The following is a 57,671-nucleotide window of genomic DNA, read 5'->3' as shown; positions in this document are numbered from 1 at the left end:
TCGGCGGTTCGAGCCCGCCTCCCGCTACGTCGAAAACCGTTTCAGTTTAATACTGGAGCGGTTTTTTCGTTTCCGGTCCTTCTGGGTCAGCAAATAGCTCGACCTAAAACGGAACGGAAACAACTTAGCGGGCCTGACAGGGTAAGCCCAAAACAAGAAAACGCTGAACCCAAGGGCCAGCGTTTTCTTGGTGGATTGCGCGTAAGAGCAGTTATTTTGCCTTCTCCACGATGCCTTTGAAGGCAGCGGGGTGATTGAGGGCCAAATCAGCCAGCACTTTGCGGTTGAGTTCGATGCCAGCCTTTTTTAGGCCGCCCATCAGCTGCGAGTACGACAGGCCGTGCTCACGGGCACCGGCGTTGATACGCTGAATCCAGAGGGCACGGAATTCGCGCTTCTTTACTTTACGGTCGCGGTAGGCATAGAGAAGACCTTTTTCAACGGCGTTCTTGGCTACGGTCCACACGTTTTTGCGACGGCCATAATAGCCTTTCGCCAAACGCATGATTTTCTTACGGCGGTGGCGCGAGGCCACATGGTTGACACTTCTTGGCATAACCTAGAGAGTTTTTGGCAGCCGGCGACGGGTGAAGGTCTTAAGGCCGGAAGCCTGGTGAAAATTTAGTTGTTGGTTGGTTATTGTCAGTTGTTGGTTTCAAGTATCACCGCCAGCACGAGCTAACAACTGACAATGAGCAACTGACAACGAATCAGATGTTCAACATCTGGCGCACGCGGTTCATGTCGGCGCTGCTCACGAGGCCGGTGTGGGTCAGGCCGCGCTTTTGCTTGGTCGTCTTCTTCGTGAGGATGTGTGATTTGAAGGCGTGCTTCCGCTTCACCTTGCCCGTTCCGGTGAGCGCAAAGCGCTTCTTGGCACCGGATTTCGTCTTTACTTTCGGCATTGTAGTAAGTGTTGGAGGGTTGGTTGTTGATTGTTGATTGCTGACTGACCAGTGGTCGGGAAGCCATCTGCAACCGGGTAAAATCTATTCGGCGGCGTCGGCAGCGGGTGCCGGAACCGTTTCGGAGGTCTGTTCGGTAGCTTCTGCCTTGGGCTCGGCCGGTTTAGGGGCTTTCGGCTTGGCATCGGCGGCAGTTGCGGGCTTGGCGGCGGGCTTCACTACAGCAGCCGCCTTCGGGGCCAGATAGAGGAACATGCGCTTGCCTTCGAGCTTGGGCAGCTGCTCAACTTTGGCGAGGTCCTCAAGGGCCTGGGCAAACTTGAGCAACAGGATTTCGCCGCGCTCTTTGAAGACGATGCTACGACCAACGAAATGCACATAGCTCTTGATTTTCGCGCCTTCGCGCAGAAACTCTTGGGCGTGCTTCACCTTGAAGGCGAAGTCGTGCTCGTCGGTATTGGGACCGAAGCGAATTTCCTTAAGCACGACCTTGGTCTGCTTGGCTTTCAGTTCGCGGGTCTTCTTCTTCTGCTCGTACTTGAATTTCGAGTAGTCGATGACGCGGCAGACGGGCGGAGTGGCAGTGGGCGAAATCTCAACGAGGTCGAGATTTTGGTCCTGCGCCATTTTCCGGGCCTGGTCCGTTGGATAAACACCCTGTTCGACGTTGTCGCCAACGAGTCGTACCTCGCGGGCCAGGATTTTCTGATTGATTTTGAACGGCTCTTCCACCTGCTGGCGGGGCACGTACCGACGATTCGGAGCTGCTATGGTTTGGTCCTCCTGCTAAAAAAGTGGCGGGGAATGAGAGTCTGGGCGGTCTAGGCCAGTTAAGGCCTTGGTATCAAGGGGCAAATATCGGCATTTTTAATTGGAAAGGCAAGGGGGTTGCCCATTGTATTTCCTCAGAGCGCCGAAAAGAACATCCTGCTGAGCGGAGCCAAAACATCTTGCGTGCTTTAGTATACCATTTGATTGAATTACTACTACCCGCGAGATGCTTCGGCTCCGCTCAGCATGACGTTCTTTTTGCTCGTCTCAATACCTGATTAATAGGCTTCTACAATCTGGCTTTGCACGCTCTTCACGAAGTCTTCGATGGGCATCGAACCCAAGTCGCCTTCGCCATGCTTACGCACGGAAATGATGTTATCCTGGGCTTCCTTCTCCCCTACTACCAGCAAATAAGGTAGTTTGGCCATCTCGGCGTCGCGGATTTTGCGGCCGATGCGCTCGTCGCGGGCATCCACGGTGCCGCGTAGGTCGCGCTGCTCCAGTTGTGCCTTCACCTCGTTGGCGTAGTCGATATACTTGTCCGAGATGGGCAGCACGATGAACTGCTCGGGGGTGAGCCAGAGCGGAAAGTTGCCGGCGCAGTGCTCGATGAGCACGGCCACAAAGCGCTCCAGCGAACCGAAGGGGGCACGGTGCAGCATCACGGGGCGCTGCTTGGTGTTGTCGGAGGCCACGTATTCGAGGTCGAACCGCTCGGGCAGGTTATAATCAACCTGGATGGTGCCAAGCTGCCAACGGCGGCCGAGGGCATCGCGCACCATGAAGTCGAGTTTAGGACCGTAGAAGGCAGCTTCGCCAAGCTCGGTAACAGTGGGCAGGCCTTTTTCGGCGGCAGCTTCCTGGATGGCGCTTTCGGCGAGGGCCCAGTTTTCGTCGGAGCCGATATACTTGGTTTTGTTTTCGGGGTCGCGCAGGCTGATTTGGGCCGTGTAGTCTTCGAAACCGAGGTTTTTGAAGACGTAGAGCACTAGGTCAATCACCTTTTTGAACTCCTCTTTCACTTGGTCGGGGCGGCAAAAGATGTGGGCATCGTCCTGCGTGAAGCCGCGTACGCGGGTGAGGCCGTGCAACTCGCCCGACTGCTCGTAGCGGTAGACGGTGCCGAATTCGGCGTAGCGCACGGGCAGGTCGCGGTAGCTGCGGGGCTCGGTTTTATAGATTTCGCAGTGGTGGGGGCAGTTCATCGGCTTGAGGAAGAATTCCTCGCCGGGGTTGGGCGTTTTGATGGGCTGGAAAGAGTCCGCGCCGTATTTTTCATAGTGGCCACTGGTCACGTACAGCTCCTTGGAGCCGATGTGGGGCGTGACAACGGGCTGGTAGCCAGCCTTCACCTGGGCTTTGCGCAGAAACTGCTCCAGGCGCTCGCGCAGGGCGGTGCCTTTGGGCAGCCACAGGGGCAGCCCCGCGCCTACTTTCTCGGAGAAAGCAAACAGCTTCAACTCTTTGCCGAGTTTGCGGTGGTCGCGGCGCTTGGCTTCTTCGAGGCGTTCGAGGTACTCGGTAAGGTCCTTGGCCTTGGGGAAGGTGATGCCGTAGAGGCGCGTGAGCTGCTTGTTTTTCTCGTCGCCGCGCCAGTAAGCGCCGGCCACGTTCATGAGCTTGGCAGCCTTAATGGTAGAGGTATCGGGGATGTGCGGGCCGCGGCAGAGGTCGGTGAAGCCGCCCTGCGTATAGAAGGTGATGTTGCCGTCTTCGAGGCCGTCAATCAGCTCCAGCTTGTAGGGGTCCTGCTTCTCGGTGAAATAGGCGATGGCATCGGCTTTGGAAACATCCTTGCGCTCGTAGCGGCTCTTGTGCTTGGCCAGCTCCAGCATTTTCTTCTCAATTTCGGGGAAGTCTTCGCTGGAAATGCTGCGGCCCTCGCCGAGGTCGACGTCGTAATAGAAACCGTTTTCGATGGCCGGGCCGATGGCCAGCTTCACGCCGGGGTACAGCGCTTCGAGCGCCTCGGCCATGAGGTGGGCTGAGGAGTGCCAGTAGGTGGATTTGCCGGCGGTGTCGTTCCAGGTGAGGATGCTGACAGTGGCATTGTCAGGCAGGGGGCGGTGGAGGTCGCGCACGTCACCGTTCACGGTGACGGCGAGGGCGTTGCGAGCGAGGCCTTCGGAGATGCTGGCGGCTACGTCGTAGCCGGTAGCGCCGTCGGGCAGCTGGCGCTGGGAGCCGTCGGGGAGGGTGATATTGAGCATGAGACTGGGGTAAAAGCGGCCGGAAGGGCCAAGCAAGGCGCAAGTTAGCACTTGTGCCGGGAGGGGCGGTATTTTTTCAGGCAAACTGCGCCTGAAGAATTTCAGCGCTTGTCTACAATCAGCATTTAGGGCTATTGATTCCCCATTACTGAATTCAGCGGCGAAACCGGGGCAATGGGCTCGATGCGGGGCCGGGCCACGGGCCGACGGTAATAATAGCGTGGGGTGGTGCGCAGACTGTCGGGCAGCGAGGCCTGCACGATGCCATTCAGCTTCCAGACTTTAAACGTCCAGTGCGGATTGCCGGGATTTTCGGCCACGAGCAGCCGGTATTGGGCCAGCGCTTCGGGCAGGCGGCGTTGAGTTTCGAGGGCTTCGGCGAGCAGGCCACGGGCTTCGGGCAAACGCGGGTTGCGGCGCAGGGCGCGGGTCAGGTGCTGAACAACGGCAACGGGTTGGCGAGCCTTGGCAGCAGCCAAGCCGAGGCGATAATCGGCCCGATAGGCCGTCGTATCAAGAGCCAGGGCGCGGCGGTAATACCAGAGGGCGCTGTCCGGGCGGCCTTGCAATTCCAGCTGGCGGCCGTAGTCGTAGCGCAACAGGCCGGAGGTGGTATCGAGTTTCATCCCGAGCGCAGCGTAGCGGGCTGCTTCGGCGGGAATGCGCCAGGCATTGAGGAGGAAAGCCAGCTGGTGCAGGATTTCGGGCTCGCGGGGGTCGCGGGCCAGGGCGTCCTGCAAGTACTGCACGGCAGTGCTGGTGTCGGCGGTGGCGGCGTAGGCGAGGCCTTTGTAGAAGAGCGCAGCGGGCTGGTCAGGGTCGAGGCGCAGGGTGCGGTCGAGGTTGTCGAGGGCGGCGGGGTAGTCGCGGGCGGCCAGGTGTGTTTCGCCCACGAACAGCGGCAACTCGGGACCCGAGAAGCCCCGGTCGGCGGCCTGGCGGGCAGCGGCCAGCGCGGCGGGCAGTTGCCCAAGCGCACGGTAGGCCTTGGCCTGAATGAAGTAGAGGTTGCTATTGGAATCGTCTATTTCGAGGGCGGCAGCTACGTCAGTAAGGGCGGCGGTTGGCTGGCCGGCGGCGAGGCGCAGGGTAGCCCGGCGGGCCAGCAGGGCCGTATTGCGGGGCTCGCGGGCAATGGCCCCGTTGAGTTCGTCGGCCTGCACGCGGGGGCCACTCTGCACGGTGGCAAGGTTTACCAGCGTATCGGGCTGCTCGGAAGGTGCAGACTGGCAGGCGGCCACGACCAGGCAGCCCGCCAGCGGCAGCCAACGCGAGGAAAACCGTATCGAAACCGGGAGGCGCATGGTCATGTAAATGCAAAGAAAGCTAGCCGCTACTGCTTGCGGCTGAGGGTATCACGGCGCGTCCGCATGGAGTCAGCCGGGGACTGAATGGCGGGTTTTGGGTTCTTGCCTTCGCGCACCCGGCGTTTCTGGCGGCGGGCATCGGCCCGCACCAGTGGAGGCAGCATTTTGCGACACAAACGACTAATTACCAAGTCTTCACCGGTGATGGTGGGCAAGTGCTCAGCCTCGCGCAACACGGCGATGGCGCGGCGGCGGCGGCCCTGATAAACATACATCCGGGCCAAATCATAGCAAAAAGAAAGATTTTGAGGAGCCAGCTCGCGGGCCTTTTCCAGCGCGGCCATAGCTTCTTTGCTGTCGCCACCGGGAGGTACGCCGCCCAGTACCAGCTTGCTGTACAGGCGTTCGATTACGTTGTAGTGCGCCACGCGGTACTGCCAGCGGCCGCGCAACTGCCAGGTTTCGGGCAGGTCAGGGCGGCGCTCGGTGGCCAGATATACGTGCGAGCGCAGGTCGCTGAAAGCCTTGAGGCGCGCCCCGGCGCGGTATAGCGTGGCCTGGTTGAACAAGGCCAGGGCTACGGCGTAGTTGCTTTCGCCGCCTTCGGGCCGGAGTAGCAGGGCACGGTCGGCATACTGCCGGCCGAGGTCGAAATAAGCTGATTTGCGGGTTTCGTCGGAGTAGCGGGTGCCGATTTTTATGCTTAGCACAGCCGCCTGCCACAAGGCTAGGTAGTGGGTCGGCACCTCTTTCAGGATTTCCTGGTACACGGCCAGGGCTTCGGAATCCTTAAAGCTGTTGACGAGCGCGGCGGCCTGGAATAGCTTGATGCGAACGGCCGGTGGGTCGGCGGGCGGGCCGGCGGGCGGCGCGGCTACCGGTGCGGGATGGGCGGCGGGCTTGGTGAGGCGGGGCCAGATTTGGCCGGCCGCCGGCAGCACCGCCAGGGCACTGAGCAGCACGGCGCTACTCAGCCCACCTCGCCCCCACCGGACTGCCAGCACCAAGCACGACCACCACCGAAACAACACAAGCATAAACGCAAAGAAATGGCGCAAAAGGATTCGGGAACGACGGAATCAAGCGGCGTAGCATCAAACGACCAGCCACCGGGCATCCTTCCGCCGCCCGCCGGGCCGCGCTAAAACAGCCCCAGTTGCGCCTTGGGCCTCTTTAGCAGTTCTTGGGCACGGGCCACTTCCTCGGCGGTTACGCCGACGGGGCCGGCCAGCTCGGGCGGAGCTTCGGTTGCGGTGAGATTCTCGCCGGGCCTGGGAGCGGCGGCGCGCTTTTTCACCTCACGGCGCTGCGGCTCGGGGCCTTCGTCGGTGAGCAGGGCGAGGGCGTGGATTTTGTAGTAGTTGAGCTTGTTGCCCATCGCCTTCCAGCCTTTCACGTCGATAAACTCGTGCAGGGCAATGCTTTCGGTTTCCTTGTCGGCTTTTTTGTCTTTCTGCATTTTCACTTCCACCAGCGGCTCGGGGTTGGCCGTCACAGCCAGCATTTTCGAGCCTTTGGCTTCCGAAATAAAGGTAAAGCGCTTGCCCAGCGTGCTGGTTTCAATTTTGAACCGCTTGACATAGTGGATTTTAGTTTCCCCGTCCAGGTACACCGTCGAGAGCACTGTGTCTGGCTCCAGCTTGCGGAGCAGCACCATGTTGGGCACGTCGAAGTGGATGGCTGGGTCGGGCGCAGTCAGCTCGTAGCTACCGTCCTTGTGTACCAGCAACAGCGCGTTTTCGGTATCGAAGGTGCCCAGGTAGCGGCCGTGGCCGGCGGTGTTGAGGCGGCCCACTACGCTGTCGAAGAACATTTCGCGGCCGCCCAAGGTCGAGTCGCCCAGCGTTTTCTGGGTGATTTTTTTGATGGGCTGCTTGGTTACAATGTTGCCCATCGAGCCCTTGCCCTTGATGCTAAGCTCGGCAAAATCGAAGTCGAACTGCTTCACCCGCGCCGGCGCTTTATCGGACAGCTGAATGCTGACGATTTCGGACTCCGAGTTTGGATTAGCCGTGAGGTAGAGCGTTTTAGTGCCCTTCGTGCCCTTGGTCAGGTCGTAGGCTTTGTCGCGGGTGATGCCCGACACCAGGAAGCGCTTGGCGAAACTGATGCCCGACGCGCCGTCGAGGTACACCATGTTGTACACCAGCCTGTCATCGTTCTTATTGTACACGCCGACGTGCAACACGTCCTTGCCCACAAAGGTCTTCTCGGCAATTTTGGTCACCATAAACGTGCCGTCGCGCTTGATGGCGATGATGTCGTCCAGGTCGGAGCAGTCGCAGATAGTCACCGCGTTTTCGTCCTTTTTCAGGCCGTAGCCCACGAAACCGTCGGCGTAATTCACGTACAGCTTCTGGTTGGCCACGGCCACTTTCTGGGCTGTCACCACATCGAAAGTGCGGAGCTGGGTTTTGCGCTCTCGGCCCGCGCCGTACTTCTTCAGCAGGCCCTCGAAGTAGTTGATGGCGTAACGCGTGAGGTTGGCCAGGTGGTCGGCCACTTCGGCTAGCTCAACTTCCAGCTTTTGCAGGTATTCATCGGCCTTAAAGCCGTCGAATTTCGAGATGCGCTTGATGCGGATTTCGGTCAGGCGCGTGAGGTCGTCCTCTTCAATTGGGCGGCGCAACACGATGCGGGTGTCGTCGGCCCTGGCCTTCTCCCCTTCTATTCGCACGAATTTCTTCAGGCCCTTGTCAATCGTTTCGAGGATTTCGGCCCAGGTTTCGCACTCCTCAATCTTGCGGTAGATGCGGTTTTCGATGAAAATCTTTTCCAGCGAAGCGTTGTGCCACCGCTCCCACAGCTCCTCCTGGCGGATTTCCAGCTCGCGCTCCAGCAGGCGCACGGTGGCTTTGGTGCTCTGGCGCAGCACGTCCTCCACGCCCACGAAGCGGGGCTTGTCGTCGATGATGACGCAGGTGTTGGGCGAGATGCTGATTTCGCAGTCGGTGAAGGCGTAGAGCGCGTCCATGGTCAAATCGGGCGACACGCCGGTGGGCAGCTGCACCTGAATTTCCACGTTGGCCGCCGTGTTGTCGACCACCTTCTTAATCTTGATTTTGTTGGCTTCCGAAGCCTTCACGATGCTCTCCATCAGCGCCGTAGTGGTGGAGCCGTAGGGAATGTCACGGATGATGAGCAGCGTTTTATCAACCTTCTCGATGGTGGCGCGCAGCCGGATTTTGGCTCCGCGCATGCCCGAGTTGTAGTTGGTCACGTCGCACAGCCCGCCGGTCGAAAAGTCCGGAAACAACTGCACCTCGCGGCCCCGCAGCACGTCGATGCTGGCCTTGCACAGCTCGCGGAAATTGTGGGGCATAATCTTGGTGCTCAGGCCCACGGCAATGCCTTCCACACCCTGCGCGAGCAGCAGCGGGAACTTCACGGGCAGCGTGGTGGGCTCGCGCTTGCGGCCGTCGTAGCTGAGCTGCCACTCGGTGGTGTCGGGGTTGAACACGACGTCAAGCGCAAACTTTGAGAGGCGGGCTTCGATGTAACGCGGAGCAGCGGCGCCGTCGCCGGTGCGGATGTCGCCCCAGTTGCCCTGGGTTTCGATGAGCAGGTCTTTCTGGCCCAGGTTCACCATGGCGTCGCCGATGCTGGCATCGCCGTGCGGGTGGTACTGCATGGTCTGGCCGATGACGTTGGCCACTTTGTTGAAGCGGCCGTCGTCCATCTCCTTCATGGCGTGCAGAATGCGGCGCTGCACGGGCTTGAGGCCGTCCTCGATGGCGGGCACGGCGCGCTCCAGAATCACGTAGGAGGCATAGTCCAGAAACCAGTTCTGGTACATGCCGCGCACCGTGGCCACGTCGTGAATGGTTTCGCCGGGGGCGAACTTGGGCTCCTCCTCGGTTTGCTCCTCCACCGGGATGGCTACGGCTGCGGTTGGCTCGGGGCCGAGGCCGCCAAACAAATCGGCGGGCACGGTGGGTAAAGCATCAGCATCTTCGGAAGTAGCGCCTTCGGCCGCGTCCTGCTCGGCGAAACTGATTGGCTCTTCGGCATCGGCATCCGCCGCGGGCGAGAAAGCCGACAAATCAAAGTTCACCGAGTCGCCGGGCTGTAAGAAATCCTGGTCGGGAGCGTCGGAATTGGGAGTATCGAGAGAAGCCACGGGGGAAACGAATGAGGTCGGCGTACTGCCGTCAAAAATACCGGAATCAGCGCGGAGCGCAATAAATTACAATTCCGACCGGGGCCGGAAAGTTCCCAAGATTCTTAGCGAATCCGGGCCAGTGCGGGTGCGTTCTGTCTGACAGCAACACGCCTAAAAAGCCAAATTTCGGCTATTCAATCCCAAAAAACAAGCTAAAAAAACTAGCTGATATTCGTCTTCTTTCCGGTTTCACCGTAGAAGGCGGTAAATCAAATTAACCGGAAAAGAAAAAAGCCCGAACCAAAGGCTCGGGCTTTTCCGTGGAATGTGTCGACTAGTCTACCCCTAGGCGACAGGGCAAACGTACACATAAAAATAATTATTCCCAAACATCAGCCGCTCATTCAGGGAATTTTTACTGCGCCAGTAGTTGAGCTTAACAGCTAATTTTCCAGAAATGAGAATGATATATGGGATTCAGCTTAGGCTAAATCCACTTCGGCCACCTCGGCCACGGGCAGGACATCGGAGGTAATCAGGTCTTTTTCGAGGCGCAGGTTGTCGATGATAAATTCCTGGCGGGCGGGCGTGTTTTTGCCCATGTAGTAGGTAAGCACCTGCTGAATGCTGCGGTCGGACTGCAAAATCACGGGCTCCAGCTTGATGTTTTCGCCGATGAACTTACCGAACTCGTCCGGTGAAATTTCGCCCAGCCCCTTAAAACGGGTGATTTCGGGGTTTTTGCCCAGCTTGCGCATGGCGTGCTGCTTCTCGCTTTCGTTGTAGCAATAGATGGTTTCCTTCTTGTTGCGAACGCGGAAAAGCGGCGTTTCGAGGATGAAAACGTGGCCGTTGCGCACCAAATCGGGGAAGAACTGGAGAAAGAACGTGAGCAGCAGCAGGCGAATGTGCATGCCGTCCACATCGGCATCGGTGGCCACCACCACGCGGTTGTAGCGCAGGTGCTCAATGCCTTCCTCGATGTTGAGGGCATGTTGCAGGAGGTTCAGTTCCTCGTTCTCGTACACGATTTTCTTTTTCAGCCCGAAGCAGTTCAGCGGCTTGCCGCGCAGGCTAAATACGGCCTCCAGCTCCACGTTGCGGCTCTTGGTGATGCTGCCCGACGCGGAGTCGCCTTCGGTGATGAAAAGCGTGGTGAGAAGTTCTTTTTCAGCCCCGTCCTTGGCATTTTCGCCCAGGTGGAAGCGGCAGTCACGCAGCTTGCGGTTGTGCAGGTTGGCTTTTTTGGCGCGCTGGTTGGCGAGTTTTTTCACGCCGGCCATGTCCTTGCGCTCCCGTTCGCTCTGCTCGATGCGCTTGCGCAGGGCTTCGGCCACCAGCGCGTTCTTGTGCAGATAGTTATCGAGGTGCTCCTTGACGAAATCGAGGATGAAGCCGCGTACGGTGGGGCCGTCCTCGCCCATATTCACGCTGCCCAGCTTGGTTTTGGTCTGCGATTCAAACACCGGCTCCTGTACGCGCACCGAAATGGCGGCAATGATGCTGGCCCGGATGTCGGCCGCATCGTAATCCTTCTTGTAGAACTCGCGCACGGCCTTCACCACGGCTTCGCGGAAGGCGGCTAAGTGCGTGCCACCCTGCGTGGTATACTGGCCGTTCACGAAGGAATAATACTCCTCGCCGTAGTCGTTGCCGTGGGTCATGGCCATCTCAATGTCCGGGGCTTTGAGATGGATGATGGGGTAGCGCAGGTGCTCAATATCGGCCTTGCGGGCGAGCAGGTCGAGCAGGCCGTTTTCGGAGTAATACTTCTGGCCGTTGAAGTTGATGGTGAGGCCGGCGTTGAGGTAAACGTAGTTCCAGATTTGATTTTCGAGGTACTCCGGGATGAAGCGGTAGTTCTTAAAAATCGTGTCGTCGGGCTGGAACGTGACGAGCGTGCCGTTGCGCTGGCTGGTTTTGATGGGCTTGAGGTCACTCACCAGATTGCCCTGGGCAAACTCGGCGGCCTTGAGGATGCCCTCGCGCACGCTCTGCACCAGAAAGTAGCCGCTCAGCGCATTCACGGCCTTGGTGCCCACGCCGTTGAGGCCCACGGATTTCTGAAACACCTTGCTGTCGTACTTGCCGCCGGTGTTGATTTTGCTCACCACATCCACCACTTTGCCCAGCGGAATGCCCCGGCCGTAGTCGCGTATCTGCACCCGGCTGTCCGAAATCTTGATATCGATGGTGCGGCCGTGGCCCATTACGTGCTCGTCGATGCAGTTATCCACGACTTCCTTCACCAGCACGTAAATGCCGTCGTCGTAGGCCGAGCCATCGCCGAGCTTGCCGATGTACATGCCGGGCCGCAGGCGAATGTGCTCGCGCCAGTCCAGCGAGCGAATACTGTCTTCGTTGTAGCCGTGGTCGGCCGCGGCCGGGGCGAGCGGTAATTCTTCGTCGTTCATCTAAAAAAATCCGTAAGGAGGGCAGTTCTGGGGTAAAATAACGCAGAAAACAGCGGCGTGGCAAGCCGCCGGTTGCCAGTGAGCTTAGCCAGACCCGCCAAATTATTTAGCTTCCAACAGCACCGCCGCCGTCCGGGTTCACGCGCCTGGGGGCTGGCGGCCCGCTTTTCTCTCCCTTTCTCCCCTACTTGGTTTTCGCTTGATTACTATGTTTCCCCGTCCCAATACCATCAACCAGCCGCGCAACCTGCCCTCCCCGACGCAAAACCACGCGCCGGCCGAGGTGAAGCAGTCGCCGATTATTCACTACACGTTTCTGCTGATTGGGCTGTCGCTTCTGGTGTTCGTGCTGCGCAAACTGGATGGCGTGCTGCTGCCCATTCTCTTCGCCGGGCTGCTCTCGGTGCTGCTGCTGCCGCTGGTGGCGCGGCTGGAAAAGTGGAAATTTCCGCGCATCTGGGCCATTATTGTCACGCTGCTGCTGCTAACGGCGGCGCTCACGGGCCTGTTTTACCTGTTTGGCACGCAGCTGCTAACGTTGCGCGACGAGCTGCCCAAGCTTCAGGCGAAGTCGCTGGTGTACTTCGACCAGATTCAGCAATGGGCCAGCGCGAAGTTCGGCTACCAGCCCATGAGCAAGGAAGAGCTGATTGATTCCTCCATGAAATCGGTGAAGAAATCGGCGGGCGGCTACCTGGGCTCTACGCTCAGCATGACGGCTACCGTGCTGAGCGTGACCACCCTGATTCCGATTTACATCTTCTGCTTTTTGTATTACCGCGACCACATGCGGCAGTTCATGTTCCGCTTCGTGGCCCCCGACAAGCGCACCACCGTGCTCCACACCATGGATAATATCCAGACCGTGGTGCAGGCGTATATTCAGGGGCTGCTCACGGTGATTGTGGTGGTGTCGGTGCTGAATGCTATTGGCTTGCTGCTGCTAGGGGTGAAATTCGCCATTTTCTTCGCCGTGTTCGCTTCGATACTGGCCGTCATTCCCTACATCGGCATCATGGTGGGCTCGGCCATTCCGGCGCTGGTCACGCTCGTCGAAACCGGCTCGCCGGGCAAGGCGGCGGCCGTAGTGGGCGTGTTTATGTTCGTGCAGTTTCTAGAAGGCAACTTCATCACGCCCATGATTACGGGCTCCAAGGTGAGCATCAACCCGATGGCCGCCATTATCGCCCTGATTCTGGGCGGCGAGCTGTGGGGCACGCCGGGCATGATTCTGAGCATCCCGCTGATTGCGGTGTTGAAAGTAGTATTCGATGCCAGCAAAGTCACCGAGCCCTGGGGCTTCCTGCTCGGCGACGTGACCGACGGCGAGGACGTCCAAAACGATAAATCGGACGACCAGTCGGGCTTTTTTGCCAAGGCGTGGCGCATGATAAAGCGGATGTGAAATAGTGGTTAGTGGTTAACGGTTAGTGATTAGTGATTAGCCGACGCAGTCATTAACCGCTAATCACTAAAAAAGCAACCTTCTACTGGGCTAAGTTTGTTAGCTTTCCTTACGACCACCTTCTGTGCCGCGCTTTGTACGCCATTATCGACCTTGAAACCACCGGCGGGCAGCCCACTCAGGACCGCATCACCGAAATAGCCATTTACATTCACGACGGGGAGAAGATTGTGGACGAATACGCTACGCTGCTCAACCCCGGCCGGGGCATTCCGCCGTTCATCACCCAGCTCACGGGCATCACCAACGATATGGTGTCCGACGCGCCCAAGTTCCACGAAGTGGCCCGCAAGGTGGTGGAAATGACCGAAGGCTGCGTGTTCGTGGCCCATAACGTGCGCTTCGACTACTCGTTTCTGAAGAAGGAGTTTGCCGACCTGGGCTACAACTACTCGCGCAAAACGCTATGCACCGTGCGGCTCTCGCGCAGCCTCATTCCGGGCCAGCCCAGCTACAGTTTGGGCAAGCTGTGCCAGAACATCGGCATCCCGCTCGAAGGCCGGCACCGCGCCGCCGGCGATGCCCACGCCACGGCCCTGCTCTTCGGCAAGCTCCTTAAAATCACCAGCGAAAGCGAAGACCTGCCCCACGGCACCGACACCAGCCACACCCTGGCCCGCGTAGATGCCCTGGCCCCCAGCGGCCAAGCGGCCAGCGCCAAAAAGCCCTCGCCCAAGCGCGTGGCCGCCGTGCAAACGGCCATCCGCGAGGCGCTGATGCCGCCGCTACTGCCGGCCTCGGTGGTGGCCAGCCTGCCGCAGGCCACAGGCGTGTACTATTTCCACAACGAGGCCGGGGAGGTAATTTACGTGGGCAAGTCCATTAATATATATAAACGCATTCAGCAGCACTTTGCCATCGATGTGAAGTCGCGCAAAAGCCTGGAATTCAAGAATTCCATTGCCGACATTACGTGGGAGCTGACGGGCTCGGAGCTGGTGGCGCTGCTCTACGAGTCGCACCTCATCAAGCAGATGAAGCCGGCTTACAACCGGGCGCAGCGACGCTCGGTGTTTCCGGCGGGCATCTACCTGCGCGTGGATGAGCAGGGCTACAAGCGCCTGGCCTACGGCCGCGCCGATGCCCGCAATGCCGAAATTCCCATCATTGCGCTCGGCAACCAGTATAAGGCGCAGGGCTTTCTGTACCACAAAGTGGCCAAGTACAACCTCTGCCAGAAGCTGTGCGGGCTGTATAAAACGCCGGGCGGGTGCTTTGACTTCCAGGTGCATCGCTGCCTGGGGGCCTGCGTGGGCCAGGAGCCGCCGGAGAGCTACAACCTGCGCGTAGATGAGGCCATCGACAGCATCAGCTATGAACACGAGTCGTTTGTGGTCATCGGGCCGGGCCGCACGGAGCTGGAGAAAACCATTGTGCTGGTGGAAAACGGGCGCTACCAGGGATTTGGGTACGTCGATGAGACATTTACGGCGCGCAAGCTGGCCGATTTTCGCGATGCGATTAAGCCCTATACTGACAACAAGGACATCCAGCAGATTATCCGCAACCACTTGCGTACCAAACGCAAGGGCGAACGAGTGAAGGTATTTGGATGATTCGGAGGCGTGGTGGGGATTTTTCTACATTTACGCGAGTAAATCATCCCTTTCCCCCACCTCGTTATGAAACACTTCTTCCATAGTTTGCTTGCGGCCGGTCTGTTGCTGGCAGCGGCACCCGCCGCGCAGGCCCAACTGAGCGGCATTAAAACCATCAACCCGGCCGGCACGGGAGCCAACAACTTCGCCACCTTCACGGCGGCCGTCACGGCACTGAACGCCAATGGCGTGGCGGCCGGCGGCGTCACGTTCGAAGTGCAGAGCGGAGCCGTATTTGATGAAGTGGTGCCTGCCCTCACGGCCAGTGGCACGGCGGCGGGACCTATTCGCTTTCAGCGCATCGGGAGCGGGGCCAACCCCAAAATCCAGGGTACGGGCACCGGGGCCACCGACGCGGCCCTGACGTTGGACGGGGCCGACTACGTTCAGTTTGTCTTCATTGACATCGAAGACAAGGCCGCCAATACCACGGCCGCCCAACAGCTGGAATACGGCGTGTTGCTGCAAAACGGGGCCACCCACAATTCTTACGGGGCCGCAACCATTGCCCTGAACCGGGCCAACACCAACCGCACCAACGGCGTGGCCCTGCTAAACGGGGGCAACGACCAGAATGCTTTTTTAAGCCTCACGGTACAAAATTGCGCTTACGGCTACGATTTAGAAGGCACCACCGCCCTCGCCGACGATGGCACCTCGATTCGGCCGGGCGTGGGCCAGCCGGGAAGCCTTATGCCCAGCCGGGTGCTGAGTATCGGTGTGCCGCCCACCGGCACGCCGGGGGGCATCGCCTTCGCTACTTACGGCATCTACCTTAAATCGCAAACTAACGCGCTGGTGTTTGACACCGAAATCAGCGGCGTGACGGGCACCGGCGGCACCTACGGCATCTATTCCACCGGCACCACCAACAGCGTGGAGGTCACCGATTGCCGGGTGCATGGCCTGAGCGGCAGCGGCAGCACCGGCATCGTGATGGGTCTGTACGTGGCCAGCGGTGCTACCCACCGCTTCCTGCGCAACCGCAGCTACGACATTGAGGCGTTGGGGACCAGCGGCTTCGCGGCGGGCTTTGACATCACGGGCGGCACCACGAATTACCTGGCCAATAACATGGTGTACGACGTGCGGGCGGCGGCCAGCGGCGCGGGCACGTCGGTGCGGGCCTTCAGCTTCCGGGGTGGAAATAACTATGCCTATCACAACACGGTGGTGCTAACCTACGCGGCCACCAACCCGGCCAATAAGAGCGGGGCGCTCTATATGTCGGGCTCGCCGACGGTGGACTTGCGCAACAATATTTTCGTGAATCTGGTGAGCGGGCTGGCCAGTGGCGGTGGCGGCATCGCGGCGGCTTTCTTCAAGAATAACACCGTCACGACCAGCGTGGCGGCTGGCTCCAACAACAACATCTACTACGCCGGCCCGCCGTCGGCCGAGAAGCTGATTTTCTACGGTGCTCTCGTGGGCACCACCCCAGCGGCCCTCGACCAGACGCTGGCCCAGTACCAGACCCGCTTCGCCACGGTGGAGCAGGCTTCGCTCACGGAACTGCCGCCCTTCGTGAATGCCACCACCAACCCGCACCTGCTGGCCGGGCAGCCCACCCGCGCCGAGGGCGGCGGCCTGCCTCTGGCCGCCACGCCCCTGCCCGTGCCCACCGACCTCGACGGCGACACCCGCAACGCCACCCGCCCCGACATCGGAGCCGACGAAGGCAGCTTCACGCCGCTGGCCGTGCGGGCCGGGCTGCTGGTAGACCTGACGGCCGCAGTGGCCCCGAACCCGGCCGGGCGCGGCACGGCCCCGGTTCTCTACCTGACCGGCCCGGCCCGGCTGCTTTCGCTGACTTTGACGGATGCGCTGGGCCGCGCCGTGCTGCCAGCCCAGACGGTGCGCCACGCGGCGGGCTCCGAAATGCTGCCGGTGGGCCGGGCCGCCGGCCTGGCACCCGGCATCTACGTGCTGCGCCTGCGCGACCAGGCCACGGGAGCCGCGCTCAGCCGTCGGCTGGTGGTGGAGTAGAATCAGCTTTGTTTGAGGCCCGTGGGGCATAAAAAGGGCGGCCCCGGATACTCCGGGGCCGCCCTTTTTGGTAGCGAGTACCGGCTACTTCTTGCCGGCCAGAATCTCGTCCACCACCAGCGGGTCGAGGAGCGTCGTCACGTCGCCAAGGTTCGAGGTTTCGCCTTCGGCTACTTTGCGCAGGATGCGGCGCATGATTTTGCCGGAACGGGTTTTGGGCAGGCCCGATACGATTTGAATCTTGTCGGGCTTGGCGATGCGGCCGATGGCGGCCACCACGGCTTCGATGATGCTGGCTTCGGTCATTTGCAGGTCAAGGTCGGTGGTGGGCACGCCGTTGCGGCAGATGACATAGGCGTAGATGCCCTGACCTTTCACGTCGTGCGGGTAGCCCACCACGGCGCTTTCCACCACGTAGTCGCTCTGGTTGATGGCGTTTTCGATTTCGGCGGTACCGAAGCGGTGGCCGCTCACATTGATGACGTCATCGACGCGGCCGATGATGCGGTAAAGGCCGTTTTCGTCGCGCCGGGCCCCGTCGCCGGTGAAATAGTAGCCGGGGTAGGGCGTGAAATAGGTTTGGCGGGCGCGCTCGTGGTCGCCCCAGGTGGTGCGGATGACGCCCGGCCAGCTGGCTTTTATTGCTAAATAACCTTCCTGGTCGTTGCCTTCAATTTCGGTACCGTCCTGGTTCAGGAGCACGGGCTGCACGCCGGGCAGCGGCAGGCCGGCGCGGGCGGGCACGCTGGGCGTGATGCCGGCCATCGCCGAAATCATGATGCCGCCGGTTTCGGTCTGCCACCAGGTGTCCACGATGGGGCAGCGGCCTTTGCCGACGTGCTGGTGGTACCAGTGCCAGGCCTCTTCGTTGATGGGCTCGCCCACGGAGCCGAGGATGCGCAGGCTGCTGAGCGAGTAGGCCAGCACGTTATCAATGGGCGTGGCCATGAGGCTGCGGATGGCGGTGGGCGCGGTGTAGAAAATGGTAACGTGGTGCTTGTCAATCACCTCCCAGAAGCGGCCCGGCGAGGGGAACGTGGGCACTCCCTCGAACAGCAGCGTAGTGCTGCCGGCCAGCAGCGGGCCATACAGGCCGTAGGTATGGCCCGTGACCCAACCGATGTCGGCGGTACACCAGTACATGTCGTTTTCCTCCACCTGAAACACGTTGCGGAAGGTGTAATCGGCCCAGACCATGTAGCCGGCCTGGGTGTGGACTACCCCTTTGGGCTTGCCGGTGCTGCCGCTGGTGTAGAGGATGAAGAGCGGGTCTTCGGCGGCCATTTCCTCGGCGGGGCAGTCGTTGGAGACGCTTTTTACTTCATCGTGATACCACACGTCGCGGCCTTCTTTCATTTGCACGGGCCAGCCGGTGTGCTCCACCACGATGACGCGGCGCACCGAGGGGCACAGCTCCAGGGCTTCATCGACCACGCTTTTCACCGGGATTTGCTTCGCGCCCCGGTTCAGGCCGTCAGCGGTGAGGACGAAGGCGGCGTCGGCGTCGTTGACGCGGTCGGCAATGGCGGTGGCCGAAAAGCCAGCAAAAATGACCCCGTGTACCGCCCCGATGCGGGCGCAGGCCAGCACGGCAATGGCTAGCTGCGGAATCATGGGCAGATAGAGGACTACGCGGTCGCCCTTCGTCACGCCGTTTTGCTTGAGCACGTTGGCGAACTGGCACACCTGCTGGTGCAGCTCGCGGTAGGTGAGGCGCAGGTGGCGGGTTTTGGGGTCGTTGGGCTCAAAAACGATGGCGAGTTTGTTGGCCCGCTGGTCGAGGTGGCGGTCGAGGCAGTTTTCGGTGATGTTAAGGGTGGCCCCGGCGAACCAGGTGCTCTCGCCGGCGGGCGAAAACTCGCCGCCGCGCACGGTGTCCCACTTTTTGCGCCAGGTGAAGGGCTCGGCCGCGGCGGCCCAGAAGGCATCGGGGTCTTCGACGGACTGCTTATAGTCGGCGTGGTATTCTTCGAGCGTGCGGGTGCGAATGGCGGACATTTCTTTGAGTTAAGAGTTGGGAGTTTTGAATTATGAGTTGGTGGGTGGCAAGGAATCGGGGCTTAAACCGAATTAAATTCTATTCGGGTCGTATTAACTCATACTCGTGTAGAATTAATTTATAATTATAATTAATTAAATCCTACTTAAGCGCATTAATAGCATCTCTGGCCGAACTTATTCATACTCTACGTTAATTTATTTATACTCAGGAGAAATAAATCGGTGTTCGGGGCTTATTAATGGCTGGGGGCGGTGGACGTAGGGTGCGGGGCTTGCCCCCACCCGTCGTTGAACGGTTGGGATGGCAGTCGTTCAACGACGGGCGGGGGCAAGCCCCGTACCCAACAGCAACGGCTCATATCTTTTCAAAAGCGGCTCCAAGCTTGCGCCGTTGCAGGCCGGCGCGGATTTCATCCAGAATCAGCGGGTCGTCGATGGTGGCGGGCAGGGGGAAATCTTCGCCGTCGGCGAGCTGGCGCAGGGTTTTGCGGAGAATTTTTCCGGAGCGGGTTTTGGGCAGGCGCTTTACCACGAGCGCGGCGCGGAAGCAGGCCAACGCCCCGATTTGGGCACGCACGGCGGCAATCAGCTCTTTTTCGAGTTGCTCCTCTCCTATCGTCTGGCCGTCTTTGAGCACTACGAGGCCAACGGGGACCTGGCCGCGTAGCGGGTCGGCGATGCCGAGGACGGCGCACTCGGCCACGGCCGGGTGGGCGGCCAGGATTTCTTCGATTTCGCCGGTGCTGAGGCGGTGGCCGGCCACGTTGATAACATCATCGACGCGGCCCATGATATAGGTGTAGCCTTCCGAGTCGCGGTAGCCACCGTCGCCGCTGAGGTAGTAGCCGGGGTACGGGGCCAGGTAAGCTTCGTGGAAGCGGGCATCGTCGTGCCAGAGCGTGGGGAAGCAGCCGGGGGGCAGCGGCAGCTTCACGGCTACCAGGCCGGTGGTGCCGGACGGCACGGGTGCGCCGGCCTCGTCCAGAATCTGAATATCGTAGCCGGGCACGGGGTGGCCGGCGCTGCCGGCGCGGGGCGCGGGCATGCCTTCGAGTCCGACTAATGTGGCTAGCATGGGCCAGCCGCTTTCGGTTTGCCACCAGTGGTCGATGACGGGCACGCCCAGCAGGTGGCCGGCCCAGGCGTAGGTGGCGGGGTCGCAGCGCTCGCCGGCCAGGAAAAGGTGGCGCAGGCTGCTCAGGTCGTATTTCTTCGCCAACAGCCCGTCGGGGTCTTCCTTTTTGATGGCCCGCATGGCGGTGGGGGCCGTGAACAGGACGTTGACTTTGTACTGCTCCACAATGCGCCAGAAGGTGCCGGCATCGGGCGTGCGGACAGGCTTGCCCTCAAACAAAATGGTGGTGCAGCCGCGCAGCAGCGGCCCGTAGACGATGTAGGAACTGCCCACGGCCCAGCCAATATCAGAGGCCGAAAAAATGACTTCGCCGGGCGCGAGGTCGTATACGGTTCGCATGCTGAAGAACAGGGCCACGGCATGGCCGCCGTGGTCGCGCACCACGCCCTTGGGCCGGCCGGTGGTGCCGCTGGTGTAGAGGATGTAGAGCGGGTGGGTGGCGGGCACCGGCACGGCGGGTACGGGTTCATGCCAATACAGCTTATAGAATTCAACATCGCGGCCGGGCTGCATTTCAGCGGTCGCAAACCGGCGCTGATGAACCACTACGTGAGCTGGTTTATGCGTGGCCATTTCAATGGCTTCATCCACCAAAGGCTTGTAGGGAATCACGCGGTCGAACTCCATGCCGCCCGAGGCGCAGATGAGAACTTTGGGCTGGGCATCATCGATTCTGACCGCTAACTCGTGCGATGCGAAGCCCCCGAACACCACCGAGTGAATAGCCCCAATGCGGGCGCAGGCTAACATGGCAATGACGGCTTCGGGTAAATTGGGCATGTAAATAATGACCCGGTCGCCCATTTCAACGCCCAACGTGCGTAAGCCAGCGGCAAAGCGCGCCGTGAGATTTAATAGCTGGGCATACGTATAGGTGCTGACGGTACGCGTCACGGGCGAGTCGTAGATGAGGGCCGGCTGGTCGGCGCGGCCCTGCGCCACCTGCCAGTCGAGGCAGAGGAAGCTGGTGTTCAACTCGCCCCCCTTGAACCAGCGATAGAAGCCGTTGGCATCCTGGCTGAGGGGTTCGGTGGGCTTTTTATCCCAGTGCAGGTGGGCGGCCTGGGCGGCCCAGAAACCGGCCGGGTCGGCCAGGCTGGCGGCGTGGGTAGCGGCGTAGGAGCAGGCGGGTTTCATAGCGGGTGGGATGTAGCGCGGACTCTGAGAGTCCGCGCGTTTGAAGTATCGTTCGGGCGCGGACTCGCAGAGTCCACGCTACAATTCACGCGGCCACGCCCAGCAGCTCGCGCACCTTTTCCATGAGCTGGCGGGTGCTGAACGGCTTGGGAATGTATAAATCGGCCCCGGCTGCATAGCCTTTTTGCACATCGGCTTCGCGGCTTTTGGCCGAGAGGAAAATGACTTTGGTGCCGGCGCGGTCGGGGCGCTGGCGAAGCTGCTGGCACACTTGCAGGCCGTCGACGTCGGGCATCATAACATCCAGTAAAATGAGGTCGTAGGGGGTTTGGTCGATGGCAGCCAGGGCCTCGGTGCCGTTGCGGGCAATACCAACCTGGAAGCCGTTTTTGCGCATCAGAAATTCGAGAGACATGACAATGTTGGGCTCGTCGTCAACAATCAGGATGTGGGGCGTTTTCATGGGGAAAGGACTATATCAGCCAGAAAGCGAAGGCAAGTACAGGACTGAGGCGGGCGCGGGCACCGACAGGGGCAACTCGATAAAGAAGCGGGCACCATGCTCCAGGCTGCTCTCGACCCAAATGCGGCCGTGGTGCAGCTCCACAATTTTGCGGGTAATTGCCAGGCCCAGGCCCGTGCCTTCGGGCTTGCGGGTGGTCTGGTGCTGGGCTTGGTAAAACTTGTCGAAAATGAGGTGCTGAGCGGCGGGCGAGATGCCCCGGCCATTGTCTTCCACGCAGAGCAGGAGCGCGTCGGCGGTGGGCCAGGCCAGTACCGCGATGCGGCCCTGGCCGTCGGGCCGGCAGGCCTTTATGGCGTTTGAGAGGAGGTTGACGAGGACCTGCATCAGACGGTCGCGGTCAGCGTAGAGCACGGGCAGGTCGGCGGGCACGTCGACGTGCAGGGCAATGTGCTTGTCGCGCAGAAGTTGCCCCACGGCCTCAAGGGCTTCGGCCACCAGTTCGGCCACGGGCACGGGAGCGCGGTCCAGGGTGGCCTGGCCGCTTTCGAACTTCTCCAAATCGAGGACCAAGGAAATGAGGCGGGTGAGGCGTTCGGCCTCGCGGCCAATGGTGAGCTGGAAACGCTGCTGCTCCTCGACCTCCAAATCGGGGTTGTCGGCCAGGATTTCGGCCAGGGCGCGGATGCTGGTGAGCGGCGTGCGCAGCTCGTGCGTCACGGTATAAAGGAATTCGTCCTTGCGGTGGTCGAGGGCCTGGAGCTGGTCGTAGGCGGCGCGCAACTCGTCGGTGAGGCGCTGGAGCTGGCGGCTCTGCTTCTGGAGTTGGCGGTTGGCTTCGAGCAATTGCTGGCTTTCCTTGAGAATACCCACCACGCTGTCGTAGCTGATTTGCTCGGCCCCGGCCACCGAGGCCACCAGCATGCGGGCGCTGGCCGGGCCGAGACTGCCGGCCAGCAGCTTCTCGGCGTAGGTAAGCAGGCGCGGGTCGGCGGCATTCGGGGACTGATGCTCGGTACCTGGGACCTGGTCACCGGGGTTTTCGGGCGGTAGCGCGCCGGGGAAGCGGGTGGCGAAGGTGCGCAGGGCCTGGTTGGTGCGCTTTTTTCCGAGGAAGCCGAGCAGCAGGGCGCGCACGTCGGGAAACGGGGTGCGGCCCTGCCAGCCAGCTACTTCTTCGGCCAGACTGCGGCGCGTGAACACGTCCACGAACACATCGGCCTGCCGCAACTCCAGCGCCGTGGGCGGCCAGGCCAGCGAGAGGCCCACGTAGAAACCGATGTTAAAAAACCAGCTCCAGAACAGCCCGTGCGAGAGGTAATCCAACCCTTCGAGCCCAAACAGCGCAAACGGCCGCAAGCCGCTGATGCCGCCCACGCCCTCGGTCAGAATGGATTCGGGTAGTCGGCCTGGCCCGGTCAGGGTGGGTAGCACCAGCGTGAAAAACCACATCGCAAAGCCCACCAGCAGCCCCACGGTGGCCCCGCGCCGGGTGCCGCCCTTCCAGTACAGGCCGCCCAGCACGGCCGGCACGAACTGCGCCACCGCCGCAAAGGAAACCAGGCCGGTATTCACCAGCGGTAGGGTTTTGCCCACTTCGGCGTAGTAGCCATAGGCCAGCAGCAGCACCAGCACCACGGCCAGGCGGCGGCTTTCGAGGGCCACGCGGCCCAGGTAGGCGAACCAGCGCGTCTGCCCCTCGGGCCGGGCCGAGGGCACGCGCACCAGCAGCGGCATGAGCAGGTGGTTACTCATCATCACGCTCAGGGCAATGGTTTCAACGATAATCATGCTGCTGGCTGCCGACAAGCCGCCCAGGTACGTGAGCAGGGCCAGCCACGAATGCCCCGCCGCCAGCGGCAGGGCCAGCACGTAGGTATCGGCATCAATACCGCTGTGGCCCAAGCGCAACATCCCGCCGAACGCCACCGGCAGCACGAATAAATTAATGATAATAAGGTAGAGCGGAAACAGCCACATGGCCTTGCGCAAGTGGTTTTCGTCCACATTCTCCACCACCGTAACCTGGAATTGCCGGGGCAGTAGCAGGATAGCCGACATGCTCAGGACCAGCAGCGTGAACCACTCGGCCCCGCCCGTGCCCGAGCCGCGCAGCGTGAACAGCTGCCGCAGCGCCGGCACCGCCGCCGCCTGGTCGAACACGTCGGCAAAGCCGTGAAACAGCCCGAACGTGACGAACAGGCCCAGCACCAGAAATGCTACCAGCTTCAGCACGCTTTCCACGGCCACAGCCAGCACAATGCCCTCGTGCCGCTCCGTAGCCTCCACCGAGCGCACCCCGAACAGGATGGTGAATACCGCCAGCGCGCCCGTGGTGTAGAGGGCCGTGGTATCGGCCGCCCCGCCCACGCCCGCCCCGCTCCCGGTCAGGGTCACGAAGGAGGCCGCGATGGCTTTGATTTGCAAGGCGATGTAAGGCACGATGCCCAGCACGCACACCACCGTGACGAGCGCGCCCAGCGCTGCGCTCTTGCCGTAGCGAGCCGAGATAAAATCGGCAATGGAGGTGAGCCGCTGCTGCCGGCTTACGCGGATAATCTTGCGCAGTACCAGCCACCATACCGGGGCCAGCAGCGTAGGCCCCAGGTAGATGCCCACGAACTCCAGCCCGTTGTACGCGGCGCGGCCCACCGAGCCGTAGTACGTCCAGGCGGTGCAGTACACGGCCATGCTCAGGGCGTAAACGTAAGGGTTGCTCACCAGGCTTTTCCGGGCTGCTGAGCGCCGCTCAGCGGCGTAGGCCACGCCAAAAAGCAGGACCAGGTAGCCGAACGAAAAGCCGATGACGAGCAGCTTGGACATGGGGAATGGACAGGTATTCTGTTTTAAAAGAACATCATTTTTCGACTGCGCTCAGCACGACATTCTAATGGCTGTATACAGTTTTCACTCACACCTTCTTCTCGCGCACCAGATACCCCGTCAGCCCTACCAGCAAACACCACGTCAGCAGCACGTACAAATACAGCACCGGCACCCCGCCCACGCGCCCGTCGTGGTCGAACACGGCGAGCAGGGGGAAATTGAGCAGCACGCCAAACAGCACGGCCAGGAACAGCAGCCGGTGGCCCCGGCGCGACTCGGATTGTTCAGGATGGGGACGGATGGGCACGGGGAATCTGGGGTTGGCAGGCATGGCGGCAGGCGTTCAGGTAACGCTGCCAATCTAAGCAAAAGTCCGCCAGGCGTAGGCCGGGCGGACTTTTCAGCTCGTCGCAACTGGCCAGGGCAATCAATCCATTAGCTTCACGTTGCGGATGTCCTTCATATTAGCCGTGCCATACAGAAAGCAGATGGCGGCGATAATAACCGGGTACACCAAGCCGAAGTAGATGCTGTGCTCCTTGAGGAAGCCATCCGGCTGCCCGGCGGCATAGGCCACCAGGGCGGTCGAAATCAGTGGCACCAGACCGCCGAAGATGCCGTTGCCAATGTGGTAGGGCACCGACAGCGAAGTGTAGCGCACTTTGGTGGGAAACAGCTCGACGAGGTAGGCAGCGATGGGGCCGTACACCATTGTCACGAACAGCACGAGGCAGAACACCAGCACAATCATGGGGAACATCTGGAAGTCGTTGGCCACCATCACAGCGGGCACGGCCACGCCGGCGGCATCCACGGTGGCGGCGGTTTTCTCGATGATGGGGCCGGTGAATTGCTTCAGGCCGTAGAAAATCGGGACGGTGAAGAGCACGCCGCACAGCATGCCGGTCATGATGATGCGCTTGCGCCCGATGCGGTCCGACAGCGAGCCGAAATACACGAAGAACGGCGTGGCCGCCAGCAACGCTACGCAGAGGATGATGCTGGCCTGCGTCTGCTCAATTTTCAGAATGGTTTGCAGAAAGAAGTAGGCGTAGAACTGGCCCGTGTACCAAATTACCCCCTGCCCCATGGTAGCCCCAAACAACGCCAGCAGCACCAGTCGCCGGTTCACGGGCTCCACGAAGGAGTCGCGCAGCGGTGATTTGCTCGTGGTGCCTTCGGCTTTGGCTTTCTCAAACAGCGGCGACTCGTTCAGCTTGCGGCGGATGATGTAGGAGGCCACCACCAGAATTGACGAGAGCAGGAACGGGATACGCCAGCCCCAATCGGCAAAGGCCGCCGCGCCCACCGTGAGCTTGGTGCCCACAATTACGGCAATGCTGATAAAGAGGCCAATGGTGGCCGTGGTCTGGATGAAGCTGGTGTAGTAGCCGCGCTGGCTGTCGGGGGCGTGCTCGGCCACGTAGGTGGTGGCCCCGCCGTACTCGCCGCCCAGGGCCAGGCCCTGCACCACGCGCAGCAGGAAAATCAGCACCGGGGCGGCCACGCCGATGGTGGCATAGTTTGGAATCAGGCCAATGGCAAACGTGGAGCCGCCCATGAGTAGCAGCGTGAGCAGAAACGTGTATTTCCGCCCCACCATGTCGCCGATACGCCCAAACACGATGGCCCCGAACGGCCGGACCACAAAGCCCACCGCAAACGCCGCCAGCGTGCTCAGCAAAGCCGCCAGCGGGTTGGTTTTCGGGAAAAACTGGGTGGCAATAATGGTCGCCAGCGAGCCGAAAATGTAGAAATCGTACCACTCGATGACCGTGCCCACCGAGGAGGCCTTAATCACCTGCCAGATTTTACTCGTGGGCGTGGAGTTATTGTCGTGCGCGGCGGGAGACGCCGCGTAGTCAGATAGGGTCGATTGCTGCTCCATTATGGGGGGATTTTGTGAGAAAGGAATAAGAAAACCAGTACCGCCCGGGGCCTACAGGAACACCTGGGTTTGCAGCGTGATTTCGGGCCGGTACTTCACGTCGTTCACGTTGGTGAAATCGGGCCGGGCGCGGTAGTTGAGGGTCACTTTGGCATTGTGGCCGTCGAGCAGCACATTTACACCCGCGTCGGTGATGTTCACGCCCTTCACACTGCCGTCGGTGGTTTTCAGGCCCTCGTAGTTGGCGTGCTGGTAAGCCACGTAGGGCTGCAACCGGGCCTTGGGGCCTAATATGTTTTTGGGCATCAGGAAACCCACCTGCCCGTAGAATACCCCACCGGTGCCCGACTGCGGCACGGCGTTGCCGCGCAGGTTATTATTTCCACCCGCAACGATGCCATAACCGGGGTTTTCGGCCCCCACGAAGCGCACGTAGTTCGGACCCATGTTAAAGTTGTAGTACACGCCGTAGAGCGTGATGGCCGTGCGCGAAGTTGTATCGAGCGGCACGTCATAAAAGGCATCGAAGCCCAGCATCACCATGTCGTGCTTGTTGGTGGCGATGGTGGCAAACGGGTCGGCTGTCACCGCGGCGGTGCTGCCGGCCGTGCGCGAGTACATGGCGTCCTTGTTGTACAAAAAGCCCGTGCCGATGCTGAATACCCGCTTGGTGCCCAGATAAGTGCCTTGGGTGTAGGGCAGCAGGTTGGCCTCGGGCTCCAGAAAGTTGTAGCTGAAGTAACCCTGGTACACGTGGTTGGTGTTCTGCGGGTTGTAGTTGGCCACACCAGTGCCGGTGCTTACGGTCCCCGAAGTGGTGCCCAGGCTCAGCGGGTTGCTGGTCAGGTTGGTCAGGAAGGCATCGTCCATGGCCACCCGGTAGTCGAACTTGCCGATGCGGCCCTTGGCGAAGATGCCAAGCCAGCGCGCAAACTGGTCGGTTTGCTCAATGGTGGGGAAGTTGGTCAGCGGCAGGTCCATCGGCAGAATGCTGGTGGTGCTGGCGTTGGTCAGGCGCGAAATGCCGTTGTAGTAGTGCAGGCCGGCGCCCAGACTCAGGTACTTGTTCACCTTGTACTCCGTCACGGCTTCGTGAATGAAGAACTGGGGCTTTTTGCCGTCGGCGGGGGTCACGCCCCCACTCACGGCATTCTGGTTGTTGATGCCCAAGTGGGTATACACCAGAAACCGGGGGTTGAGCTGAGCCATTACTACCATGCGCGAGCGCCGGATACCAAAATCAACCTGGCTTTCCTTAGCAACACCGGGGGCGCGCAGCGTGCCGGTATTATTCTCATTGTAGCGGGCGTAAACCTGCGTCCAGAGCAGAATCCGCACGTATTTGGAGCCGTCGGGCGAGAGGTTCATCTTGAGCCCGCCTCCGTAAGGCGTCGACTTGGTGGGCGCGGGCGGGGCGGGTGCCGGGGCCGGAGCGGCCGGCGGCGGTGAAGTCGGATTACCGACGGGTGGTGGCTGCACCTGGGCCGAAACCGCTTCGGCGGCGAGCAGCGCAGTTATGGTCAGTGCGTAGCGAGAAAAATGCATGGGTTTGTGGGAATAGTGGGAGAGTGAGCAGCCAAACCAGCGCGCGCTCTCACGGAGCCGCATCCAGTTTCCCCAAACCTATACATTCCCGGCCCGATGCCGCCGCCCGTGCTATAGCCGCGCCCTCCTCCTATAGCTCAGCTCCCCCGGAACCGCTCCCAGCGAATCACCATGAACTTGTCGCCCAGTTCCGTCACCACCATACCGGCCCCCTTCAGGTTGGCGGGCTGCTGAAAAAATTCAGCCAGCTCCTTGTGATTGAGGATTTTATAGGTGGGGTGATAGTCGGGCTGGCGTGGGGCCTTCACGCCGTATTTCTTCACCCAGTTCATCACGCTTACGTGACTCACCCCTAGCAGGCGCTCAATCTCGCGGTAGCTCACGCCCTCAATATAAAGCTGCAACGCCTTGATGACGTAGTAGCTATCCACCTCGCGCCCCACTTTGGACACCGTGTAGTGGTAGCCGCACGCTCGGCACTTAAACCGCTGCCGCTCATTAATAACGCCACTTTTCGTGGCTTCGGACGAATCACACTTCGGGCAGGTGGGCGCGTTCATAGGGCACAATCGTTTGGAATTACAACCAAAGCTACAGTTATTTAGCAAACATATACCAATTTAGCAAATATTATAATCCGCTCGTACACTTAGCCGCCCGCCAACACCGTTGCCAGAAGCGCGTTCACAGCCAGGGCCAGCCGACGCATATCGAGCCGGGCCAGCGTGTCGGCAGCCTGATGGTAGCTCTGGTTACGGTAAAAAGCCGTGTCCGTGAGCAGCACGGCCGGGTAGCCAAACTTCCAGTAGTTGAGGTGGTCGGAAAAGTCGATACCCGGCAGCCAGGCCGGGGCTTTAAAGCGCTTCACGGGCAAAGCCGCTACCTGCCGGTAACGCCGCGCAAACTGCCGCCCAAAGCGGCCATTACCTAATTTCTGGGCCACGGTCACGTAATTGCCCCGGTTGCCGTAGATGAATCTCAGCGGCCAGATTGGGTAGCGTTGGGTACCGTGCCGGTCGTCGTAATAGCCCAGCATTTCGAGGGCTACCATGCCGCGCACCGGAATTACGGCCGCATTCAATGACGCCGCATGGACGTAGCTTCCCATGTTTGCGGTGCGGAAAAACGGCGGTTCTTCCAAGGTGTAGGCTACCAAATCGATGCGATACGGCAGGGCGGCCTGCTGGCCTAGCAGGCGGGCCAGCTCCAGCAGGGCGGTCACACCGGTGCCGTTGTCGTCGGCCCCCGGCTGCTCGCCGCACACGTCGTAATGCGCTCCTATTATCAGACGTGGGCCGGCGGCCGGGCCAAACGAGCCGAGGACGTTGCGGTAAGTGCGGCCGCGCACGGCGTAGGGCTGCTCCCCCACGGAGTGCGCCCCGGCCGCCCGCAACTGCCGCTGAATGTAAGCGCCCACCGAGTCGAGCACGGCCGGGTGCTGGTAGTTGCGCGGCTGTGGCGTGGCGGTGAGAAACACCAGGTGCTGCCGCAGCCGGGCGGTATCGGCGGGCGCGGGCGGGGCAGCGGCACCGGTGCGCCCAGCAAGCAGCAGCAATCCCAGAAAAGTCGCTTTCATGCCGGCAAGCTACTTAGCTTTGGCCATCCATTTTGCCCGCGCATACTTCTGCAGCCCATGCTCACTCCCACCCCGGTTTTTCACTCCCTCACTCCTGCCGACCTCACGCCCGCCCAGTGGCACCCCTTTCTGGTGGGGGCCGTTGCCCCGCGCCCGGTGGCCTTCGCCAGCACCATCGATGCCGATGGCCGCGTGAACCTGAGCCCCTACAGCTTCTTCAATGCCTTCAGCTCGAACCCGCCCATTCTGGTGTTTTCGCCGGCCAACCGCGTGCGCGACAACAGCCAGAAGCACACGCTAGAAAACGTGCGCGAGGTGCCCGAAGTCGTCATCAACATTTGCGACTACGCCCTCGTCGAGCAGATGTCCCTCTCCAGCACCGAGTACGGCAAGGGCGTGAACGAATTCACCAAAGCCGGCCTCACCGAGCTGGCCTCCGAGCTGGTGCGCCCGCCCCGCGTGGCTGAAGCGCCCGCCGCCTTTGAGTGTGTGGTGGAGCAAATCATCGAGCTGGGCCAGAACAACGGGGCCGGCAACCTCATCATCTGCCGGGTAGTGCGCGCCCACTTCCGCCAGGATATTCTCCTACCCAATGCCACCGGCATCGACCCGTTTAAACTGGACGCCATAGCCCGCCTCGGCGGCGACTGGTACTGCCGCGCCAGCGGCTCCAGCCTCTTCGAAGTGCCCAAGCCTAACCGCCACATTGGCATCGGCATCGACCAGCTGCCCGAGCACCTGCGCAACAGCGACGTACTCACCGGCAACGAGTTGGGCCGCCTCGCCAACATCGAGCGCGACGCCCTGCCCACGCCGGAGCAAGTCGAAGAATTTAAAACCAAACCGATGGTGGCCTACCTTCTCAACAAGCACCGCGACGATGCGTTGGAACTGAAGCAGCAGCTGCTACAACTGGGCCGGCAGCTACTGGCCGAAGGGCGGCTGGTAGAGGCTTGGAAGGTGCTTCTACGTGATTAAGCTTTTCAAAAAACTAAACATCAATTTATATGGACCTAGACTGGTTTGTATTTGATGCCTCTGGCGCACTTATCCACTTCACTTCGGCAGGTGGATATGTGCCAACTTTTATAAAGGATGAAGCGCACAAAATTGATGCTCAAATTCTGGCTCTTGATACTAAAATTTTAGCACTTCCGGAACTCACAAATCAAATTATAATAAGTCCTAATCTTTATAAAGCAGCATCACTTGCGAATGAGCAAGAATTTGGTTTATATATAGTAAGCTATGAGGAGCACGCTAGACGTGGGCTGTACACATATGACAAAACCAGTCCATATTACGCGGGCTCAAATTACCATCTTGTAGCAAGTCCGATAATAAGTTTGAAATATGAAAATGTTCCTTCAGAATTCAGAGATGAAATACCATTTTTAAGTAATTCATTAATTCCTTATTCTATACCTCCTTTTGAAATAGTGGCTGAAGAGTTGGTGATTAAGAAATGAGTATCATTTCAGAGTTCGCTAATTACGCACTGCAATTAGCAGCCCTAATTCCTTATACCGCAGATTAAATTTCTTCGCAATCATCGCATTCGTCAGCGAGCCGCGGTAGATGTAGACGCCGCTGCGGAAATGTTCGTTGGTGAATAGCACCTCGTTGATGCCGCCGTGCTGGCTAATTTCCTGGAGGATGGGCGTGAAGATGTTGCTGAGCGCGTTGGTGGCGGTGCGGGGCACGCGGGAGGCGATGTTGGGCACGCAGTAATGCACCACGTCATATTTGCGGAAGATGGGGCTGCTGTGGCTGGTCATCTCGCTGGTTTCGAAGCAGCCGCCTTGGTCGATGCTCACGTCGATGATGACAGAACCGGAGGCCATGCTTGCCACCATTTCCTCGGGCACCATGAAGGGAATGCGGCCGTCTTCCACGGCCAGCGCCCCAATGACGACATCGGCCCGCCGGATTTGCTGGCTGAGCGCAAATGTATCCAACGTACTGGTATAGAGCTGCATGCCCAGGTTGTGCTTGAGGCGGCGCAGTTTGTAAAGATGGTTGTCGAACACCTTCACTTCGGCCCCGAGGCCAGTGGCGGCGCGGGCGGCGTACTCGGCCACCGTGCCGGCCCCCAGAATGACGACCTGCGACGGTGGCACGCCCGTGATGCCGCCCAGAATAATGCCCTTGCCCTCGTTGGAGCGGGCCAGGTATTCGGCCGCAATCAGCATTACCGTCGAGCCCGCGATTTCGCTCATGGCGCGCACCACGGGGCGGGCGCCGCTGGGGTCCTTCATCAGCTCGAAGCCGATGGCGTTGATTTTTTTACGGGCAAGGGCCGCGATGTAGTCCGGCGTCATCGAACCCATTTGCAGGGCCGAAATCAGGGTTTGGTTAGGGTGCAGCAGCTCGATTTCTTCGAGTGTGGGCGGGGCCACTTTTAGCAGAATATCGGCCTTGAAAACTTCCTCGGTAGAGTAGGCAATCTGGGCCCCGGCTTCGGAATAGTCGTGGTCGGCGTATTTGCTGGGCTCGCCCGCGCCGGCTTCCATCACCACGTCGTGGCCGGCCGAAACGAGGTGCTGCACAGCTTCCGGCGTAAGGCCAAGGCGGTTTTCCTGAAGCGAGGTTTCGCGCGGCATGCCGATGAATAGCTTGCGTTTGCGCGTTTCCACGGCCAGCATCGATTCCTGGGTGAAATAGGCGCGGCTGGTGGCCAAAGACTCAAAACCGGAGGGTAGCTGCTCGGGCATTTTGGGGGATTATAAATTATTAATCAGGGAATTAAAAATCATGAACAATTAATAATTACTACACACTCAGAACTATGCGAACGTAATTTCTAATCCTTAATCAATAATTTTTAACGCTATTTCACGGGCTTCGTCGGACAGTACCAGTACGCGCACTTCGAGGTGGGGCACGGGCAAAAGGGCCGCCACCCGGGCCGGCCATTCTACCAAACAAAGATACCCGGAATCGAGGTACTCCGTTGCGCCCATTCGCTCAGCTTCGGCGATGGAGTCAATGCGATAGAAATCAAAATGATAGATGGGCATATCTCGGGCATCGCGGTATTCGTTCACAAGGGAAAAAGTGGGACTGCTTACGTCGTCAGTTATGCCCAACGCGCCGGCCAGCGCCCGGATTAGAGTGGTTTTGCCCGCGCCCATCTCGCCCTCAAAGGCCACCACCGAGCAGCCGGCTTCGGCAATGGCGGCCTGCAGGCGGGTAGCGGCCGCAGGTAGGGCTGCCAGGGAAGGAACCGTGAGTGTAAAGGGATGCATTCGGCGAAAATACCGCTATAATGGCAAAAATGGCCGCCTTTTTTTGGAATAATGCCGGCTCGGCTACACCTTTACACTGTGGTGGGCACGCTAAGCAGTTCATTTCAAATGCCGTATCAACGGCTTTGGGAAGAGTGGTTTGGTGCTTACCGCAATCCGGCAGCTTCGGTTTCCCGGCTTCTTTCTTCGATTTCTACCCAATCCCAGCCCAATGCCCAGCTTCTACCCGAGCCGGTCTGGCTCTGCCGCAGGTGGTTTTTACTCCCTGCTGCTCGCCGGCACCATTTATCTTACCCCCCTCGCCGGCCAGGCACAAAGCCGCTCCACGCTGAGCGGTACCGTGCAAAACAGCACCGGTGCACCCGTGGAGTTTGCCACCGTAACTCTGCACCGGGCCGCCGATTCTGTGGTAGTAAAATCGGAGCTCAGCGATGCGCAGGGCCGGTTCCAGCTGGAAGCGGCGGCGGGCGGCTCTTACCGGATTTTGGTGGCGCAGGTGGGGTTTGCGCGGTACTGGAGCCCGGTATATGCGCTGCCGGCGGCCGGCCTGGCAGTGTCGGCTATCCGCCTGACAACCAGCCAGGCTTCGGCCCTGAAAGAAGTGACCGTGACAACCCGCAAGCCGTTGTTTGAGCACCTGGCCGACCGCACCGTGGTGAACGTGGCCGACAGCCCGCTTGCGGCCGGTGCCACGGCGCTGGAAGTACTGACCCGTGCGCCGGGCGTGACGCAGGACGGGGCCGACAACCTGGGTCTGCGCGGCCGCTCGGGCGTGCTGGTGGTCATGGATGGGAAACGGGTTCCCCTCACCGGCACGGAGCTGACTGACTACCTCAAGGCCCTGCCCGCTGAGCAGTTGCAGCGCATTGACCTGATTACCAACCCGCCGGCGCAGTATGACGCCCAGGGCGGCGCGGGCGTGATTGACATTCACCTGAAAAAAGACCAGCGCCTGGGCACCAATGGCAGCGCCAACGCCAGCTACGGGCGCGGCGAATACGGAAAGTTCACGGGGGGCTTCGCGCTCAACCACCGGCGCAAAAGCCTGAACCTGTACGGCAACTACGCTTACACCGACCGGCACGGCTTCGTGCGGGTCGATTTCAACCGGCAGTTCGCCGCCACGTCCCTGCTACCGGCGGCCAGTAGCGTGCAGGCCAACGAGCAACTGTCGTGGCTGCGCTCGCACAGTAGTAAAATCGGGTTGGATTTGACGCTCTCCAAGCGCACGCAATTAGGCATTTCGGCCACCGGACTGGCCAGCCAGACCAACACCGCTACGACTAATCAGACCCAGCTCTACGGGGCCAGCGGCGAGGGGGCGGACCACTATTCTGCCACGGTGGCGCAGGATATCAACCGGCCCAACGGCAGCGCTAACCTGAACCTGCGCCACGCCTTTGCCGATTCGGCCACAGCGGCCAGCCTTACCGTCGATGCCGACTACGCCCGCTACCACACCACCCGCCTCATGGTGCTGAATACGTATTTCGACGCACCGGCCCTGCCGTCAACTTTACTCACCGGCGACCAGCGCAACAACCTTAGCATTGGGGCGGCGAAAGTCGATTTCAGCATGCCCCTGCCCCGCCGCATCCGCCTGGAAGCCGGCGCGAAGGTGACCCGGGTGCAAACCGATAACGCCGCCATTTTCTGGTCCGATGGCGCTTTCAACTCGGCGCTTTCGAACAGTTTCCAGTACCGCGAAAACGTGAATGCCGCTTACGTTACCCTGAGCCGGGCTGCCGCGAAAACAACCTGGCAAGCGGGCCTGCGCGCCGAGCAGACCAACACGCAGGCTGACTTTGCGGGCGAAGCAAGCCGTGAGCGGCACTACCTCAACCTGTTTCCCAGCGCTACGGTGCAGCGCACGCTCAGCGCCCGGCACGCGCTGGGGCTAGCGGTGGCCCGGCGCATCGACCGGCCCAACTACGCCCAGCTGAACCCACTACGGGCTTACCTCGACGCGACTTCCTACAGTGCCGGCAACCCCGATTTGGTGGCCCAAACCAGCTACTCCGCTGAGCTGACGCATACTTACCGCCAGAAGTTTGTGACGGCCCTGGCCTACGCCCGCACCCACCAACCCATTGTGAACGTGGTGCAGCCCGCCCCCGACGGCGGCCGCCTAGTGGTGAACCGCAACGTGAACCTGAACACACTGCACAACTACAGCCTCACCCTCACCGCGCCCCTGGAACTCCGCAAATGGTGGACGGTCTACGCCAACGGCACCGTCTACTATGCTCGCTACGTGGGCAGCCTGGCCGGCACCGCCCTCGACCGGGGCCAGCTGGCCTGCACCCTCACGGCCAATAATAGCTTCACAATACCGGGCGGCTGGTCGGCGGAAGTGACCGGGCTTTATGAGTCGCGGGAAGTGTACGGCTTCGAAGTAATCCGGCCGCGTAGCCAGGTGTCGGCAGGTCTGCAAAAAAGCATTTGGAACAAGCAGGGTACGCTGCGCCTGAACGCGGCCGACATCTTCTACACTACGCCCCTGCGCATCACGTCCACTTACGACAACTTCGTCGAAACTTTCTACACCCGGCAGGATACGCGGGTGGTCACGGCGGCCTTCACCTACCGCTTCGGCAATAGCAAGGTGGCCGCCGCCCGCAAGCGCGCCGCCGGGGCCGATGAGGAACTGCGCCGCGCCGCCGGGCAGTAGGGCCTGCAGCTTGATAAGAAATGAGGAAGTTAGAGTCTATAGGGTCGCTATCCAGATTCCTCATTTGTCATTCTTAATTCCTCATTACGCGCAGCGTCATTTACCTTCGTGGGCCGCAGCGGCATTCATTTCACCGTTTTCCCATGCAAGTATCCAAGATGGCAGCCGGCCTAATCGGCTCCGAAATCATTCGAATTGGCAACCAGGTAAGCGAGCAGGTGCGCCAGGGCGCGAACATCTGCAACCTGACCATCGGTGATTTCGACTCCAAGATTTTTCCGATTCCGGCCGGGCTCACCGCTGGCATCATCGCGGCCTACCAGGCCGGCATGACCAACTACCCGCCCGCCGCCGGCATGGGCGAGCTGCGCGACAGCGTATCGGCGTTTTTGAAAGCTCGCCAAGGCTTGGAGTATGGTCCCAACGACATTCTTATTGCCGGTGGGTCGCGCCCGCTCATCTATGCTACCTACCGCGCCCTGCTGGACGAAGGCGACAAGGCCATTTTCCCGCTGCCCAGCTGGAACAACAACCACTACTGCCACCTCGTGGGGGCCACGCCCGTAGCCGTGCCCACGCTGCCCGAAAACGACTTCATGCCCACGGCCGCCGACCTGGCCCCGTATGTAGCGGGCGCCAACCTGCTGGCCCTCTGCTCGCCGCTGAACCCCACCGGTACCGTATTCACCAAGGAAGGCCTGGAAGAAATCTGCGACCTAGTGATTGCCGAAAACAAGCGCCGGGGGCCCGATGAAAAACCACTATACATCCTCTACGACCAGATTTACTGGCTCCTCACCTTCGGCGAAGCCAAGCACTACGACCCCGTAAGCCTGCGCCCCGAGTTGCGCGATTACGTCATCTACATCGACGGCACGTCGAAGTGCTTCGCCGCCACCGGCGTGCGCGTGGGCTACAGCTTCGGCCCCACCACCATCATCGATAAGATGAAATCCATCCTCGGCCACGTCGGGGCCTGGGCACCCAAAGCCGAACAGGTAGCCATGGGCAAATTCCTGCCCGAAACCGCGGCCGTCGATGAGTTCCTGACCAGCATCAAAGGCCGCCTGCAAAGCTCGCTGGAAGGCCTTTTCGACGGCTTGAAAGCGCTGAAAGCCGAAGGCTACCCCGTCGATGCCGTGGCTCCGGCCGGGGCCATCTACCTCACCGCCAAAATCGACGTACTAGGTCGCACCACCCCCGACGGCACCGTGCTAACCACCACCGCCGAGCTCACCTCCTATCTCATCGCCGAGGCCAAACTGGCGCTGGTGCCCTTTAGCGCTTTCGGTTCGCCAGCCTCGGAGCCGTGGTTCCGCGCCTCGGTTGGGGCTGAAACAGTGGATTCGATTCAGGCCGCGCTGCCGCGTTTGAAGGCGGCGCTGGATAAATTGAAATAGTCTGTTTTTTAAATCAAGCTTCACCATTTACCATCATCTCGTACCAAATAGCTTTAGTAAGATTGATTTTGACGTTGAAATAACAGTTTCCTCCGTCGTCAACTACCAATTCTTTTTTACGCCAATTGGGTTCAGATGAACAGAAACAGTTTACCCAAACCTTTTTTTCGCCTTTCGGGTTAATCACAGCAATAAATTGGCGTCTGTATCTACTTAGATTGATGAAGTAATTTTCTCGGTGTTGAGCTGCTTCCAGAAATATTTTTATCATTTTCTGAAAGTCCTTCTCCTCAGCTTGATTTTGTTCTGCAACTGCTTTGCTCAATAAGTCATTTACTTGTTGTATTTCCACAGCCGTTAACTTAGCGGGTCTTGATTTCAGAAACAAATAATCTGATTTTTTCGAGAATGGCAGAACTGCAAAAGTGGCTGTGTCCAATTGACTATTGAAGTTCGTTTTGGAAGTCAGCGCATCTTTATTTTCAAATTGCTGTACTGGTTGTTTCTGCTGGCTACAGGCAGAAATCATCAGCAAGCCCAGCAATATTTCTATGTTATTCATCGCAGTAAAATTCCAAAAATAAAAAAGCCCGACAGCACAATATAGTGTCTGTCGGGCTTTTTCAATTATTAAACTTATCTACCCTTTCGCCGTGAGCGTGATGTAAGGAATAATGCATTCCTCCAGCGAAATACCGCCGTGCTGGAATGTGTCCTTATAGTAGTTCACGTAGTAATTGTAGTTGTTGGGGTAAGCAAAGAAATAGTCCCCAATCGTAAATACATACGCCGTGCTCACATTCTCACGCGGCAGGAAAATAGATTCCGGCTTGCGCACCACGTACACGTCGCGTGAGTCCTCGAAGCCCAGGTTTTTGCCGTGCTTGTAACGCAGATTGGTATTCGTATTACGGTCGCCCACAATCTTATACGGGCGCTTGCAGCGGATGGTGCCGTGGTCGGTGGTGATGATGAGCTTGCCTTTTTTCTCGGCAATCTGCTGCATCATTTCATACAGCGGCGAGTGCAGGAACCATGAGCGGGTGATGCTGCGGTAAGCCGATTCGTCGGCCGCCAGCTCCCGAATCATGGCCATATCGGTGCGGGCGTGCGAGAGCATATCCACGAAGTTATACACGATGACGTTGCACTTGTAGTTGTTGTGCAGGTTGCTCATCTTGCCCAACAAGTCCTTGCCGGCCTGCAAGTTGGTCACCTTGTGGTAGCTGTGCTTGGCCTTCTGGTTATTCTTCTGGAAGTTGATTTCCATGAACTCGGCCTCGTGCAGGTTCTTGCCTTCGTCGTCGTCGTCGGTCACCCACAGGTTGGGGTATTTCTTCTGAATATCCGACGGCATCATACCCGAGAAAATAGCGTTTCGCGCATAGGCCGTGGTGGTGGGCAAAATGGCGTAATACATCTCCTCGCTATCCACCGTAAACATCTCGGTGATGATGGGCTCCAGCACTTTCCACTGGTCGTAGCGCAGGTTGTCGATGAGCACGAAATACACAGGCGTTTCACCGGTGGCTTTCATGGTTGGGAACACGCGCTCCTTAAATAGCTGATGCGACATGAGCGGCGCGTCCTTGTCGCTGCCGTCCACCCAATCCTCGTAGTTTTCGGTGATGAAGCGGCCGAAATACGAGTTGGCCTCGTCCTTCTGCATATTGAAAACCTCGGCCATGCTTTTGCCTTCGGTTTCGTTGATTTCGAGCTCCCAGTACACCAGTTTCTTGTATACGTCGGCCCACTCGGAGGGCGAAAGGCGGTCGGAAAGCTGCATGCCGAGCTGGCGGAAATCGCGCTGGTAGCCCGAGTTGGTAGCTTCGCTCACGAGGCGCTTGTTGTCGAGCACTTTTTTCACCGACAGCAATATCTGGCTCGGATTCACCGGCTTAATCAGGTAATCCGCAATTTTAGCGCCGATGGCCGACTCCATAATGTGCTCTTCCTCGCTCTTGGTAATCATCACCACGGGCACGGTGGGCCGGATGGCCTTGATTTCGGTGAGGGTTTGCAGGCCGGTAAGGCCGGGCATGTTCTCATCGAGAAACACAAGGTCGTAGCTCTTTTCCTGAATCTCCTCAATGGCATCGGCACCGCTGTTAACGGGCGTTACGTCGTAGCCTTTCTCCTTGAGAAACAGCAGGTGCGGCTTGAGCAGGTCGATTTCGTCGTCGGCCCAGAGGATGGTGGTTTGTTGCATAGTAAGGACTTGAGGTCTTGGGGACTTTAGCGTCTTGGTTATTAAAGCTAACGTAAGACGTCCCGAATGGATATATAGAAGCGCGGCTGCTTTCGCGGAGCCACACTCCCGAGGAAGGGTTGAGCTTGCCCAAACGGCCTGCCGTAGCTTCGCGTTCAGTTATTGACGGGCAGGCACTGCAAATGTTGCCTGTTTTCGCCCATTCGCTCCGTATTTCTACTGTCCTATTTTCTGCCCGCCATCCCCTCCCCGCCCCTTCCGTGAACAAAAAGAAAATTTTCAACGACCCCGTTTACGGCTTCGTCACCATCCCGACGGAGTTTCTGTTTGACCTGATTGAGCACCCGTATTTCCAGCGGCTGCGGCGCATTCAGCAGCTCGGCCTCACGGGCTTTGTGTACCCCGGGGCGCTGCACACGCGCTTTCACCACGCGCTGGGGGCCATGCACCTGATGTCGCTGGCCCTGCGCACGCTCAAGGACAAGGGCGTGAAGATTTCGGCCGTGGAGGGCGAAGCGGCGCTGGCGGCCATCCTGCTGCACGACGTAGGCCACGGCCCCCTTTCCCACGCCTTGGAAACCGCCATTTTTCAGGATGTGCCGCACGAACAGCTGTCGTTATTTCTAATGGAGCGGCTGAACAAGGAATTTCATGGCAAGCTTGATTTGGCCATTGAAATATTTAAGGGTACTTACAAGCGGCCGTTTTTTCACCAGCTCGTGAGCAGCCAGCTCGACATGGACCGCCTCGATTACCTCAACCGCGACTCCTTTTATACCGGTGTGGAGGAAGGCCGCCCCGGGGCCGACCGCCTCATCAAGATGCTGCGCGTACATGAGGAGCGGCTGGTGCTCGAAGAAAAAGCCGTGTACTCGGTCGAGAATTTTCTGGTGAGCCGCCGGCTGATGTACTGGCAGGTGTACCTGCACAAAACCGTGACCTCGGCCGAGCAAATGGTCATCCGGGTGGTGCAACGCGCCCGCGACCTGGCCCGCCAGGGGGTGGAAGTGCCTGCCAACAGCTGCCTGGGCTACTTTCTGGGCCGCGCCGTGAGCCTGGACGAGTTCGAGAAGGACGAGAAAATCCTCAGCCATTTCGTGGAACTCGACGACTACGACATCTGGTCGGCCATTAAGGCCTGGGCCGGCCACCCCGACGTGGTCCTCAGCTACCTGGCTAAGAGCATTTTGCACCGCAACCTGCTCAAAATCGTGCTCGCCCCAACGCCATTCGAGGACGATTTCAAGCTCGGTATTCAGGAACTCATCGCCGAAAAATTCAAACTGCCCATGGACGAAGCCGCGCTGCTCATGATTTCGGGCCGCCTCAGCAACAGCGCCTACAACGCCGAAAGCCAGGAACCCATTGAAATCCTGACCAAAAAAGGCGACATCGTGAACGTAATGGAAGCGTCCGACCTGCCCAACATTCGCGCCCTGAGCCAGCGGGTAGAGAAATTTTACATCTGCTACCCGAAGGAGATTGTGTAGGACTTGGGAGTTCGTTGAATGTAAACGAATTAGAAGTAGACGAATAAAAAAGAACGTCATGCTGAGCGCAGCCGAAGCATCTCGCGTGTGGCAGTAATTCTTTTTTCAACGATTGGATTACAGTAACCACGCGAGATGCTTCGGCTACGCTCAGCATGACGTTCAGTTAAACAGATGTTCAGACTAAAAACAGAAACCGCCGCCTAATTTTGCGCCTTATGGAATTTACCGTTCAGCAAATTGCCGAAGTCCTCGGCGGCACCGTGGAGGGCGACGCCACCCTGCGCATCTCCAGCCTGGCCAAGATTGAAGAGGCCCAAGCCGGCTCCCTCACCTTCCTTTCGAATAGCAAATACGAGCCGTTTCTCTACGAAACCGGCGCTTCGGCCGTCATTGTGGCCCATTCTCTGGAGCTGAAACAGGCCATCACGCCGGCCCTGATTCGGGTCGAAAACCCGTACACCGCCTTCAGCCAGCTGCTGGAATTTTACGCGCAGGCCACCCGCACTGGCAAGCGCGGCGTTGAGCAGCCTTCGTTTATCGCCGAGTCGTCGGAGATTGGGGTCGGGCATTACCGGGGAGCGTTTTCCTACATCGGGCAGAATTGCAGGCTGGGCGAAAACGTGCTGGTGTTCCCGCACGCCTACATCGGCGACCGGGTCACGATAGGTGCGGGCAGCATCATTCACGCCGGGGCTAAGATTTATTCCGACACCGTTATCGGTCAGTTTTGCGTCGTCAAAGCTGGGGCCGTGGTTGGGTCCGATGGTTTCGGTTTCGCCCCGCAACCCGACGGTTCTTATAAAGCCATCCCACAAATCGGCAACGTGGTGCTCGAAGACTACGTGAGCATTGGGGCCAACGCCACCATCGACTGCGCCACGCTGGGCTCCACGCGCATCGGCCGGGGCAGCAAAATCGACAACCTCGTGCAGTTGGCCCACAACGTGGAAATCGGCCAGCACACGGTCATTGCTTCGCAAACGGGCATTGCCGGCTCGGCCAAAATCGGCGACTATTGCGTGCTGGCCGGGCAGGTGGGCATGGCCGGCCACGTCACGCTGGCCAACAAAACGACCGTCACCGCGCAGTCCGGCATCGGCAAGAACGTGAAGCAGGAAGGCACCTTCCTGCAAGGCTCCACGGCCTTCGACTTCAAGCAGAACCAGCGCGCCCAAATCGTTTTCCGCCGCCTGCCCGAGCTCGAACAGCGCGTGGCCTCGCTGGAGAAGGCGAAAAACGCGACAGAAAAGCCCTAGCTTTGCAGCCTATTAGTTGTCGGTTGCTAGTGGTCAGTTGTCAGGGTCAAACGCCTTTCAGCCTGATTGCGAACAGCTAACAGCTGACAATCAGCAAGAATGAACGACAAGCAACACACCATTCAGGCACCCGTGACGGTGCGCGGCATCGGACTGCACACCGGCGTAGAGGCCACCATGACGTTTTGCCCCGCTCCGGTGGGCCACGGCTACAAGTTTCAGCGGGTCGATTTGCCCGGCCAGCCCATCGTGGATGCCGACGTGGACAACGTGGTCGACCTGAGCCGCGGCACCACCATCGAGCAGAACGGTGCCCGCATCAACACCGTGGAGCACACGCTGGCGGCCCTCGTTGGTTTGCAGCTTGATAACGTGCTGATTCAGCTCTCCGGCCCCGAGCCGCCCATCATGGACGGGTCGTCGGCCGAGTTCATCAAGGCTCTGACTTCGGTGGGATTTGAAGAGCAGAACGCGCTGCGCAACTACTACGAAATTCCGGAAAGCATTCGGTACGTGGACAATGCGCGCGGGGTCGAAATCGCCGCCCTGCCCCTCACCGATTATCGCCTCACGGTGATGGTGGACTACAACTCGCCCGTCTTGGGCTCACAGCACGCCACGCTGGACGACATTGGCAAGTTCAGCGAAGAAATTGCGTCGTCACGCACGTTTTGCTTTTTGCACGAGCTCGAAATGCTCTACAAAAACAACCTCATTCGCGGCGGCGACCTCTCCAACGCCATCGTGGTAGTGGACCGCGTGGTGAGCGACGACGAACTGTCCGACCTGGCCAAAATGCTGGGCAAGCCCCGCGTGTCGGTGAAAAAAGAGGGCATTCTGAACAACGTGGACCTGCGCCACAAAAACGAGCCCGCCCGCCACAAGCTCCTCGACCTGGTGGGCGACCTCGCCTTGGTGGGCCGCCCGCTGAAAGGCCAGATTCTGGCCGCCCGCCCCGGCCACGCCGCCAACGTCGCCTTCGCCAAGAAAATCAAGAAGAAGATGCTGGAATCGCGCACCAACCCGGTGCCGATGTACGACCCCAACCGCGAGCCGGTGATGGACATCAACCGCATTATGCAGGTGCTGCCCCATCGCTACCCGTTTATCATGATTGACAAGGTCGTTCACTTGGACGACCAGGTGGTGACGGCCGTCAAAAACGTGTCGATTAATGAGCCGTTCTTCCAGGGCCACTTCCCCGGCAACCCGGTGATGCCCGGCGTGCTCCAGATTGAGGGCCTGGCCCAGACCGGCGGCATCCTGGTGATGAACACTGTGCCCGACCCCGAAAACTACTGGCAGTATTTCCTGGGCATTGAGAATGCCCGCTTCCGCAAAAAAGTCCTGCCCGGCGATACCATCGTGTATCATTGCCAACTGCTGGCCCCCATCAAGCGCGGCATCGCCAAGATGCGCGGCCAGGCTTTCGTGAATGGCAAAGTGGTGTGCGAAGCCGAAATGAGCGCCGCCATCGTTCGCAAAGACGCCTAATTTTTAAGTTAAGAGTTAGAAGTTAAGAGTTAAGAGTTAGCCGATTGATTGAATGTGCCAGCTTTGAAATAACTCTTAACTCCTAACTCAAAACTCATAACTCCCCAAGAATGCTTTCCCCCCTCGCCTATATTCACCCTTCGGCTCGCCTTGCGGCGGGCGTCACCGTCGAGCCGTTTACGACCATTGCGGCCGATGTCGAAATTGGGGAGGGCACCTGGATTGGACCGAACGTGACAATCATGAATGGGGCCCGCATCGGGGCCAATTGCCAGGTATTTCCGGGTGCCGTGATTGGGGCCGTGCCGCAGGATTTGAAGTTTGCCGGCGAACAAACTACCGCCGTTATCGGCGATAATACCGTGATTCGGGAGTGCGTGACCGTGAACCGCGGCACCGTGGACCGGGGCGAAACCCGCGTGGGCAGCCACTGCCTGCTGATGGCCTACGTGCATATCGCCCACGACTGCATCATTGGCAATCACTGCATTCTGGCCAACACCGTGCAGGTGGCGGGCCACGTCGAAATTGGTGACTATGCCATTGTGGGCGGGTCGTCGGCGGTGCATCAGTTCGTTAAAATTGGGGCGCACGCCATGGTTTCGGGGGGGTCGCTGGTGCGCAAGGACGTGCCGCCGTACGTGAAGGCCGGCCGTGAGCCGCTTTCCTACGCCGGGGCCAACTCGGTGGGCCTGCGCCGCCGGGGTTTTTCTGAAGAAGCCATCAACATGGTGCAGCAGCTGTACCGCACGCTCTTCCTGGGCGGCATGAACAACCACGATGCCCTGACGCAAATTGAGCGGGAGCTGCCCGCTTCGCCCGAGCGCGACCTGGCCCTGGAATTTGTGCGGGCCGCGACGCGGGGCATCATCAAAGGCCCCAAGCGCGGCCGGCCCGACGGCAGCGAATCGGAGTAAGCATATTCCGTTTTGAGTCAAAAGAGGCCGTCATGCAGAGCGCAGCGAAGCATCTTTGCCGAGAAAGTAATTGATTTACTATTGCGGTAAAGATGCTTCGCTGCGCTTTGCATGACGGCCTCTTTTGACTCAAACAACCCAATCAATCCACCTTCTCCACCTTGCAAATCACCGCTACAGGCCTGGGCAAGCGCTTCCAGCGCGACTGGATTTTTCGGGGCTTGACGTGCGTTTTCCGGCCGGGCAGCGCCACCGCCGTGCTCGGGCCTAACGGCGCGGGCAAGAGCACGCTGCTGAACACCTTTTCGGGGCAGCTGTTACCCACCGAGGGCACGCTGACTTATTCGTTGGTGGGCCAGGCGTTGGCCGTGGAGGACGTGCCCCGGCACCTGGCGTACGCCGCGCCCTACCTGGAACTGCTGGAAGAGCTGACGCTGCTGGAGATGCTGCAATTCCACACGCAGTTCAAGCCGCTGCGGCCCGGCGTGACGCTTGACCAACTTATTGGTATCATGTACCTCGAAAAGGCGCGGCACCAGCTGGTCCGCGAGTTTTCTTCCGGTATGAAGCAGCGGCTGAAACTCGGCATGGCGCTGTATGCCGATGCGCCCCTGCTCCTGCTTGATGAGCCCACTACCAACCTCGACACCACCGGCGTGGCCTGGTACCAGGAGCATGTGCAGGCCACCCGCGCCGGCCGCACCCTGCTGCTCAGCTCCAACGTGCCGGCTGAATACGGCTTCTGCGACGAGGAATTGATAGTGACGGATTTTCAGCCGGTGCGCGGGTAGCACCTATGATTTCCGGGCTTTCAACTCCCTGATTTCTTGGCTGCAATAGCAACCCGGTGAACCGGTAAAAACGCCTTTCCCAAGCTTGAGCTTATCTTTTTTCTCCCAATCAAAGGCGCGGGAAGGGAACTGGAAATGCACTGCGGACGTATCTTCGCGGCCTGCTCAAGCATCTTTTCTCACCTCACCCTAATCCGCCCCGGCCATGATTGATGACGACGACCTGGACGACAACTTGCTCGACGACGACGACAACTTGGACTCCTACGCTGCCAAGGGCGGCGCTGCCGCTATTGGCAATACCGAAGACCGCCTCTCGGCCAAATACGCCGACTACCTGATGTGGACCGACACGGGCTCCTCGCACGACGAGGCCCTGGACCTGGCCAACATGAGCGAAGAGGAATTTGTGGAAGCCGAGCGCGCCGAAAACTCCGACCGCGGCGGCTTCACCAGCCTCGACGATGACGAGGACGAGTTTGCCGACGACGACGATGAGGACGACGAAGGCTATAGCAGTGGCCGGGGCAGCCGCCGCGGCAGCAGCTTAGACAGCGACGACTACTAGGAAACTACGGTGCTTATGCCCACAAAAAAGCCCCGGCTGGAAATTCCAGCCGGGGCTTTTTCAATCAAGTAATCTGGTTAGCTGCGACTACCGGCCGAATACTGACTTAAGGATGTCGCTGGTGCGGGCGGCGGGGTTCTTGCGGATTTTGGCTTCCTCGTTGGCCAGCAGGATGAACAGGCCATCCACGGCTTTCTGGGTGGTGTAGTCGGCCAGGCTGAGGTTGACGGGCGTCATCAGCGGAATCTTGTTGTATTTGTCGGTAACGGTGGCGTAGGCGCGGCCGGCCCCTACCTGGTCGATGGCGGCTTCAATGTCGGGGTGGAAAGCCATAATCAGCTGCTGCTGCGTGGATTTGCGCAGGAACTGCGTGGCCGCGTCGGTCGAGCCGCTGGTCACCAGTGTGAGGGCGTCGGTGATGCTGATGTTGGCCAGGGCATTGAGGAAAATATCCTTGGCCTTGGGCGCGGCGGCCTCAGCGGCGCGGTTGAGTTGGGTTTCGAGCTGGGCGAACACCGTGTTCATGCCCGGCAGGCGGCCCACGGTGCTTTTCACGATTTCCAGGTCGGGCGGCACCGGGATGTGGATGTCGTCGTTGAGGTTGAAGCCGTCGGGCTCGGAGGCGAACTGCACGGCCTTCACGATGCCCTTGTTGAGGGCTTCCTTGACGCCGGCGCTGGCCTGGGCTTCGGTGAGGGGCGCAACGGGCGCGGCTACGGGCACAGGAGCTTTGGTGGTGGCGGCTTTCGCAGCGGCAGCCTTGGTAGCGGCGGCTTTGGCGGCGGCCGTTTTAGCAGCGGCGGCCTTGGCGGCGGCGGCTTTTTTGGCGGCAGCAGCTTTCGCGGCGGTGGTCTGGGCGTGGGCGGCGGGGGCCGAGGCGGCCAGCAGGCCGGCTACGAGCAAGGCACTGGCAATGCGAGTAAACATGAAAAAAACGGACGCGGCGGGAAAACCGGATGGCCCCTGTGGCTGTCCTTGGACCGCCGCTTGTGCAAATTGAAGACAAATTTGCGGCCAAACCTATTTTTTTCGCCCAACTCATGCCCACGGCCCAGCCCACCCCTGCTTCCAGCCCCCCCCAACTTCCCCACGCCGCGCCGCCCGATGTCGAAATTATGACCATCGGCGACGAGTTGTTGTATGGTCAGGTCATCGATACCAACTCGGCCTTTATGGGCCAGGAGCTGGGCAAAATCGGCCTGCGGGTGCGCCAGATTTCGTCGGTATCGGACCGGGCCGATGAGATTGTGGCGGCCCTGGACCAGGCCCGGCAGCGGGCGCAGGTGGTGCTCATCACCGGCGGCCTGGGTCCCACGAAGGACGACCTGACCAAGCACGTCCTCGCCCGCTACTTCGGCACCGAGCTGGTGATGCACGAGCCCACGCTGCACCACGTCGAAGAGATTTTTAAGCGCTTCCAGCGGCCCATGCTCGACGTGAACCGCCAGCAGGCCCTGGTGCCGGCCAACTGCGAGGTGCTGCACAACGCGGTGGGCACGGCCCCCGGCATGTGGTTTTCGGACCAGGGCACCATCTTCGTGAGTATGCCCGGCGTGCCCTTCGAGATGAAGCGCCTGATGACCGACCACGTCCTGCCGCGCCTGCAGGCGCAGTTTCACATCGCCCCCATCGAGCACGTCGTCGTCATGACGGCCGGCCTGGGCGAGAGCTTTCTGGCCAAGCAAATCGAGGAGTGGGAAGATGCCCTGCCCGCCAACTTCAAGCTGGCCTACCTGCCCAGCTTCGGGGCCGTGCGCCTGCGCCTGACCGGCTCCGACGACGGCCTCCCCGACCTGCGCGGCCGCATGCTGGCCCTGCTACCCGCCCTGCGCGAACGCATCGGCGAGTACATTTTTGCCGAAACTGAAACCACCCTCGAAGCCGCCATCGGCAAATTGCTGCTGGCCAAAAACCTCACCATCGGCACGGCCGAGAGCTGCACCGGCGGCATGGTTGCGCAGCGCCTCACCAGCGTCTCGGGCAGCTCGGCGTATTTCCGGGGCGGCATCGTGGCCTACCACAACGACATCAAGCAGCAGGAGCTGGGCGTGAAGCCCGAAACCCTGGCCGAGTTCGGGGCCGTGAGCGAGGCCACCGTGCGCGAGATGGCCGAGGGGGCCCGCCACCGCCTGGGCGTGGACGTGGCCGTGGCCATCAGCGGCATTGCCGGCCCCACCGGGGCCACCGAAACCAAGAAAGTAGGGACCGTCTGCCTCGCCTACGCCGACGCCACCCACACCATCACCCGCGAGTACGTGCTGGACCGGGGCCGCGCCCTGAACACGGAATACGCCGCCCAATCGATGCTCACGATGCTGCGGCAGCAGCTGGCGCAGGAGTAGCAGCAGCGCCGAAGTATACCGGTAGGCATTCCGTTTTATATCGAACAACTCTTTTCCTTCCTTAGCATATGTCGCCACTCCTTCTGCTGCCTTGCTGCTTCTTGCTTCTGTTGTTTGCCGATGCTATGCAGGCCCAACCGGTGCTTCCCAATAGCACGCAGGCAATTCACCCGTCAAACTGCGTCTTCCCAGCAGCAATGCAACCGCCGCTGCTGGCAGGCGATACCGTTTATGTAATGGCCAGTTTATTGAACATCCGCCCACGCCCCCGGGCCGACGGCCCCGGCAACCCGCTCCTCTACATAGGTCACAACCGGCAGGGAACCGTCGTTGCAGTACCCAATCGTAACTGGGTGCTGGTGCGCTTCACCAGCGAAGATGTTGGCATTGTAGGTTACGCATCACAATGGTACTTGGCCCGGCAGAAAACGAAACTGCGCCGTTAACACCTCCACGTCGACGCGGAGATATTAACGGCGCAGGGACGCGGATTACAACCGAAAGTCAGCGAAGCTAAATCTCGCGCTACGCCGCCTTCCCCGCCTTCTTCGCCTTGCCCCCGCCCGAATCCAGCAGTGCCCGGGCCGACTTATAGCCCTTGAACAGCTCCGGGTTCACGGTTTCGAAGATGCCCATGGCCTTGTCCAGCTCGTAAATCTGGGTCATCTGGGCTTCGTGGACTTCCTCGTAGGTGGCGTTGGCGTTGTGGCGGGCATCGAGCAGCGACTGGGTAGCGGGCAGGCCCTGCTGGAAGGCATCGGCCAAGGATTGGGTTTCGGTGAGGAAGTCCGTGTCGATGGCGTGGTCGGCCAGGGCCACCTTGTTGGCCTTGGCTTTGGCCAGTACCTGCTGCCCCACCCCGGCCTGCAATTCGGGCCGCAAGTGCCGGAACGCACTGCGCCCGATGGTGACCAGGCCCATAAAACCCATGTCGTTAGCCGCAGTTGCCACCATCTGCAGCGGCCCGAGCATCGAGAGTATCCGCGTTTCAAAGGCCTTCTGCTGCTTGGTGCGGCGCTCGGTCACCTTCTTGGTTTCGGTGGCCGTGAGGCCCGCTTTGCCCTGCACGGCGGGCAGGCCGGCCAGTACGTCGGCGGCCTCCTTGGCCGCAATTTTACTTTTGCCGATGGCCGGCATATTGGTGGTGAGCCAGGGCGAGAGCACGCCCATCATTCGGAATTGGTCGGCACGGAACGAGTGCATAAGAAAAGGAAGGGGTTAGGTGATGGTTAGGCCGGCTAAAGTAGCTTTTATTTTTCGGGACGGCCGCTCCGCCCGCCCGGTTCCAGCCTGCGGGCCGACGGCCGGCCGCTTGCCTGCCCGGTTCCAGCCCTTGCCGCCCCCGCTCCGGCCCTTGCCGGGCACCATCCCCGACTTGCCGGCGCGGTTCCAAGGCTTACCAGAGCCCTTCCGCTCCTTGCCTGCGCCTCGCCAGTCTTTGCCGGACCTTAACCACTGCTTGCCGGCGTTCATCTACGACTTGCCGGGCCTTAGCCACCACTTGTTGCCTCTCATCCACGACTTGTTGCCAGCGCCCGGCCACCCACGCAAAAGGCCGGCGTTGCGGCCGGCCTTCATGTAGCGCGGACTTTGTAGTCCGCGAGTGGAATCATTGGACTCGCGGACTACAAAGTCCGCGTTACTGCCTTACGCCGCCGGCGTTTCCACCGGCACCACGTTCATAATGGTATGCCCCATCTTATCGCGCTTCGTGGTCAGATAAGCTTCGTTATGCGGGTTCGCGTCGATTTCGATGGGCAGCGTTTCTACGATTTCGAGGCCGTAGCCGATGAGTCCGGTGCGCTTCTTGGGGTTGTTGGTGAGCAGGCGCATCTGCTTCACGCCGAGGTCGCGCAGCATGCTCGCGCCCACGCCGTAGTCGCGCTCGTCGCCCTTGAAACCCAAGTCCTCGTTGGCTTCCACCGTGTCGCGGCCCTGCTCCTGGAGCTTGTAGGCTTTGAGCTTGTTGAGCAGGCCGATGCCCCGGCCCTCCTGGTTCATGTACACGATGACGCCGCGGCCTTCGCGCTCAATCTGACGCATGGCCTGGCGCAGCTGCGGGCCGCAGTCGCAGCGGCACGAGCCGAAGATGTCGCCCGTCACGCAGGAGCTATGCACGCGCACCAGCACCGGCTCCGGCCCGCTGATATCGCCCTTCACCAGGGCCAGATGCTTGGCCCCGTTCGAGTTCTGGGTGAAGGCGTAGAGGTCGAAATCGCCGTCCTCGGTGGGCATTCGCACCGAGATTTCGCGGGTAATCAGGCTTTCGGTAGCGAGGCGGTACTTGATGAGGTCCTGCACCGAAACCAGTTTTAGGCCCCACTTTTTGGCCACGATTTCGAGGTCGGGCAGACGGGCCATCTCGCCGTCTTCTTTCAGAATCTCCACCAGCACCCCGGCCGGGGCCAGCCCAGCCAGGCGGGCCAGGTCCACGGCCGCCTCGGTGTGGCCGGCGCGGCGCAGCACGCCTTCCTTGCGGGCCTTGAGGGGAAAAATATGGCCCGGCTTGCCCAGCTCCTCTGGCTTGGTGGTGGGGTCGATGAGGGCCAGAATGGTCTTGCTACGGTCCGAAGCCGAAATGCCGGTGGTCACCCCGTTCTTCAGCAAATCGACCGACACCGTGAAGGGCGTGGCGTGCAGGGCCGTGTTGGTGCCCACCATCAGGTCGAGGCCTAGGGCTTCGCAGCGCTCTTCGGGTAGCGAAGCGCACACCAAGCCCCGGCCGTGGGTGGCCATGAAATTGATAATTTCGGGCGTAGCGCAGGCGGCCGCGCAGATAAAGTCGCCCTCGTTTTCACGGTCTTCGTCGTCAACGACGATAACAACTTTGCCAGCCCGGATGTCGGCAATGGCGGATTCGATGGAGTCAAGCATGGGGTGGGGTATTTCGGCCCATAACAGCGAGGGCCGGTACAAAGTTAGCCCCGGCTGGCCGCGCGCCCCGTAGCGCGAACTTTTCGTTCGCGTCCTCAACGGCAACCCGAACGGGACGCGAACGAAAAGTTCGCGCTACATTACTTCGCCTGCTGAAAGCGCTGCGTGGGCTGCCAAACGGTGGTTTTAATGCCCCGCAGGTAGCGCCAGTAGCCCAGCAGCAGGGCCGCGTTCATGCTATAAAAGTGCGTGATGAAGCGCAGCAGCCGGGGGTGCCGGCCGGTGCGTTGCAGCGCGGCATCGAGCAGCAGCAGCAGCGGCAGGCCCAGCTGCCCGGCCAGCGCCAGCTGAAAGAACCAGCCCGCCCCGTGCGCCACCAGCCCCACCGTGGCGGCCAGCAGCAGCAGCAGCAATTGCGGCGTGAGCCAGCGCAGCACCTTGTGCGACCACCACGCAAACGCCACCCCGCGCCACGGCGGCCACAGCAGCCGGCGGAACTCGCGCAGGTTCTGAAAATTACCGGCCGAAATGCGCGCCTTCCGCCGGAACTCCTCGGGCAGATGGTCCGAAACGTCCTCGTAGCAAATGGCGTCCAGCTCGTTGATGGCCTGGTAGCCATCGCGCAGCACGGCCATGGTGATGTAAAAGTCGTCGACCAAGAACTCGGCCGGGGCCGGGTGGTAGCAGGCGCGCCGCACCGCGAAGCAGCCGCCGAACGCGCCCATCATCGCGCCCCACACCATGCCTTCCTGGTATTTCATCCGGTTCTCGCGCTCCAGGTAGGCTTTTTCCTGACCCGAAATCCCTTCAGCCCGGTGGTCGGGATTGAGAATATTGCCGCCCACCAGGCCAATAGCCGGATTGTGGAAATGCTTGACCAGCTCAAACAAGGTATCAGGGGCGAAAAACACATTCGCATCCGTGAGCACCAGTACGGGAGCGGTGGCCTGGCGGGCCAGGCGGTCAATCACGCCGGGCTTGCCGGTGCGCTGGCCGTAGGCTTCGAATTGCAGCTGCGGGTGTTTTTGGGCCAACGCGGCCAGCAGGGCATTGGTCTGGTCCGACGAATTATCGGAGCCCACCAGCAGCCGCAGCCGGTCGAGCGGGTAGGTAGTGGCGAACGTGGTGCGAATTTTCTCTTCAATTACGGCTTCCTCGTTGTGCGCGGCCAGCAGAATATCCACGGCCGGCAGGTCGGGCGCGCCGGCCGGGTACACGTCCGGGTTTTGGCGGCGGCCCCGGGCCAGCCGGCCCAGCAGCACCGGAAACAGCACGTAGGTATGCGCCACCAGCAGCAGGCAGCCCCAAAACACCAGCAGGAGCGCGGCCATCATCATGCGGCCGGAACCGGCCGCAGCCGCTCGTATAAGCCCACGAACTGCCCGGTTACCCGGCGGCGGTCGTAGACGTGGGTGGCGGTGTGGGCGGCAGCTGCGCCGATGGCGGCCACGGGCACTTCCTGGCGGCCCCAGGCCCGGAGCGCGTCCAGCCACTCGGCGGCGGTGTCGCGCAGCACGATGTCGTGGCCGTCGCGCACGGCAATGCCTTCCGCGCCCAGCGTGGTGCTCAGCACGGCCTTGCCCAGGGCCATTGCTTCTATGATTTTGATGCGCATGCCGCCCCCGCTGAGCAGCGGCACCAGCATCAACTCATATTGCTGCATAAAGGCCGGGGCCGACTCCACAAAACCATGGACAAAGACGTTGTCGGTGCGCGGGCGTAGCAGTTCCTCCGGCGTGCCGCTGCCGGCAATGTGCAGCTCCACATCAGGCATTTCGGCGTGAATGGTGGGCCAGATTTCGCGCAGCAGCCAGTGCAGGCCCTCCAGATTAGGCAGCCAGTTCAGCGAGCCAATCATGAACAGCGTGCGCGGCCGGGGCTTGATGGCGGGGTCAGCCTGGAAGCGGGTGAAATCGACACCGGCGGGGATAAACACCACCGGCTCGGGGCAGCCCAGGGCTTGCAGCCGCCGGGCATCGTCGCCGGTAATGGCGGCCACGGCATCGAACTGGGCCAGGTGGCGGCGCTCGAAGCGTTCCAGCCGGGCGGCCATATCGCGCAGGTAGAAGCGCTTGAGCGGGTTCGGCTCGCGCCCGGCCAGCATGTGCCAGATGGTGTGCTCCAGGTTGTGGGCGCGCAGCACCAGCGGCGGCACGCGCAGGCCGGCGCTTTCGCGGCGACCCAGAAACTCGGCGTACCATGCGGCAAACGTGCCCTCAAACTGCACCACGTCCACCGTTTCATTTTCGAGAATTTCCACCAGCTTCTTTCCCACCGCCGGGCTGATGAACCGCTCCACGATGTAGGGCTGGCGGCTCAGCAGCAGGTTTTTCAGGGCGTGCAGCGGCGTAATATCCGTATTCACATCCACCGTCACCAGCCGGAAGTTCGGTCCCAGATGGTCCAACGCATCGGCCGGCTGGTGGTGCTTGGGCGTGTTGATGGCCAGCATCGTGACGCGGTGGCCGGCCTGCACCAGACCCGCCGCCACATCATACATGGCAATGGCCCCGCCGGTAGTAAGCGGGAAAGGAACGCGCGGGCAGAGTTGCAGAATATGCACTTGGGTGAGTTATGAGTTGAGCGTTAGGAGTTATGGGTTTTTGTCAGGTCGGTTGGCGTTACACCAACTTTTAACTCATAACTCCTAACTCAATTACAGTTGCCGGAAGCGCACTTCGAAGTTTTCAATCTGCTCCTCGCTGCCGAGCACCAGCAGCACGTCGCCGGCTTTGGGCACATAGTCCACGGGCGGGCTCACCAGTAGGGAGCCATCGGCTTGGCGCAGGCCGATGATGGTGGCCCCCGTGATGGAGCGCACGTCGAGCTCGCGGATAGTGCGGCCGTGCAAATCGCTGCGGATTTGCTGAAACGTCATTTCTTCGAGGCGCAATTTGTCGGCGCTGAGGCCCGAAATCAAATCCAGAAAGCGGATAACTTCGGGGCGCACCACCAGCTTGGCCATGTGTGAGCCCCCGATTTCGTCGGGCATGACCACCGAGTCGGCCCCGGCCGAAATGAGCTTGCTTTCCGATGTTTTGAGCGAGGCGCGGGCGATGATTTTCATGCGCGGGTTGAGGGCGCGGGCCGAGAGAGCCACAAACACATTGTCGGCATCCTTGGGCAGGGACGTAATGAGGGCCGAGGCGCGCTCCACTCCGGCCTGCTTGAGGATAATGTCGTTGGTAGCATCACCGAAAACCGTGAAGATGCTGCCACCGGGCACACCGTCGCCGTCGTAATCCTCGCCGGTATGGCCTTCGGTGATGCTTTTCATCAGGTCCTGGTTGGATTCAATCACCACCACGCGGGCCCCGCTGGCCCGCAGCTCCTGGTAGGCCCGGCGGCCATTGCGGCCAAACCCGCACACGATAACGTGGCCGCTGAAACGCTTTATCTCCTGGTCGGTTTTTATCATTCTATAAATTTTGCGCAGCTCGCCGTCAAAGATAAAGGAAGAGAAAACCGACACGAGGTAGGCCACCACTACCAGATTGTAGAGGATATAGATGGAAACAAACAGCCGGCCGGCTTCCGAGAAGGTGTGCAGCTCGCCATAGCCCACCGTGGAAATGGTCGTCACCGTCATGTAAAACGCATCGACAGGGCTGTAATGCTCAATGTAGGTGAAGCCGACCATGCCAATAATCATACTCGACACGGTGAGAATGACGGCCAGAATCAGGCGGTTGATGTTGAGGCGCTGGAGCATTAATCAGGTAGGCAAATAGAGGAGCAAAGAACGTCATGCTGAGCGCAGCCGAAGCATCTCTACCGCTGAAGTAATTATTTGCTATTGCGGTAGAGATGCTTCGGCTGCGCTCAGCATGACGTTCTTTTTCATTCGTAACGACTACTCAGGTGCCCCGCGCTACCACGGTTCCCAGTAGCGCCGCCAGCTCGTTATCCAGCTCCTTGAGGCGCTTGATGTCGCCGAGAATTTCGAACATTTCGGCGTCTTCAATTGGATGGCGCAGCTTTTCGAGGCACTGGTCAAGCTCGCGCTGGACGTGGACCTTGTTGAGGCGCAGCACGGCGTTGTCGCAGGCCAGCTGGGGCAGGTCCACTTCGTTGAAGACGTAGATTTCCTTGGTGCGCCAGTTGGGGCTGATTTCGTAGCGCTCGGTGGCCAGGTCGGTGATGAGCTGGCGGATGTCCTCGCGCTCGTTCTGGGCCAGCAGGCGGGCATCGGGGAAGCGGCCGGCCAGCAGCTCCTGCCGGCAGATTTCCCACATTTCGGCGTAGAGCGGCCGGGTGAGCGGGTTTTCGCCGAGCTGGCCCATGAGGTAGCCGGCCACGCTCACCTCGGGCTCAATTTCGCGACCGGAATAGAGGACGAGCAGGCGCAGAACCTCACGCTCGCAGACCTGGAGCATGTCGGGCGTGTCGTCTTCCCGGTCCGTTTTGCTGGGTCCCGACTGAAACGAAGCGCCCGCGCCCAGGATTTCCACGGTGGCTTCGGCCCCGCCGTACATCATCATTTCGGCCTCCTCCTCGTCCGTCATTGGGCGGGCAGGCGGGGCTGAGCGCGGGTTGGAGCTGGGCGGATAGCCGCTGTTGGCACTGCCTGCGCCCTGGCCGTAGTTGCCCCGGTTATCACCGGAGCCGCCGGGCTTAGCGGGCGACTTCACCAGCTTGTTATACTCCGTGATGAGCACCTGCTCATCGATGCCGAACGTGGCCGAGGTCTGCTGCAAAAACACCTGGCGCTTGATGGCGTCGGGCACTTTGGCGATGCTGTGCAGCACGTCGCGGATGGCTTCGGCCTTCTTCACCGGGTCGTTGCTGGCCTCGCGGGCCACGAGCGTGGTTTTGAAGGAGATGAAGTCCTGGCTCTGGGTTTCGATGTACTCGGTGAAGCGCTGGTCGCCCACTTTGCGGATGTAGCTGTCGGGGTCGTCGCCGTCGGGAAACAGCACCACGCGCACATTCAGGCCGCCTTCGAGCAGCAAATCCGTGCCGCGTAGCGAGGCCTTGATGCCGGCCGCGTCGCCATCGTACAGCACCGTCACGTTGTCGGAATACCGCTTAATGAGCCGGATTTGCCCTTCGGTAAGCGAAGTACCCGACGAAGCCACCACGTTTTTAATCCCGCCCTGAAACAGCGAAAGCACGTCCAAGTAGCCTTCGACCAGATAGCAAACCTCCTGCGTGCGAATAGCCTGCCGGGCCTGGAACAGGCCATACAGCACGTCCGACTTGTGGTAAATCTCCGACTCGGGCGAGTTCAGGTACTTCGCCATCTTGTCGTCGCGCTTCAGCGTGCGCGCCCCAAAGCCCACCACCCGGCCGCTGATGTTGTGAATCGGGAACATCACGCGGCCCCGGAACCGGTCGTAGCGTCGGCCGGTGTCCTTGCCCTGGTCGTCGGTGCGGATGACCGTCAGGCCGGTTTTTTCCAGGTATTTCTTGTCGTAGCCGGCCGTTTCGGCGGCTTTCATCAGGTCGTCCCAGCTATCGAGGGAGTAGCCCAGCTCGAAGGTCTGGATGGTGCTCAGGTTCAGGCCGCGCTCTTTAAGGTAGCCATAGCCGATGCTCATGCCCTCCTCGGAGTTGAGCAGCAGGCGGTGGAAGTGGTTTTTGGCGAAGTCGGAGACGATGAATTGGGAGTCGCGCTCGTTCTGCTCCAGCTGTTGCTGGGGCGTGCGTTCTTCCTCCTCAATGGTGATGGCGTACTTTTTGGCCAGGTATTTCAGGGCCTCCACGTAGCTGGTTCCTTCCACATCCATCACGAACTGCACCACGCCGCCGGCCTTGCCGCAGCCGAAGCACTTATAGAGCGACTTGGCCGGATTTACCGAAAACGACGGCGACTTCTCGTTGTGGAACGGACACGGGGCCCACAGATTCTGACCTTTGCGCTTGAGCTGCACAAAGTCGCCGACGACTTCCACGATGTCGGCGGTCTGGATAATCTGGTCAACTAATTCTTTGGGGATGCGGGCCATGACAACAATACGGAAAGCCGCACGACAGTAGCGCGAACTTTGTAGTTCGCGTCCCCGCGCCGTTCAAGCCGCGTGAACGACTGGCGAAATGCGCGGGGACGCGAACTACAAAGTTCGCGCTACTTACGCTACGTCCTACCTTTGCCCGGAATAAACTCCGCGCAAGATGCCCGCATACCGTCCCGAAGAAATTGAAAAGAAGTGGCAGGCCCACTGGAAACAGCACCACACGTTCCAGACCCAGAACCACTCCGAGAAGCCCAAGTACTACGTGCTCGACATGTTCCCGTACCCCTCCGGGGCGGGCCTGCACGTAGGGCACCCGCTGGGCTACATTGCCTCCGATATCGTGACGCGCTACAAGCGCCTGCGCGGCTTCAACGTGCTGCATCCCATGGGCTTCGACTCCTTCGGTCTACCCGCCGAGCAGTACGCCATCCAGACCGGCCAGCACCCCGCGCTTACCACCGATAAGAACATTGAAACCTACGTACAGCAGCTCAGCAGCCTCGGTTTCAGCTACGACTGGAACCGCGAAGTGCGGACTTCCGACGCCTCTTACTACAAGTGGACGCAGTGGATTTTCTTCAAGCTGTTCAACTCCTGGTACAACCTCGATACCAATAAGGCCGAGCCCCTCACCGACCTCACCGCCCGCTTTGCCGCCACCGGCAGCGACGGCATCCGCGCCGCCGGCGACGACGGCGACCGCCTCAGCTTTTCGGCCGGCCAATGGCAATTGTTCAGTGAAAAGCAGAAGCTGGCCGCCGTGCTCCCCTACCGCCTCGCCTACCAGCAGGACACCTACGTGAACTGGTGCCCTGGCCTGGGCACGGTGCTGAGCAATGATGAAGTGAAAGACGGCCTGAGCGAGCGGGGAGGATTCCCCGTCGAGCGCCGCCTCATGCCCCAGTGGAACCTGCGCATCACCGCCTACGCCGACCGCCTCTTACTCGGTCTCGACCAACTCGACTGGCCCGATGCCGTGAAGGAGATGCAGCGCAACTGGATTGGCAAGAGCATTGGGGCCGAAGTGACGTTCCCGGTGCAAGGCTCCGAAACCGCCCAAATAAAGGTCTATACTACGCGCGTCGACACCATTTACGGGGCCACATTCCTGGTGCTGGC

General features: G+C 60.3%; 43 protein-coding genes, 1 tRNA gene and 1 pseudogene (2 of these 45 cut by a window edge). 17 read left to right on the top strand and 28 right to left on the bottom strand.

The genetic code is table 11. The features are described from left to right. Positions 1–27 (top strand) — tRNA-Met (locus ACVWYF_RS00710) (it extends 47 nt beyond the left edge of the window). A gap of 184 nt (positions 28–211) precedes the next feature. On the opposite strand, the gene rplT is transcribed toward ACVWYF_RS00710, so the two are convergent. From rplT to ACVWYF_RS00670, 8 genes and pseudogenes are all read right to left on the bottom strand, one after another. Further along, entirely contained in the window at positions 212–556 is a 345-nt protein-coding gene (gene rplT, locus ACVWYF_RS00705) for a 50S ribosomal protein L20 (RefSeq protein WP_070728591.1), read from the bottom strand. Positions 557–710: 154 nt separating this feature from the next. After that, positions 711–905, bottom strand: a complete 195-nt coding sequence (gene rpmI, locus ACVWYF_RS00700; protein WP_046242504.1) for a 50S ribosomal protein L35 — start codon at positions 903–905, stop codon at positions 711–713. 213 nt (positions 906–1,118) lie between these two features. After that, positions 1,119–1,676, bottom strand: a pseudogene (gene infC / locus ACVWYF_RS00695) (translation initiation factor IF-3); the annotation flags it as partial. Between the two features lie 278 nt (positions 1,677–1,954). Next, entirely contained in the window at positions 1,955–3,889 is a 1,935-nt protein-coding gene (gene thrS / locus ACVWYF_RS00690) for a threonine--tRNA ligase (RefSeq protein ID WP_457063611.1), read from the bottom strand. A 131-nt stretch (positions 3,890–4,020) separates the two neighbouring features. Beyond that, the gene (locus ACVWYF_RS00685) at positions 4,021–5,199 is read right to left on the bottom strand and encodes a tetratricopeptide repeat protein (RefSeq protein WP_457063610.1); all 1,179 of its coding nucleotides are present in this window, start codon (positions 5,197–5,199) and stop codon (positions 4,021–4,023) included. A gap of 23 nt (positions 5,200–5,222) precedes the next feature. Next, positions 5,223–6,233, bottom strand: coding sequence for a tetratricopeptide repeat protein (locus ACVWYF_RS00680; protein ID WP_457063609.1), 1,011 nt, complete (start codon positions 6,231–6,233; stop codon positions 5,223–5,225). A 104-nt stretch (positions 6,234–6,337) separates the two neighbouring features. Next, complete coding sequence (locus ACVWYF_RS00675; RefSeq protein WP_457065075.1) at positions 6,338–9,067, bottom strand: DNA gyrase/topoisomerase IV subunit A; 2,730 nt, start codon at positions 9,065–9,067, stop codon at positions 6,338–6,340. Between the two features lie 713 nt (positions 9,068–9,780). Continuing rightward, positions 9,781–11,712: a DNA topoisomerase IV subunit B gene (locus tag ACVWYF_RS00670; RefSeq protein WP_457063608.1), complete on the bottom strand. Its 1,932-nt coding sequence runs from the start codon at positions 11,710–11,712 to the stop codon at positions 9,781–9,783. A 208-nt stretch (positions 11,713–11,920) separates the two neighbouring features. On the opposite strand from ACVWYF_RS00670, the gene ACVWYF_RS00665 reads away from it, so the two are divergent. The 3 genes from ACVWYF_RS00665 to ACVWYF_RS00655 all read left to right on the top strand — a co-directional run bounded on the left by ACVWYF_RS00665 (position 11,921) and on the right by ACVWYF_RS00655 (position 16,761). Continuing rightward, positions 11,921–13,117 (top strand): AI-2E family transporter, encoded by a 1,197-nt coding sequence (locus ACVWYF_RS00665; RefSeq protein ID WP_457063607.1) that lies wholly within the window; start codon positions 11,921–11,923, stop codon positions 13,115–13,117. Between the two features lie 134 nt (positions 13,118–13,251). Next, entirely contained in the window at positions 13,252–14,733 is a 1,482-nt protein-coding gene (locus tag ACVWYF_RS00660) for an exonuclease domain-containing protein (RefSeq protein WP_457063606.1), read from the top strand. A 66-nt stretch (positions 14,734–14,799) separates the two neighbouring features. After that, on the top strand, positions 14,800–16,761 hold the full coding sequence (locus ACVWYF_RS00655; protein ID WP_457063605.1) for a hypothetical protein: 1,962 nt from the start codon (positions 14,800–14,802) through the stop codon (positions 16,759–16,761). Positions 16,762–16,845: 84 nt separating this feature from the next. Here the strand turns inward: ACVWYF_RS00655 and acs are convergent, their stop codons facing one another. From acs to ACVWYF_RS00610, 9 genes are all read right to left on the bottom strand, one after another. Then, a complete protein-coding gene (gene acs / locus ACVWYF_RS00650; RefSeq protein WP_457063604.1) occupies positions 16,846–18,759 on the bottom strand; it encodes an acetate--CoA ligase in 1,914 nt (637 codons plus the stop codon). Positions 18,760–19,117: 358 nt separating this feature from the next. Continuing rightward, entirely contained in the window at positions 19,118–21,034 is a 1,917-nt protein-coding gene (locus tag ACVWYF_RS00645) for an AMP-binding protein (protein ID WP_457063603.1), read from the bottom strand. An 85-nt stretch (positions 21,035–21,119) separates the two neighbouring features. Then, entirely contained in the window at positions 21,120–21,497 is a 378-nt protein-coding gene (locus ACVWYF_RS00640) for a response regulator transcription factor (protein ID WP_457063602.1), read from the bottom strand. 15 nt (positions 21,498–21,512) lie between these two features. After that, complete coding sequence (locus tag ACVWYF_RS00635) at positions 21,513–24,320, bottom strand: ATP-binding protein (RefSeq protein WP_457063601.1); 2,808 nt, start codon at positions 24,318–24,320, stop codon at positions 21,513–21,515. An 88-nt stretch (positions 24,321–24,408) separates the two neighbouring features. Beyond that, positions 24,409–24,654, bottom strand: coding sequence for a hypothetical protein (locus tag ACVWYF_RS00630; protein WP_457063600.1), 246 nt, complete (start codon positions 24,652–24,654; stop codon positions 24,409–24,411). Positions 24,655–24,750: 96 nt separating this feature from the next. Further along, positions 24,751–26,211, bottom strand: a complete 1,461-nt coding sequence (locus tag ACVWYF_RS00625) for an MFS transporter (RefSeq protein ID WP_457063599.1) — start codon at positions 26,209–26,211, stop codon at positions 24,751–24,753. Positions 26,212–26,262: 51 nt separating this feature from the next. After that, positions 26,263–27,756 (bottom strand): hypothetical protein, encoded by a 1,494-nt coding sequence (locus ACVWYF_RS00620; RefSeq protein WP_457063598.1) that lies wholly within the window; start codon positions 27,754–27,756, stop codon positions 26,263–26,265. A 137-nt stretch (positions 27,757–27,893) separates the two neighbouring features. Further along, positions 27,894–28,316, bottom strand: coding sequence for a transposase (locus ACVWYF_RS00615; protein ID WP_457063597.1), 423 nt, complete (start codon positions 28,314–28,316; stop codon positions 27,894–27,896). Positions 28,317–28,405: 89 nt separating this feature from the next. Continuing rightward, positions 28,406–29,332 (bottom strand): M28 family peptidase, encoded by a 927-nt coding sequence (locus tag ACVWYF_RS00610; protein WP_457063596.1) that lies wholly within the window; start codon positions 29,330–29,332, stop codon positions 28,406–28,408. A 57-nt stretch (positions 29,333–29,389) separates the two neighbouring features. Here ACVWYF_RS00610 and ACVWYF_RS00605 point away from each other — a divergent pair, with 57 nt between their 5' ends. After that, the gene (locus ACVWYF_RS00605; protein ID WP_457063595.1) at positions 29,390–30,310 is read left to right on the top strand and encodes a flavin reductase family protein; all 921 of its coding nucleotides are present in this window, start codon (positions 29,390–29,392) and stop codon (positions 30,308–30,310) included. Positions 30,311–30,339: 29 nt separating this feature from the next. Then, the gene (locus tag ACVWYF_RS00600; protein WP_457063594.1) at positions 30,340–30,801 is read left to right on the top strand and encodes a hypothetical protein; all 462 of its coding nucleotides are present in this window, start codon (positions 30,340–30,342) and stop codon (positions 30,799–30,801) included. Positions 30,802–30,819: 18 nt separating this feature from the next. Here ACVWYF_RS00600 and ACVWYF_RS00595 read toward each other — a convergent pair whose 3' ends face one another. Both ACVWYF_RS00595 and tsaE read right to left on the bottom strand, forming a co-directional pair. Continuing rightward, positions 30,820–32,046 (bottom strand): alanine dehydrogenase, encoded by a 1,227-nt coding sequence (locus tag ACVWYF_RS00595; RefSeq protein ID WP_457063593.1) that lies wholly within the window; start codon positions 32,044–32,046, stop codon positions 30,820–30,822. A gap of 96 nt (positions 32,047–32,142) precedes the next feature. After that, positions 32,143–32,580, bottom strand: a complete 438-nt coding sequence (gene tsaE, locus ACVWYF_RS00590) for a tRNA (adenosine(37)-N6)-threonylcarbamoyltransferase complex ATPase subunit type 1 TsaE (protein ID WP_457063592.1) — start codon at positions 32,578–32,580, stop codon at positions 32,143–32,145. Positions 32,581–32,791: 211 nt separating this feature from the next. Between tsaE and ACVWYF_RS00585 the strand changes: the two genes are divergently transcribed. Both ACVWYF_RS00585 and ACVWYF_RS00580 read left to right on the top strand, forming a co-directional pair. Next, entirely contained in the window at positions 32,792–35,251 is a 2,460-nt protein-coding gene (locus tag ACVWYF_RS00585; protein WP_457063591.1) for an outer membrane beta-barrel protein, read from the top strand. Positions 35,252–35,394: 143 nt separating this feature from the next. Beyond that, positions 35,395–36,651, top strand: a complete 1,257-nt coding sequence (locus tag ACVWYF_RS00580; RefSeq protein ID WP_457063590.1) for a pyridoxal phosphate-dependent aminotransferase — start codon at positions 35,395–35,397, stop codon at positions 36,649–36,651. A 13-nt stretch (positions 36,652–36,664) separates the two neighbouring features. Here ACVWYF_RS00580 and ACVWYF_RS00575 read toward each other — a convergent pair whose 3' ends face one another. Beyond that, on the bottom strand, positions 36,665–37,213 hold the full coding sequence (locus ACVWYF_RS00575; RefSeq protein WP_457063589.1) for a hypothetical protein: 549 nt from the start codon (positions 37,211–37,213) through the stop codon (positions 36,665–36,667). Positions 37,214–37,291: 78 nt separating this feature from the next. Next, on the bottom strand, positions 37,292–38,860 hold the full coding sequence (gene porX, locus ACVWYF_RS00570; RefSeq protein ID WP_457063588.1) for a T9SS response regulator signal transducer PorX: 1,569 nt from the start codon (positions 38,858–38,860) through the stop codon (positions 37,292–37,294). 260 nt (positions 38,861–39,120) lie between these two features. On the opposite strand from porX, the gene ACVWYF_RS00565 reads away from it, so the two are divergent. The 6 genes from ACVWYF_RS00565 to ACVWYF_RS00540 all read left to right on the top strand — a co-directional run bounded on the left by ACVWYF_RS00565 (position 39,121) and on the right by ACVWYF_RS00540 (position 45,379). Continuing rightward, positions 39,121–40,350 carry an HD domain-containing protein gene (locus ACVWYF_RS00565; protein WP_457063587.1) on the top strand — a complete coding sequence of 410 codons (1,230 nt, stop codon included), beginning with the start codon at positions 39,121–39,123 and terminating at the stop codon, positions 40,348–40,350. A 218-nt stretch (positions 40,351–40,568) separates the two neighbouring features. Then, positions 40,569–41,609: a UDP-3-O-(3-hydroxymyristoyl)glucosamine N-acyltransferase gene (gene lpxD, locus ACVWYF_RS00560; protein WP_457063586.1), complete on the top strand. Its 1,041-nt coding sequence runs from the start codon at positions 40,569–40,571 to the stop codon at positions 41,607–41,609. Positions 41,610–41,708: 99 nt separating this feature from the next. After that, positions 41,709–43,103, top strand: coding sequence for a bifunctional UDP-3-O-[3-hydroxymyristoyl] N-acetylglucosamine deacetylase/3-hydroxyacyl-ACP dehydratase (locus ACVWYF_RS00555; protein WP_457063585.1), 1,395 nt, complete (start codon positions 41,709–41,711; stop codon positions 43,101–43,103). A 110-nt stretch (positions 43,104–43,213) separates the two neighbouring features. Next, positions 43,214–44,020 (top strand): acyl-ACP--UDP-N-acetylglucosamine O-acyltransferase, encoded by an 807-nt coding sequence (lpxA, locus tag ACVWYF_RS00550; protein WP_457063584.1) that lies wholly within the window; start codon positions 43,214–43,216, stop codon positions 44,018–44,020. 161 nt (positions 44,021–44,181) lie between these two features. After that, positions 44,182–44,811: an ABC transporter ATP-binding protein gene (locus ACVWYF_RS00545; RefSeq protein ID WP_457063583.1), complete on the top strand. Its 630-nt coding sequence runs from the start codon at positions 44,182–44,184 to the stop codon at positions 44,809–44,811. A 205-nt stretch (positions 44,812–45,016) separates the two neighbouring features. Beyond that, entirely contained in the window at positions 45,017–45,379 is a 363-nt protein-coding gene (locus tag ACVWYF_RS00540) for a hypothetical protein (protein ID WP_457063582.1), read from the top strand. A gap of 87 nt (positions 45,380–45,466) precedes the next feature. Here ACVWYF_RS00540 and ACVWYF_RS00535 read toward each other — a convergent pair whose 3' ends face one another. Continuing rightward, positions 45,467–46,306, bottom strand: a complete 840-nt coding sequence (locus ACVWYF_RS00535) for a DUF4197 domain-containing protein (RefSeq protein ID WP_457063581.1) — start codon at positions 46,304–46,306, stop codon at positions 45,467–45,469. 62 nt (positions 46,307–46,368) lie between these two features. Here ACVWYF_RS00535 and ACVWYF_RS00530 point away from each other — a divergent pair, with 62 nt between their 5' ends. Together ACVWYF_RS00530 and ACVWYF_RS00525 are read left to right on the top strand one after the other, a co-directional pair. Beyond that, entirely contained in the window at positions 46,369–47,721 is a 1,353-nt protein-coding gene (locus ACVWYF_RS00530) for a competence/damage-inducible protein A (RefSeq protein WP_457063580.1), read from the top strand. A gap of 68 nt (positions 47,722–47,789) precedes the next feature. Next, positions 47,790–48,167 (top strand): hypothetical protein, encoded by a 378-nt coding sequence (locus tag ACVWYF_RS00525; protein WP_457063579.1) that lies wholly within the window; start codon positions 47,790–47,792, stop codon positions 48,165–48,167. Between the two features lie 79 nt (positions 48,168–48,246). On the opposite strand, the gene ACVWYF_RS00520 is transcribed toward ACVWYF_RS00525, so the two are convergent. The 6 genes from ACVWYF_RS00520 to dnaG form a co-directional block, all read right to left on the bottom strand. Continuing rightward, positions 48,247–48,924, bottom strand: coding sequence for a hypothetical protein (locus ACVWYF_RS00520; protein ID WP_457063578.1), 678 nt, complete (start codon positions 48,922–48,924; stop codon positions 48,247–48,249). Positions 48,925–49,368: 444 nt separating this feature from the next. Continuing rightward, positions 49,369–50,595, bottom strand: a complete 1,227-nt coding sequence (locus ACVWYF_RS00515; RefSeq protein WP_457063577.1) for a bifunctional 3,4-dihydroxy-2-butanone-4-phosphate synthase/GTP cyclohydrolase II — start codon at positions 50,593–50,595, stop codon at positions 49,369–49,371. A gap of 140 nt (positions 50,596–50,735) precedes the next feature. Next, positions 50,736–51,929 (bottom strand): glycosyltransferase, encoded by a 1,194-nt coding sequence (locus tag ACVWYF_RS00510; protein ID WP_457063576.1) that lies wholly within the window; start codon positions 51,927–51,929, stop codon positions 50,736–50,738. Continuing rightward, positions 51,929–53,158 (bottom strand): glycosyltransferase family 4 protein, encoded by a 1,230-nt coding sequence (locus ACVWYF_RS00505; protein ID WP_457063575.1) that lies wholly within the window; start codon positions 53,156–53,158, stop codon positions 51,929–51,931. The genes ACVWYF_RS00510 and ACVWYF_RS00505 overlap by 1 nt, the downstream gene beginning before the upstream one ends. A 93-nt stretch (positions 53,159–53,251) precedes the next feature. After that, positions 53,252–54,307 carry a potassium channel family protein gene (locus ACVWYF_RS00500; RefSeq protein ID WP_457063574.1) on the bottom strand — a complete coding sequence of 352 codons (1,056 nt, stop codon included), beginning with the start codon at positions 54,305–54,307 and terminating at the stop codon, positions 53,252–53,254. Positions 54,308–54,452: 145 nt separating this feature from the next. Continuing rightward, positions 54,453–56,543, bottom strand: a complete 2,091-nt coding sequence (gene dnaG, locus ACVWYF_RS00495) for a DNA primase (RefSeq protein WP_457063573.1) — start codon at positions 56,541–56,543, stop codon at positions 54,453–54,455. A gap of 166 nt (positions 56,544–56,709) precedes the next feature. On the opposite strand from dnaG, the gene leuS reads away from it, so the two are divergent. Continuing rightward, positions 56,710–57,671: the beginning of a leucine--tRNA ligase gene (leuS, locus tag ACVWYF_RS00490; protein ID WP_457063572.1), read on the top strand. 1,822 nt of this gene lie beyond the right edge of the window; the window shows 962 of its 2,784 coding nt (coding positions 1–962); its start codon is at positions 56,710–56,712; its stop codon lies off the right edge, out of view.

The sequence above is a fragment of the Hymenobacter sp. UYAg731 genome, from assembly GCF_054061335.1.
The sequence above is the reverse complement of the archived record's forward strand: the minus strand, read 5'-3'. Positions and strand labels throughout refer to the sequence as shown.

Coding starts and splice junctions, on each gene's coding strand:
- rplT (WP_070728591.1), bottom strand. CDS start 556: ATGCCAAGAAGTGTCAACCATGTGGCCTCGCGCCACCGCCGTAAGAAA.
- rpmI (WP_046242504.1), bottom strand. CDS start 905: ATGCCGAAAGTAAAGACGAAATCCGGTGCCAAGAAGCGCTTTGCGCTC.
- thrS (WP_457063611.1), bottom strand. CDS start 3,889: ATGCTCAATATCACCCTCCCCGACGGCTCCCAGCGCCAGCTGCCCGAC.
- ACVWYF_RS00685 (WP_457063610.1), bottom strand. CDS start 5,199: ATGACCATGCGCCTCCCGGTTTCGATACGGTTTTCCTCGCGTTGGCTG.
- ACVWYF_RS00680 (WP_457063609.1), bottom strand. CDS start 6,233: ATGCTTGTGTTGTTTCGGTGGTGGTCGTGCTTGGTGCTGGCAGTCCGG.
- ACVWYF_RS00670 (WP_457063608.1), bottom strand. CDS start 11,712: ATGAACGACGAAGAATTACCGCTCGCCCCGGCCGCGGCCGACCACGGC.
- ACVWYF_RS00665 (WP_457063607.1), top strand. CDS start 11,921: ATGTTTCCCCGTCCCAATACCATCAACCAGCCGCGCAACCTGCCCTCC.
- ACVWYF_RS00655 (WP_457063605.1), top strand. CDS start 14,800: ATGAAACACTTCTTCCATAGTTTGCTTGCGGCCGGTCTGTTGCTGGCA.
- acs (WP_457063604.1), bottom strand. CDS start 18,759: ATGTCCGCCATTCGCACCCGCACGCTCGAAGAATACCACGCCGACTAT.
- ACVWYF_RS00645 (WP_457063603.1), bottom strand. CDS start 21,034: ATGAAACCCGCCTGCTCCTACGCCGCTACCCACGCCGCCAGCCTGGCC.
- ACVWYF_RS00640 (WP_457063602.1), bottom strand. CDS start 21,497: ATGAAAACGCCCCACATCCTGATTGTTGACGACGAGCCCAACATTGTC.
- ACVWYF_RS00635 (WP_457063601.1), bottom strand. CDS start 24,320: ATGTCCAAGCTGCTCGTCATCGGCTTTTCGTTCGGCTACCTGGTCCTG.
- ACVWYF_RS00630 (WP_457063600.1), bottom strand. CDS start 24,654: ATGCCTGCCAACCCCAGATTCCCCGTGCCCATCCGTCCCCATCCTGAA.
- ACVWYF_RS00625 (WP_457063599.1), bottom strand. CDS start 26,211: ATGGAGCAGCAATCGACCCTATCTGACTACGCGGCGTCTCCCGCCGCG.
- ACVWYF_RS00620 (WP_457063598.1), bottom strand. CDS start 27,756: ATGCATTTTTCTCGCTACGCACTGACCATAACTGCGCTGCTCGCCGCC.
- ACVWYF_RS00615 (WP_457063597.1), bottom strand. CDS start 28,316: ATGAACGCGCCCACCTGCCCGAAGTGTGATTCGTCCGAAGCCACGAAA.
- ACVWYF_RS00610 (WP_457063596.1), bottom strand. CDS start 29,332: ATGAAAGCGACTTTTCTGGGATTGCTGCTGCTTGCTGGGCGCACCGGT.
- ACVWYF_RS00605 (WP_457063595.1), top strand. CDS start 29,390: ATGCTCACTCCCACCCCGGTTTTTCACTCCCTCACTCCTGCCGACCTC.
- ACVWYF_RS00600 (WP_457063594.1), top strand. CDS start 30,340: ATGGACCTAGACTGGTTTGTATTTGATGCCTCTGGCGCACTTATCCAC.
- ACVWYF_RS00595 (WP_457063593.1), bottom strand. CDS start 32,046: ATGCCCGAGCAGCTACCCTCCGGTTTTGAGTCTTTGGCCACCAGCCGC.
- tsaE (WP_457063592.1), bottom strand. CDS start 32,580: ATGCATCCCTTTACACTCACGGTTCCTTCCCTGGCAGCCCTACCTGCG.
- ACVWYF_RS00585 (WP_457063591.1), top strand. CDS start 32,792: ATGCCCAGCTTCTACCCGAGCCGGTCTGGCTCTGCCGCAGGTGGTTTT.
- ACVWYF_RS00580 (WP_457063590.1), top strand. CDS start 35,395: ATGCAAGTATCCAAGATGGCAGCCGGCCTAATCGGCTCCGAAATCATT.
- ACVWYF_RS00575 (WP_457063589.1), bottom strand. CDS start 37,213: ATGAATAACATAGAAATATTGCTGGGCTTGCTGATGATTTCTGCCTGT.
- porX (WP_457063588.1), bottom strand. CDS start 38,860: ATGCAACAAACCACCATCCTCTGGGCCGACGACGAAATCGACCTGCTC.
- lpxD (WP_457063586.1), top strand. CDS start 40,569: ATGGAATTTACCGTTCAGCAAATTGCCGAAGTCCTCGGCGGCACCGTG.
- ACVWYF_RS00555 (WP_457063585.1), top strand. CDS start 41,709: ATGAACGACAAGCAACACACCATTCAGGCACCCGTGACGGTGCGCGGC.
- lpxA (WP_457063584.1), top strand. CDS start 43,214: ATGCTTTCCCCCCTCGCCTATATTCACCCTTCGGCTCGCCTTGCGGCG.
- ACVWYF_RS00540 (WP_457063582.1), top strand. CDS start 45,017: ATGATTGATGACGACGACCTGGACGACAACTTGCTCGACGACGACGAC.
- ACVWYF_RS00535 (WP_457063581.1), bottom strand. CDS start 46,306: ATGTTTACTCGCATTGCCAGTGCCTTGCTCGTAGCCGGCCTGCTGGCC.
- ACVWYF_RS00525 (WP_457063579.1), top strand. CDS start 47,790: ATGTCGCCACTCCTTCTGCTGCCTTGCTGCTTCTTGCTTCTGTTGTTT.
- ACVWYF_RS00520 (WP_457063578.1), bottom strand. CDS start 48,924: ATGCACTCGTTCCGTGCCGACCAATTCCGAATGATGGGCGTGCTCTCG.
- ACVWYF_RS00515 (WP_457063577.1), bottom strand. CDS start 50,595: ATGCTTGACTCCATCGAATCCGCCATTGCCGACATCCGGGCTGGCAAA.
- ACVWYF_RS00510 (WP_457063576.1), bottom strand. CDS start 51,929: ATGATGGCCGCGCTCCTGCTGGTGTTTTGGGGCTGCCTGCTGCTGGTG.
- ACVWYF_RS00500 (WP_457063574.1), bottom strand. CDS start 54,307: ATGCTCCAGCGCCTCAACATCAACCGCCTGATTCTGGCCGTCATTCTC.
- dnaG (WP_457063573.1), bottom strand. CDS start 56,543: ATGGCCCGCATCCCCAAAGAATTAGTTGACCAGATTATCCAGACCGCC.